Origin of the sequence: Kitasatospora sp. NPDC097605 (genome assembly GCF_040302725.1) — a bacterium.
In the GTDB taxonomy this organism is placed as follows: domain Bacteria; phylum Actinomycetota; class Actinomycetes; order Streptomycetales; family Streptomycetaceae; genus Kitasatospora.
Window position 1 is genome coordinate 1 of the sequence record NZ_JBEOSF010000039.1, and the last position, 57,671, is coordinate 57,671.

Here is a 57,671-nt window from a genome sequence, read left to right on the forward strand (position 1 = left end):
GGGCTCGCCCCCCCCCTTCCCTGCCCCCTCGCCCCCCGGGGGGTACTCGTTTCTCGGGCCGGGGGGGCGCTGCGGGTCGGGCGACAAGCGGGTCATCCGATCGGATGACCCGCTTGTCGCCCGACCTCACCAGGAGAGCGGGTAGCGCACCGGGTGTCCGCCGATCCGGCCCGGCAGCAGGCCGATCGCCACCAGCAGGACGGTGGAGAGCACCAGCAGCGGGAGGAACGGCCAGGCGCTCGGCTCCTGGAGGACCACCACCACGGCGCTGGCCACGGCGGGGGAGTGCGAGACGTGGCAGAGCATCATCGCGCCCAGTGCGAGTCCGGCGGCGATCGCCGCGCCCCAGGCGGTGCTGCCGGTGACCGCGAGCGTGGCGTAGCCGATGAGGCCGGCGAGCAGGTGACCGCCGATCAGATTGCGCGGCTGGGAGATCGGCAGCCCGGGCGCGCCGTGGACCAGGGCCGCGCTGGCGGCGACCGGCGGGATCAGCAGCGGCTGGTGGACCAGCACGCCGACGCCGGCCAGCAGGAGCAGCGCCCCGATGGCGAAGGCGGACGCCCGCAGGGCGTGCAGTGGATGGGGTCGGGGGGCCTTGGCGGTGGGCGGCGTGGGCATGCGGGAACGGCTCCGGGTGGGGAACGGGGGACCCGGGGATGATAAACAGACTGTTGCACGAAAAGGTGGGATGTTTCGCCAGTTGGACGGTCGTCGGACACTCCGTGGACGGACCGGTGTCCGCGCCGACGGTGGGACGACCCCAGCGACCATGCCCGCAGAGAGGGTTGACTCCCCATGGCCGGAACCGCCGCCACCGTCTTCCGCAACGTCCGCCCCTACGGCGCCGAGCGGCCCGTCGACCTGATCGCCGTCGACGGCGTGCTCGTCGAGCGCCTGCCGGACGGCGCGGAGCCGACCGTGGTGGAGGGCAGGGGCCGGATCGCGCTGCCCACCCTGGTGGACGCGCACATCCACCCGGACAAGACCGCCTGGGGCGAGCCCTGGTACAGCCGCCGCGCGGCCGGCTCGCTGCCCGAGTACGTCGAGGGCGACGTCGACCTCCACCGCCACCAGCGGACCCCGCTCGCCGAGCGCGCCCACCGGCTGCTGGCCCACGCCGTCGCCTCCGGCACCCGCGCCGTGCGGGCGCACGTCGACGTCGCCCCCGCCTATGGACTGGCCGGGGTGACCGGACTGGCCGAGGCGCGCGAGCGGCTGGCCGGGTCGCTGGACGTCCAGCTGGTCGCCTTCCCCCAGCACGGCGTCCGCCGCACCCCCGGCGCGGGCGAGTTGCTGGCCGAGGCGGCGGCGAGCGGGCTGATCGACGCGGTCGGCGGCATCGACCCGGCCGGCTTCGACGGCGGCCCCGGCGGCGAGGGCCCCGCCCAGCTGGACCTGGTCTTCGACCTGGCCGGACGTCACGGCCTGCGGCTGGACATCCACCTGCACGACCAGGGCGGGCGCGGGCTCGACCCGCTGCGCGACATCGTCGCCCGGACCAGGGCCGCGGGCCTGGCCGGCCGGGTCGTGGTCAGCCACGCCTTCTGCGTCCCGGAGCTGTCCGGCGACCGGCTCGCCGAACTCGCCGACCGGCTCGCCGAACTCGCCGACCGGCTGGCCGAGGCCGGCGTCGGCCTCACCACCGTCGCCCCCTCGGCGCACCAGGTGCTGCCGTTCCGGGAGCTGCAGGCGCGCGGCGTGCGGGTCGGCCTCGGCTCGGACGGCGTGCGCGACTCCTGGAGCCCCTACGGCAACGCCGACATGCTGCACCGCGCCCATCTGCTCGGCTGGACCACCGACGCCCGCACCGACCGGGAGCTGGCCGACTGCTTCGCGCTCGCCGCCGACGGGGGCGCCGACCTGCTCGACCTGCCGCGGGTCACCCTGCGGCCCGGATCCCCCGCCGACTTCATGCTGGTGGCGGGCGAGTGCCTGCCGCAGGTCGTCGTCGACCTCCCGGCACGCGAGCTCGTCGTCCGGGCCGGACGCGTCGTCGCGAAGGACGGCCGCCACCTCGGCTGACGGCCCGCCACCGCACGGTGGTGGCGGAGGTGGCGAGGGCGGCGCTTGTGGCGCGTCCGGACGCGACCGGCGCGAGCGGCCCGCCTTCACTCCACCAGGGCGCGCCTGCGTGCGCGCGGCGCGTTCACCCGACATCGCAGTGGGTAGCCGTTCGCATACACTGGGCGACCCGAAAGGGGGGTTCTGGCGAGGGAGCGGAGATGCCGGAACACGAACAGCTCGGCCCGCGCGCCGAGCCCGGCGGCCCCGCCGGACCGTCCCGACCCGCCGCGCCGTCCGGCCCCGTCGGGCGCACCGAGCCGCCGGCGCGTCCGGACAAGGTGCCGCTCCAGGCCCGCCCGCCGCTGGCCGGCCCGGTCGACCCCGGGCCGGGCGCGACCGCCTGGCCCGACCGGATGCTGCCGCTGCTGCGCACGCCGACCGCCGCCCGCGCGCTGCTCCCCGAGCCGCTAGGCACCCACCGGCCGGGACCGGCCGAGGTGGCGGCGGTGCTGGACCTCGCCCTGCTGGTGGGGGAGCTGCTGCTGGCCAGCGGCGAGGCGGCGGAGGACGTCGAGGCGGCGATGCTCGCCGTGGCGCGCGCCTACGGCGTCCACCCCTGCGACCCGCAGGTCACCTTCACCCGGGTCGCCGTCTCCTACCGGCCGCGCCCGGCCGAGCCGCCGCTGACGGCGGAGCGGTCCGTGCGCCGCCCGTCCGGCGACTACGCCCGGCTGGCGCTGCTCTTCCGGCTGGTCACGATGATCTCGGCGGGCGGGATCGACGTCGAGGAGGCCCACCGCCGGCTGGCGGCCGGGCTCCGCGGCGGCCACCGCTACCCGGGCTGGCTGGTCGCGCTGTCCTGCGGGCTGCTCGCCGGGGCGGCGACGGTGCTGGTCGGCGGCCGCACCGACGCCCGGGCCGCCCTGGTGTTCACCAGCGCCTTCGTCGCGGCCACGGTGGGCGACCGGCTCGCCGCGCTGGTGGCGCGCCACGACCTGCCGGAGTTCTACCAGTTCGTGCTGGCCGCGACGCCGGCGGCGCTGATCGGCATCCTGCTGTCCTTCAACGGCCTTCATCTGCGCGGCTCGGCGGTGATCACCGGCGGGCTGTACGCGCTCCTGCCGGGGTGGCGCCTGGTCGCCGCGGCGCAGGAGGGGCTGGCGGGCTGCTATCTCACCGCCGCCGCTCGCATGGTCGAAGCGTTATATCTGATGACCGGTGTGGTGATCGGGGTGACGGCCGTGCTCTACGTCGGCATCAACCACGGCGCGGACCTCGCGGCCCGGGACCTCCCGGTCGGGGCGTCGAACCCACCGATCCAGCTGATCGCGGCGGTCCTGGTCACCCTGGCCTTCGCGGTGATGCTGAACACCGAGCCGGGCGCGCTGCCCGCGGTCATGCTGAACAGCACGGCCGGCTGGACGACGTACGGCGTGCTGGTCGGCGCGGGCCAGCAGCCGGTCGCGGCCGCCGCGCTGGCCGCCGGCCTGGTCGGCCTCTCCGGCCAGGTGATGGCCCGCCACCGCGGCAGCTCCGCGCTCCCGCACGTGTCGGCGGCGCTCGGGCCCCTGCTGCCCGGCTCGGTGCTCTACTTCGCACTGCTCGCCTTCGTCCGCGGCGACGCCGAGGCCGGCCTGCGGGGCGTGGCCCAGGCGAGCGCCATGGCCATGGCGCTCGCCATCGGCGTCAACCTCGGCCGCGAGGCCGCCCGCCTCTTCCTCCCCGCGCCGGAGCCCACCGCCACCCCGGCCGCGGGCCGGCGCGCCCAGCGCGGCCGCCACCGCCGCTGAGCGAACGGGCGGAGAGGGGCGGGAAGGGGCGGGAAGCGGAGGCCCGGCCGCTACTGTCCGGATCCGGCGCCTGCCGAATCAGCGACTTGAAAAATTCTTCATGTTCATACATGCTGGCGTGCCGTTGGATCGGTACCGCTTCCCCGCGGGCCGGCGAGGAGGAACGACGTGGAGGAGGCAGCGTGACCGTCGCCGATTCCGCCCTCGGCCGGCTGCGCCGCCGCGGCACGCTCGTCCTGGTCTCCGGCGTCTTCGCGACCACGCCCGAGGCGATCGCCCACGCCCGCGCCCGTCCGGGAGCGCGGGGCGCGGCCCCCGGACCGTCGGCCGCCGCCGTCCCCGCCTGCTTGCTCCGGTAAGCACCACTCGAACGACTGGATAGTCTGAACACATGAGCGACAACCTCCCCGCCTGCCCCAAGTGCTCCGGCGAGTACACCTACGAGATGGACGCCCTCATGGTCTGCCCGGAGTGCGGCCACGAGTGGGACCCCGCCGCCGGCGCCGGTGAGGCCGCTTCCGGCGAGCGGGTGATCAAGGACTCGGTCGGCAATGTGCTGAACGACGGCGACACCGTGACCGTCGTCAAGGCGCTCAAGGTCAAGGGCAGCGTCTCCGGGATCAAGGCCGGCACCAAGGTGCGCAACATCCGCCTGGTCGACGGCGTCGACGGCCACGACATCGACTGCCGGATCGAGGGCTTCGGCGCCATGCAGCTCAAGTCCAGCGTGGTCAAGAAGGCCTGAGTCCTCGGGACGCGGTCGGGGGCGGCAGCGGGCGGGCGGCAGCGGCCGGCCGGTCAGCAGCGGTCGGCGGGGAACCTGGCGGTGATCGGCCCGCCCGGCCGCGTCCGCTCCAGCCACACCGGCCGGCTGCCCAGCTCGGCGACCGGCGGGGTGACGTACAGCAGCCCCGGTTCCTCGCCGGGTTCGGCGGTGTCGTAGGCCCCGGCCACCACCAGCCGCAGCGCGGTGCAGACCGCCCAGTCGGGCTCGGCCGCCGTGCCCGCCGGGTCGAGGCGGGCGGCCAGCCCGAGCAGCGCCTCGCGCAGGGTGTCGGTGAGGTGGGCGACGGGCGCGCCGTCCAGGGCGGGGTGCCCGCTGCCGTCCCGATGGGCGGGCGCGGTGGTGGTGTTCGGCGCGGTGCTCGGCGCGGTGCTCGGTGTGGTGCGCGATGCGGTGCTCGGTGTGGTTGCGGTCACAGGAGTCATGCCGAGGACGCTAGGGCAGGCGTACGACAATGCCCGCTCCCGCCGGTGCCGGATCACCCGGTCGAGTCCGTCGGCCGACCGGCCGTCGCGGTCCCGCGGGCCAGCGGTCGCAGCCGCAGCCGTTGCGGCCGCAGGACGGTGGTCAGCCGCACCGGGCGGTCGTCCGACCGCCGGCCCGGCAGCGGGACCGGGTGCCAGCGGGCGAGGAGGGTGGCCAGCGCGATCGCGGCCTCGGCCCGGGCATAGTCGGCGCCGAGGCACTGCCGGGGGCCGTTGGCGAACCCGGCGAACCCCCAGCGCGGCAGGGCGGCGGCCCGTTCGGGCAGCCACCGGTCGGGGTCGAAGCGGGCCGGGTCGGCGAAGATCCGCGGATTGTGGTGGGCGACGTACGGGCTGACCAGCACCTGGCCGCCGGTCGGCAGGACGCGCCCGCCGAGCTCGGTCTCCCGGGCGCAGGTGCGCAGCAGCACCCAGCCGGGCGGATGGAGCCGCAGCGCCTCGGTCAGCACCCGGGTGGTGAGGGAGAGCCGCGGCAGGTCGGCCCAAACGGCGGGCCCGCCGTCCGGCAGCACCGCGTCGACCTCCTCCTGCACGGTGGCCAGGACCTCGGGGTGGGCCATCAACAGGCGCAGCGTCCAGGAGAGTTGGGAGGCGGTGGTCTCGGTGCCGGCCAGCAGCACGGCGACGACCTGGTCGTGCAGCTCGGAGTCGGAGAGCGTCGAGCCGTCCTCGTCGCGGGCGGCGACCAGCCCGGCCAGCAGGTCGGTGCGGCCCGGTCCGTGGGCCCGGTGCTCGCGCACCAGGTCGGCGACGGTCCGCCGCAGGGTGCGGACGGCCGTCCGGTAGCCGGGGCCGGCCGGCAGCATCCAGAGCTTGCGCAGCGCGCCGGCGAACGCGGTCTCGAAGGCGGACTGCAGCCGCTCGGCCAGCGCGTCCGGCACTTCGGTGCCGAGCAGGGTGCGCGTCACCACCCGCAGCGTGAAGCGGTAGCAGGCGGGGAAGACGTCCACCACCTCGCCGTGCCGCCAGGAGCCGGCCAGCAGCGCCGCCTCCCGGCTCATCACGGTGGCGTGGGCGGCCAGCCGTTCGGGCCGGAACTCCGGTTGCAGCATGCGGCGTTGGCGCCGGTGGTCGGCGTGGGGGCAGGTCGCCAGACCGTTGCCGAGGACCTCCCGGAACCGCCCGTAGATCGGCCCGCCCTTGTCGAAGGCGCGGTCGTCGGCGTACACCTGCCGCAGCAGCTCGGGGTGGGTGGGGACGACCAGCCGGTAGGGCCCGAGCCGGATCTCCACCAGGTCGCCGTACCGGTGCAGCCGCCCCAGGAAGCGCGCCGGATCGCGGGCCAGCGCGGGCAGGTGCCCGAGCAGCGGCACCGCCCCGGGCGGCTTCCCGTGCCGGTAGGTCGTGGTCGCGGCACCCCGCGCTGACGAGGACACAGCAGCAGGGTAGGCGCCCCGGCGAGCGGTGGACAACCGGCGCGCATTCCCTGGCGCGTGCGCTCGGCCGGACGGGGGATCAGGAGTGCCCGGTCGTGAATTCTCGTTCCGTGTACGGATCAGTCAGCGGTGGCCCAATTGAGGCGGTGTCACCGCTCCTGAACTGCCGGAATCCAGGATTCCCCGATTCCGGCCCGGCTCTTCACGATCTTGTTCGGGGCTCGTCGGGGACTCGAAGTCGGCATGGTCATTCGCATGCGATCGGTGCTAGCTTCCTTCTCGCCCCGATTCCCGTACGAGGGAGTAAAGCCCATGGCATCGAACAGGCTCACGAAGGCGCTGGTGGGAATTCTCACGGCGGCCACCCTCGGCATCGGCACCCTCGCCGGCGCCACCGCGGCCTCCGCCGCGCCCGCCCCGCAGGCCCCCACCCGCACCGTCGGCGTCCGGGCCGTCAACAACCTCGGCCTCACCACCGCCGAGGCCCAGAGCGTCCAGTGCTACGTCCGCGACGCCGGCTACGACCCGGGCGCGATCGACGGCCAGCTCGGCACCAACAGCTGGAAGGCCTGGCAGAGCTTCCTCAACGACCTGGGCTACAACGCCGGAGCCGTGGACGGCGCGGTCGGCCCCAACACCATCCGCGCCCTCCAGCGCTTCCTCGTCGACATCGGTTACGACACCGGCGGCATCGACGGCGTCGCCGGACCGAAGACCAGGGCCGCCTGGAAGGCGTTCGCCGACCTCGGCTGGTGCTGACCGCCGCCTCCCGACGCCGTAGGACAGAGCGGCCCGGGCTCGCCCCAGGAACCCCCTGGGGCGAGCCCGGGCCGTTGCCGCGGGCGGCCACGACGAGGCCCCCGGGGCGGAGTTGAGTACCGGTACTCAGGCGGACGGGGGCACGGGTCCGGCAGGATCGGTGCCATGACGATCGATCAGCAGGGTGGGCCCGGCCGGAGGCGGACGCCGGTCGGCCGGGTGGCCGTCGGAGTGGGGACGGCGGGGGCGCTGTTCCCCGGCGGGGTGAAGGCCACCGGACGCCGCCCGGGCCTGCCCGGCCCGTCGGCCCCGGCCCGGCCGCGCGACCGGCGCCGGGCCGGGGCGGTGACCGCCCGGTGATCTGGGGACGCGGCGGCCCCGCGCGGGTCCCGGTGACGGGGGCCGGGGCCCGGTGCCCGGCCCTCTCCCACGTGACGATCGGCGCCGGGGACCCGGGCGGGGGCGGCGGTGATCACCCGGGCCACGGGAGTGACGCCCTCCGGGCCGACCGCGGCCCGGAGGAGGGCTGCGGCGACGGTTCCGCCGGTGGTTACAGCCCGGGCGTGTAGGGGGCGATGCCGATGATGAGGATGTCGCGCCGGCCGCCGGCCGCCGGAGCCCCGGCGGCGGTCTCCGGACCGTCCGCACCGCCGGCGCCGTCGCCTCCGAGCCGGACCGGGCCGACGTAGTGGCTGACGCGGTGGTCGTGCACCCCGTAGCCGTCCAGCGGCTCGCTCAGCACGAAGCGGGCGAGGACCGCGTCACGGGGCAGGTCGTCGGGCTGCCGGCCGGCGCTCTCCGCCGTGGCGATGACGTTCTCGCCGCCCTCGACGTTCCGCCGCCCGACGAGGTGAGCGAAGGTGAAGGTGGCCGGTGAACCACCGTCCTGGTGCAGGCAGTTCGGCGAGGACACCGCCTCCTGGCCCCGCTCCCGGACCCCGAGCGCGATCAGGTGGACGCCGACGTAGACCGGCACACGGTGCAGCTCCTCCAGCCACAGGGCCTGGCCGAGGTCGGCCCGGATCAGGGCGTCGAGCAGCCGGTTGTCGCGCAGGGCGGCAGGGAGGTCGGGCAGCCGGCGGCGCATCCGCGGGTAGTCGGGGTTGTGCTCGTCCTGCCAGTACTCCGTGACGGTGCCGAACTCCGCGTCCGGGGCTCCGGGGCTGTAGGACAGCAGTCCGGTCCACGGCAGGTGGACGGCGTGCGAGTAGCGGCGGAACCGGTTGGTCGCCAGGGCGTAGGGGTCCGGTGGAAGGTCCCGGTAGGCGTCGGCGAGCCGGGCGAAGTCCTCCGCCATCGCCTCGGTGTCGATGCCGAGGCCGGCGGCGCTCAGGCGGGCGTAGCCGTGGCGCCGGACGGTCGCGACGGCGCCGTCCGGCGCGGAGCCCGAGGGCGGCGGGATCGGGCCGGGAACGGTGGCGGCCGTCCGGGCGGTCAGGGAGTGCGGTGCCTTGTCCATCGGTTCTCTCCAGATCGGGGATGCCACATCAGCCCCTGCCCAGAACTCCCCGCACCAAAAGGGCCCGGCCCGGACATCTCGCCGGACCGGGCGTGGCCGACCGCCTCCGGACGCCCGGTGGACGGCGGGACGATGACAACCGTGTCCATGTCCGCGCGCGAACGACGATCACGCGCCCGGGGCCCGCATCACTCCACCGGAGGGGTCTGCGGCACCGTGAAGCACCGCGCACCCGCCCACCGCGCGGCCGCCGCCCACGCCGCCTCCTACGGCCGCGCCTGCCGCAGCCTCGCGCGGTGGCGGGGCCGGCTCGTCCCGTCGGTTACCGGGCCTCGGCGTCGGCGACCCAGGCGGGGAGCGGCTCGCGGTGGGCCAGCCACGGCTCGGGCACCGCGGCCAGGCCGGTGCGGGCGGCGACCACGCCGGCGGTGATGGCACAGGTGGTGTCGACGTCGCCGAGACCCTCGGCGGTGGTCCACAGGGCGTCGGTGAGGCTGTCCAGGTGGTGGGCGGCGGACCACAGGGCGAACGGGACGGTGTCGCCCGCCTGGACGCGCTGCCCGCTGCCCAGCAGGTCGGCGGCCCGCCACGGCTCCGTCCCGGCGTCCAGGCCGGCCGCGCGGCGAAGGCCCTCGCGCACGGCCCCCGGCGGTGTGCGGTCGGCGACCTCGGCCAGCAGCCCGGAGCCCGCCGGGACGTCCCGGTCGCGGCCGCGCGCGGCGAGCGCGGCCGCCACGGCGACCGCCACCGCGCCGGCGACGCCCTCCGGGTGCGCGTGGGTGACCTCGGCGGACAGCACCGCCTGCTCGGCCGCCTCCTCCAGGTCCGCGCAGAACCACGCCCCCAGCGGCGCCACCCGCATCGCCGCGCCGTTGCCGAAGCTGCCCTCGCCGCCGAACAGGTCCCGCGCGGCGGCCCGCCAGCTCCCCGGCGCATCCGCGAGCCCGGGCAGCAGCCCGTGCATGCCGCGCCCGTAGCCGCGGCCCGGGTCCGCCAGGTAGGTCGCTCCGAAGGCGAGCGCCAGCTTCTCCTGGTGCACCGCGTCGAACGCGGTCAGCACCCCGTACACCGACAGCGCCATCGCCGTGTCGTCGGTCCAGTGCCAGGGGGCCTCCTCCGGGATCCGGCGGGCCCGGATCTGGTCGAACGCCTCCCGGGGCGTCCGGAACGGCGGGAACCAGCGCTCCCCGAATCCGTCCCCGAGGGCCAGGCCCTCCAACGAGTCACGAGCGGCGGAAGACGATGTCATGGTCCTATCGTCCCAGAGGTTCACGGCACCGGACGGGCCGTCAGACCGGTGAGCAGGGCCCGAGCGCGGCGGCGGAAGTTCTCGTCCTGGTCGATCACACGGTCCTCGACGCCGGAGCGATCGCCGGTCAGCGCACCGGCGCCGAGGGCCTGCAGGGGTCGCAGGCACCCCGCGGATCGTCGTCGCGTTCGGCGGACCGCAGGCCAGGAAACGGCACCGCGAGCGCGCCTGTGGCGTAGACCGTGCCCTGGTGCAGCAGGCTCCCGTACAGCTCGGACAGCGCCTCGCCCGCCGCGTCCGCGTCCTCGCCGGTGAGCGCGTGCAGCAGCGCGGGCACGTCCTCGGCGCTGCCGTGGGTGTGCGAGCAGGAGGACCGGGGCTGGGTGTCCAGGCCGGTGAGGGCGGGTGCGGGTGCCACGCGGGGCATCACGGCAGGCCGGTCCGGCAGACCGTTCGCGTTCGCCGGCTCGTTCGACCGTGGTGCAGGTGTCGGCGTCCGGCGGGCGGTCGACCGGGGTGCCGGGCCCCGCCCGGACGGTTTCGCCGCCGAGCCCCGGACGCCCGTGCCTCCCGGCTGTACCCTGGCAGCCGCCGTCCAGTAGGGAGCGTCCGGGAACGTGTTCGTGAAGATCTGTGGTCTCAGTACCGCCGCGGACGTCGCCGCCGCCGTGGCAGCCGGTGCCGACGCGATCGGGTTCGTGCTCACCGAGAGCCCGCGCCGGGTCCCGGTGGAGCTGGCGAGGGAGCTGGCGGACACGGTGCCCGAGGGCGTGTGGACGGTGGCCGTGTTCCGGGAGGAGCCGGCCGAGTACGTCCGGGAGGCCGTGCGCGCCACCGGGGTGCGAGCGGTGCAGCTGCACGGCAACCACCCGGCGGCGGCCTTCGCCGAGCTGGCCGACCTGGGCGTGCCGCTGATCCGGGCCACCTCGGCCGCGGCGGCGGCCGGCGCGGACTGCGGAGACTTCGGCGAGGACCTGCTGCTGCTCGACGCGCCGGTGGCGGGCGCCGGGGAGCCGTGGGACTGGTCCGAGCTGGGCGCGAAGCCGCCGGCCGGGAAGTGGATGCTGGCGGGCGGCCTGAGCCCGGCGAACGTCGGCGCGGCGATCGCGGCCGCGCGGCCCTGGGGCGTGGACGTCTCCAGCGGTGTCGAGGTCCGGCGCGGGGTCAAGGACCCGGCGCTGATCGCGGACTTCCTCCGGGCCGCCAAGTCCGGCTGACGGCGGGGCGGCGGTGGGGCGCCGCCTGCTCCCCGGGCGCTCCCCGAGGTTCCGCGCGCCCGGTCGGGCTCCCCGGCCTACGGTGGAAGGAATCGGCCCGGAGACCGCGGGCCGCACCGCGATGCCGTGAGGAAGGTGAGCCGCATGTGCCGTTGGCTGGCCTATTCCGGTTCCCCGATCATGCTGGAGGTCCTGCTCTACAAGCCCGCCCACTCGCTGATCGACCAGAGCCTGCACGCCCGGATGGGAGTGGAGACCACCAACGGCGACGGCTTCGGCATCGGCTGGTACCCCGACCATCACGGTGAGCCCGACCACGCCGTGGAGCCGGCGGTCTTCCGGGGCGTCGGGCCCGCCTGGAGCGACCAGAACCTGCGCGAGCTGGCCCGCTGCGTGCGCTCCCCGCTGTTCTTCGCCCACATCCGCGCCTCCACCGGCACCGCGGTCCAGCAGACCAACTGCCACCCCTTCCGGTTCGGACGGTGGCTGTGGATGCACAACGGGTCGATCCGCGACTTCGCGGCCTACAAGCGCGACCTGGCGCTCGCCGTGGACGGCTCCCTCTACCCGCACATCGAGGGTTCCACCGATTCGGAGCTGATGTTCTACCTGGCGCTCACCTTCGGGCTGGAGGACGACGTCCCGGGCGCCGTCGAGCGCATGGCCGGCGTGGTCGAGGCGACCGCGGCCCGCCACGGCGTCGCCGACCCGCTGCAGATGACGGTCGCCGTCTCCGAGGGCGAGCGGCTCTGGGCGTTCCGCTACTCGAGCGGTCGCGCCTCGCGCTCGCTGTTCTTCAGCACCAGCGTCCAGGCGCTGCGCGCCCTGCACCCGGACAACCCCGTCCTGCAGCTGGCGTCCGAGGACGCCCGCATCATCGTCTCCGAGCCGCTGGGCGACCTGCCGGGAGCCTGGAACCCCGTCCCCGAGTCGTGCTACGCGGTCGTCCAGGAAGGACACGACGCGATCCGCACCTTCCGGCCGAAGGTCGGTTAGGCGTCAACGCGCCGCACACCGACCGCTGCTGGAAAATCCCGCGCGGCGCCGGCGGCCGGTCCGCGATACTGGCCGGCATGGAGGAGCTCGAGGTCGTCGTCGCGCACAACGAGCGCGCGACGCTGCGCGTCGGCGAGGCGTTCCTGAAGGTCGACGCCGATCAGCGCCGCACCGACGTCGAGGTCGAGGCGATGGCCCTGGCGCCGCTCCCGACCCCGGAGATCCTCTGGCGGAAACCGCCCGTGCTCGCGCTCGCCGCCGTCCCGGGCACGGCGCTCGGCCGCCTCGGCGAGCCGTCGGGCGCGTCGTCGGAGGCCTGGGCCGCGGCGGGCGCCGCCGTGCGGACGCTGCACGACGCGCCGCTACCGCCCTGGACCGGCCCGCGCCCCGACGAGCTGGCCGCGCGCCTCGACGGCGAATGCGGGTGGCTGATCGCGAACGACGTCCTCCCGGCCGACCTGGTCACGCGCAACCGCCGGCTCGCCGAGACGGCGCTGCGGCCCTGGACGCCGGTGTTCACCCACGGCGACCTGCAGGCCTCCCACGTCTTCGTCGACGGCGACCGGATCACCGGCGTGATCGACTGGTCCGAGGCGGCCCGGGGCGACGCCCTGTACGACCTCGCCACCCTGACCCTCGGACACCGGGAACACCTCGGCGACGTCCTCGCCGGCTACGGCACCGACGTCGAGCTCGACGTCGACGTGATCCGCGCCTGGTGGTCGCTGCGCAGCCTGCTGGTGGTCCGCTGGCTGGCCGAGCACGGCTTCGACCCGTCCGCGCCGGGCTGCGAGGTCGACGTGTTGCGGTCCGCGCTGTGACGGCAGCGGTGTGAGATCCCCGGTGTGAGACCGCTCGCGATGGGCCAGAATGTGTGCCGCCGGCCCAGGCCGGCGATCCACGAGCGGGGCGGGGCGGGCGGGGCACATGGACACGGAAGCGGGCGCACAGCGCTGGGCGGGCGTCGAGGCGGAGGCGCTGGCCCTGCCGCGCGCACGGCGCGGCGGGCGGGGGCCGAGCGCGCTGCAGATCCTGGGGCAGCGGCGCCGCGAAGGCAGTCACGAGAACTACCTGAAGTTCCTGCTCGATCCGCGCGAGGTCCACGGCCTGGACGCGGAGCTGCTCGGGGCGCTGCTGCGCCTGGCGGGCCGGCCGGAGCTCGCCGGTGATCCACGCCTCGCCCGGGCACGGGTGCACCAGCAGGTGCGGGGCGACAGCAGCCGGCCGGACCTGGTCGTCATCACCCCCGTCGCCTCGGTGGTGATCGAGCTGAAGGTCGACGCCCGTGAGGGCGAGGGGCAGACGGTCCGTCAGGGCGACGACTTCGCGGACCTGGCGAACCTGGTGCTGGTCTACCTCACCCCCGCCGGCCGGCCACCGGCCGACCCGCGCTTCCGGCCGGTCGCCCTGCGCGACCTCGCGGGTGCACTCGCGCGTCTGCTCGCGGAGCGGGCCCCCGGACCGGCGGCGCCCGGCCGCCGCCACGCCGACGACTACCTGAGCGACCTGGAGAGCACCGTGGGCATCAGCACGGACGACGACGCGGCCGGCTTCTGGATCAGGCACGGTGCCACCGTCCTCGCCGCCCAGCAGGCGGCCCGGCGGCTGCTGAACCACCTGCCGGCCCACAGCCACGCCGCGCTCGGCACGCTGGCCGCGGAACTCGGCCGGGACCTCCTCGTGACGTCCACCGAGTACACCGCCCTCGGCGGCAGCGGCAGTTACCCGGAGACGGCCGTTGTCCTCAGCCGCCCCGGATGGATGGCCGGCGGAGCGCCGCTGCTCGGATTCGGCCTCGGCGTCCGCCGCGACACCGACGGCCACCCCGGCCCCGACCCGGACGACCCGCACCTCCGCCCGTTCTACGGCATCTACTGCACCGACGACGTCGTACGGGAGGCCATCGGCGGCCGGTTCCTCTCCAAGGGCTCTGGCGGCCACTGGGGCTGGTGGCAGAACCTGCCCCTCACCGCCCAACCGAGCGGCACCGGCTTCCTCGCCCACAACGCCGCCACCGTCGCCACCCTGGTCCGGGACACCTGGCACGAGCGGGTCGCCACCGTCGACACCCTGTGGGCCGCCCGCGGGTGAGGGTCCGTCGTCACCGTCCCGAGCGGCCTGCCGCCGCCGAGCGGCCGTTCCGGCGGTGCCGCGCGAGCGGCGCGGGAGTGCACCCGGTCAGGTGAACTTCGGCGGGAGGGGGCGATGCCCGGGCGGCCGGTGCGGGCCGGACTGCTGCTCGAAAACGGCGCGTTCGCCACAGGCTCGCCGAGAACCGCCCGTGTTGAACGAGCGGTTCGAACAGCGGCAGGATCCGGCGCCATGGACGACACCTGGAAGACGCTCAACTCCCTTGCTCAAAGCCTGGATTCACAGTCGGCGATGGTCGGTGAGCAGCGCTGGCTGGTACAGATCGTGAAGCTTCAGGAGGAGGTGGGCGAGGTCGCCGAGGCGGCGATCGGAGCGCTGGGGGAGAACCCGCGCAAGGGGCGTTCCCATGACTGGGACGACGTTCGGAAGGAGGCGTGCGACGTGGCGGTGACCGCGCTGGTGCTGCTGGTCCGGATGGGCGGGGACCCCCGCTGGTTCTTCGAGGAGCACGTGCGGATGCTCGCCGCCCGTACGCACGCGCGACCGGTCGCGCCGTAGGACGGGGACCGGATCGAGCCGTTGACACCGGCCGATCCGGTCCCTCCGGACCGCCCCCCCGCTGCGTCCTAGTGCTCCGGTTCCCAGGCGCGGAGCAGGTCGAGCAGGCCCGCGTCCCCGTCGAGGTGCAGGGACTCGGCCGGGATGCGGTCGTACAGGTAGACGACCAACTCACTGGCCGTGCCCTGGACCGAGACACCGGCCGCGTCCGGGTCCTCGCCGGTCGCGGCGGTGGGCGCGGGGAGGCGGGCGGAGCGTGCGCCGTCGCCGTCGACCGTGAGGCGCCAGGAGCGGCCCTCGGTGGCGTGGAAGTCGAAGGTCGTGGGCTTGTGCGGCCAGGCGCTCGGCGATGCGACGCAGGTGAACAGGAACTCCTCGACACCGTCGAGGGCGACGTCGGCCGGCAGCGGCCGCGGGGTGCCCGCGGCGAGCTGGGCGTCGTACGTGTGCACCGCGCTCTCCTGGACCCGGTGCCGGGCGACTCCGCCGGCGGTCCGCGGCGTCTGCAGGCCACTCCACCACGCCCAGCAGCCGGCGTCCGGGCCCGCCTCCCGCAGCACGTCCAGCAGCAGGCGCGTCGACTCCTCCAGCCAGGCCACCAGGGCCTCGCGCTCCCGCGGCACTTCCAGAGCGGCGCGCGCGGCGACGGCCTCGGCCGGGGGAGCGCCGGCCGGCCCCGCTCCGACGATGGCGGCCCAGAAACGGTCTCCCCCGCCCAGGTGCCTCACCAGATCGAACAGCGTCCACTCGGGGCAGGTCGGCACCTGCGCGTCGAGACTGGGCGCGGCGGCGACCGTGGCGCGGAAGGCGGTCGACCGTTCGTCGATCAGTCGCAGCAGGTCGGGGAACTCAGGAGTCTTGTGCACGCCGGATGTCTATCACCGTGCTCCGGTGATCGGACAGTGGTTTTCACGGTCGCGGGCTCACCGGAGCCGCGGGGGCGCGCGCCTGTGCGGCGAGGGGAGGTCCGAGTCCGGCGGCCGTCTCGCCGATCGTCCGCCCTGCGGTATCGGAATCGGGCGACCCCGGGTGCGTCAGGGCGGCATCATGGACCGGGCGGCGGGGGACGGCCATGAGCCGGGATGCCTCGGCCGATACCCGGGGGGCCTCGGCCCCGGGGGGTCGGTGTCGGGTAGATTCTGCGGACTGTTGATCGGCACACGAAGCGGCTCCGAGCTGCGGGTTCGATACGGGGGCGTGGCATGCGGGCGGGGCGGGAGCGGGAGCAGGGGCGGGTGGCCGACCTGCTGGAGTGCTGGCGGGCGATCGAGCTGTTCAGCCCGCCCGGGATTCCTGAGCTGCCGCGCAAGCGGCGTGCGGGACGACCCCGCGCCTCCGACACGTTCGTCGTGGACCTCACGCCGGCGGCGGGGCAGGAGGCGCCGGTGCTGCCGTGGTCGGCGGAGCATCCGGACACGGCGCCCTGGCGGGCCCCGAGCGGGATGGTGTGGCGCCACGAGGTGTACGGCGGGCTGTTCGACCTGGAGCTGCTGCGTCAGGCGATGATCGCGGTGCTTCCGGCGGGAACCGAGCCGGATCCGGGGGTGCCGCAGGAGGAACTGGTGCTGTCGGGGCGCAGCGCGATGTTCGCGCTGGTCCTGGACGAGTACGGGCGGCCGATCGACGGGACGTCGGTGGTCTCGGCGTGCGCCTGGGCGACGGGCCGGCTGTTCGACCCGGGGCCGTCGGCACCGGGGTGGCTGGACGGCTTCGAGGAACTGGGCGAGGCGTTCGGGGTGGCGGTGGGTCAGCTGGCCGCCGCGCCGGTCGCGTACGCCGCCGGCGGGAGCCGGACGGTGCGGGACGGTTCGTCCGGCCTCCGCCCGGTACCGGTCGCGGAGGGGGTCACCGCCCGGGGCTGGCGGCAGGTGCTCGCCGAGGTGCTGGGCGGTGCCGCGGTGGCGGCGGTCGCGGTGCTGCTCGGCGACGTGGCCGGTGTCGCGATCCAGGGGGCCACGGACCCCTTGGTGCGCAGGGTGTCCGAGTGGGTGGCGGCGCGTCGGCCGGCCCAGGACGGTGCCACCGGGGCTGCTCCCACCGGGGCGGCTCCCACCGGGCCGGCCCCCGCAGGGCAGGTCCCCGCCGAGACGGCGGAACCGGCGGAGGCGGTCGCACCGGTGGAAGCGGACGGGACCGCGCCCGCCGACGCGGCCCGGGCTGTCGCGTTCGCCGACCTGGTCGCCCTGACCGCCCAGATCGCCCACCTCTGCGGCGTCCAGGACCGCCTCGACCCGCGCGCGATCCGCGTCTGCAGCCGGCTCGTCCGCCTCCCGCGCGACCCGGAGGCCAGGCCCACCGCCGCGCAGCCGTTCCTCAACAGCCTCCTGCCGCCCGACCTCGCCCGGGTGCGCGCCGCGCTCAAGGAGGGCGGGGGCGGTCTCGGCCCCGCCCTGGACGCGTACCTGACCTCCCGTGCCGACATCGCCGTCCACGCCCGCACCGACCTGCGGGAGGACCGCCGGGCCGTCCTGGACGGCGTCGCCCCGGCCCTGGTGCCCGCCGGACGCTGGCCGGCGAAGGCCGCGTACCCGCTCGCGCTCAGCCAGCAGTTCGCCGTCGACCGGATGCTGGCCGACCGCGAGGGCACCGACGGCGGCCTGTTCTCCGTCAACGGCCCGCCCGGTACGGGCAAGACCACCATGCTGCGCGACCTGGTCGCCGCCCTCGTCGTCGAACGGGCCACCGTGATGTCCTCCTTCGAGCGGCCCGAGGCCGCGTTCGTCGGCCGGGCCTGGCGCGGCAAGGACCGGCAGGGGCGGCACCCGCGCTTCGTCGCGGCGCTCGACCCCAGGCTCACCGGCCACGAGATCGTGGTCACCTCCTCCAACAACGGCGCCGTGGAGAACGTGACGGCCGAGCTGCCCGGCGCCGCCGCCCTCGACGAGCACTGGCACGGCGGCCCCGACCACTTCTCCGACCTGGCCTCCGCCCTGCTCGACGGCGCGCCCGCCTGGGGCCTGGTGGCCGCGGTGCTCGGCAACAAGTCGAACCGGACGAGGTTCGCCCAGCGCTTCTGGTGGGGCCGCCTGTCCGAGGAGGAGGCCGACGCGCGCACCGCCCGGGGGCTGCCGCCACTGCGCGGCATGAACGCCGTCCTGGGGGACTGGGTGACGCCGAGCGTCCCCAGGTCCCGCACCGCGCGCCCCGCGGACGCGACCCCCGGCAGCGGCCCCGGCAGCGGCCCAGGCCCCGGCCCCGGCCCCGTCCAGCCGGTGCCCTCCTGGCCGCAGGCCGTCGCCGCCTTCGAGGCCGCCCGGGCCGAGGTCGAACGCCTGCGCGCCGAACGGGCCCGCCTCGCCGCCACCCTGGCGGACACCGCGCAGACCCGGGGCCCGCAGCGCGTCGACGCGGCGCGCGCCGCCCTCGCCCGCGCCGAGCGGCACACGGCGGAGGCCGAGGCCCGGCACGCCGACGCCGCCACGGCCGCCGCCACCGGGCGGACCGCCGCCCTCGGCGCCGAAGCCGCGTACGAGGCCGCGGCCGGCGGCGTCCCCCGGGCCCGGGAGGCCCTCGCCGAGGCCCGCGCCGACCTGGCCGCCGCCCGGGAGGTGGCCTCCCACCACCGCCAGTACGTCGAGGCCCTGACCGCCCGGCACGACGCGCCGTCCGCCGCCGAACCGGGCCTGCGCTCCGGCCTGCGCCGCCTGCTGCGGACCGCCGCCGAACGCCAGGCCGCCGAGGCCCAGCGCGAACGCACCCAGAGCGAGATCCTCGAACTGCTGGTGCGACAGCGCTCCGCCCTGGACGACGCCCAGGCCCACCTCGCCCGCTGCGTCCGCGCCGAGGAACTGGCCGCCGGCGACCTGCACACCCGTGCCACCGTCGCCCTCGACGAAGCCGGCGCGGCCGCTGACCGGGCCCGGGCCCGCGAGGCCGCCGCCGCCACGGCGGAGGCCGCCGCGCTGGAGGCCGTCCGGCGGGCCCGGCAGGACGCGGCGGCCGCCCGGAGCGAACTGGACGCCGCGACCGCCGAGCTGGACGCCGCCCACCGCGCGCTGCGCCGGGCCGCCACCGACCTGCCGTCCCTGCCGCTGGACTGGGTCCACCTCGACGACCGGGAACAGGAACTCGGCTCGCCCTGGTCCGACGAGGCCTGGTGCACCGCCCGCAGCGACCTGTTCATGCGCGCCCTGGACCTGCACCGCGCCTTCGTCGCCGCCAACGCCAAGCGGGTCCGCGGCAACCTCCTGGTCCTGACGGAGCTCATGGCGGGCACCAACGGTCCCGTCCCCGACGAGGAGGTCCTGCGCGCCTGGCAGACCCTCTTCCTCCTGGTGCCCGTCGTCTCCACCACCTTCTCCTCCATCGGCAGCATGTTCGCCCGCCTCGGACAGGGCGCCATCGGCTGGCTCCTCGTCGACGAGGCCGGGCAGGCCACCCCGCAGGCCGCCGTCGGCGCCCTGTGGCGGGCCCGCCGGGCCGTCCTGGTCGGCGACCCCCTGCAGCTCGAACCCGTCGTCACCATGCCCGCCGCCCTCCAGCGCCGCCTGCTCCTCGCCCACGGCGTGGACGAGGAGTGGCTGCCCTCCGCCACCTCCGCCCAGGCCGTCGCCGACCGCGTCAACCGCTACGGCACCTACCTGCCCGACCCCACCGGCGCCGACGGGGCGACGGTCTGGGTCGGCTCGCCCCTGCGCGTCCACCGCCGGTGCGAGGAGCCCATGTTCACCGTCAGCAACGACGTCGCCTACGGCGGCCTGATGGTGTACGGCACCCACCCCCGGCCGTTCCCCGACGAGGAGCGCGACGGCCTCCTCCCCAGCCGCTGGCTCGACACCCCCGACCCGGCCCGCGACGGCGACGCCCCGTGGGGCGAACGCGACCGCCGTGCCCTGGAGTTCGTCCTCGGCCGGCTCGTCCGCCACGGCGTCACCCCCGACCGGGTGCGCATCATCGCCCCGTTCCGCGCCCTCGTCCGCGAGGCCCGTGAGACCTGCGCCGCGGCCGGCTGGACCGCCGAACAGCTGGACGAACGCTGCGCCACCGTCCACCGGGCCCAGGGCAAGGAGGCCGACGTCGTCATCCTCCTCCTCGGCAGCAACCGCGCGGGCGCCCGCGCCTGGGCGGCCGGCAGCCCGCACCTGCTCAATGTGGCCGCCAGCCGGGCGAAACGGCGCCTGTACGTCGTCGGCGACCGCGCACTGTGGGCACCGCTGTCCCACTTCGACGTCCTGGCGCGGGAGTTGCCGACCTACGACCACCTCGGGGACCGGGACACCTGGCCCCTGGACGGACCCGACCCGGGGCGGACCTCCGGGTAGCGCCCTCCCCGGCGGGACGGTCAAGGAGGGATGCCGTGCGGATCCTCGTCTCCGGTGCCGGCGTCGCCGGGCCCGTGCCGGCGTACTGGCTCACCCGGCACGGCTTCCGGGTGACCGTGGTCGAGCGCGCGCAGGACCGGCGGGCACGCGGTCGACCCGTTCCGCCCCTCCGTGGACACCCGGCTGATCTCCGCCCTGCCCGCCGGCCCCGGCCGAGCCCTCCTCCGCCTCACCACCGGGACCGCCCGCCTCACGACGCCATGACCGTCGACGGCCACTCCCGGGATGACATGACCTGACGGGGCGGTCGTGGCGGTCGGGCGCCGGGCGGCGTCACAGGCTCAGCAGCAGGTCGCGGACCGCCGCGGGACGGGACAGGAAGGGGTGGTGTCCGGTGTCGAGTTCGACGACGCGGTCCGCGCGGCGGGCGAACTCGCGCTGGGACCGCGCCGGGGTGCCCCGGTCCCGGGCGCAGACGACGTAGGTCGAGGGCACCCGCTGCCAGGCGGCCGCGGCGACCGGCTGCCCGGTCACCCGCAGGCTCTGCCGGGCCAGGTGCTCCGGTGCCTGGGACCGGACCCGGGGGTCGCAGTCGTGGAGGAAGGTGTCGACGAGCAGTTCGGGGCGGACCCCGAAGGTGCCGGCGCCGGGGTCGACGTCGAGGAACGGCGCGGGGCCGTCGCCGGCGCCGAAGTCCGACAGGCTCTGCCCGACGTCGGGCAGGTAGCCGGCGACCAGCACCAGATGGCGCACCGACCCGAGGCCCGCGGCGGCCTCCGCCGTGACGATGCCGCCGTAGCTGTGGGCGACCACGACGGTCGGCTCGTCGCCGGCCCGCAGCACCGCCCGCACCGCGGCGACGTCATCGGGCAGCCCCGGACCGTCGACGCCGCCGGGCACGCCCGCCTCGCCGCAGCTCGGCAGGGCGGGGGCCGTGCTCGCCACGCCCCGCTCCCGCAGCAGCTCGGCGGTGCGGTGCCACCACCAGGCCCCGTCCCGGACACACGCCCCGTGCACGAACACCACTCTCATCGGCACCTCCGTGTCGTCGACCGCTCCCGGGAGGAGCGGGCCCGCGGTGCCAGGGTCCCACCGGCCCGGCCGCCGATGTCACAATCACCGCCGCCGCGCAGTCATAGAGAGCGGAGACCGAGAGAACAGCGGACCGTGTGGCACGGAGGGATCCTCATGAACTGGCGTGAGTCGGCCCGGTGCCGGGACACCGACCCCGAGCTCTTCTTCCCCATCGGGAGCGGCAGCAGCTTCCCGGCCCTCGCGCAGGCCGACGAGGCGCGGGCCGTGTGCGGGCGGTGCCCGGTGGCGCGGCAGTGCCTGGAGTGGGCGCTGGACGCGCCGGTGGAGGGGATCTGGGGCGGTACGACGGAGGCGGAGCGCCGCACGCTGCGGCGGCGCCGGGCCTGAGGGCGGCGCGGTGGCGTTTGCGCTGTCCGGCCGGCCCGCGCGTGCTGATGCATCATGGGGCGGCCCCGCCCCGGGCCCCGCCTGACGCGGCCGGTGGGTCCCCGGGGGCTCAGGACCCGAGGAGCTGGTCGAACTCCGTGACCCGCGTGCCGTGGCGCGTTCGCGTGTGCTCCAGGACGGCCGCCTTCAGGACGTCGGTGCGCACATCGGCGACGGCGCGGGGGGAGGGGACCTCGGGCGTGTGCTCGTAGTTCCAGACCACGGCGTCGAGGAAGACCGGTGCCGTGAACCGCCAGCCCCGCAGCAGGATCGTCAAGGAGATCGCCGGATAGGGCGTGTGGAGCGGACTGCCGAGCCAGCCGAGGAGTGCGGACCGGGGGACGCTGAAGTCCACACCGGCCCGGCCCAGCGCCGGGAGGACGGCGGGGGCGAGCGGCGGCGCGTTGCGGTCCGGGTCCAGCCCGAGGAGCCGCTCCCACAGCCGCGCCGCCTCCGCGACGGCCGCCCGCGCGTCCTGGGCCCGCCCGTCCCGGTCGAGTTCCTCGGCGGCGGCGAAGAGTTCCCGCGCGCGTTCGACCGACGCCGCCGGCGGGACGGCCGTCCGCTCCCGGTCGCAGTCGTCCCGCCGCAGGAGGAGCGCCGACCCCGTCGCCGTGGGCAGCACCACGGCGGCCAGGACGGCCAGCAGGGCGCGCCGGTGGGGCCTGCGCCCGCGCCGCCGGCCCGACGGCGCGGTGGTCGCGGCGGCGCCGACGTGCCCGAGGCACCCGGGCGGCGGCGGTGTTTCCGTGGCATCGGCCGGCACGCCGAGGGGCGAACCGCCGCCCACGGCGGGAGGCGTCGTCGCGGCCCGCGACCGGGGCGGGCCCGGTGGCGGCGGATCCCCGATCAGGACGGTCCGGTAGAGCGTCCGGAGCTCCCTGCCGGGGGCGGCGCCCAGCTCCTCGGCCAGCCGTCGCCGGACGAGGCCGTAGCGCTCCAGGGCCTCCGCGCCCCGCCCGGTCGCCTGCAGGGCCTGGATCAGCACGCACTCCAGGGGCTCGGACAGCGGGTACTCGGCGGTGAGATCGGGCACCGCGGAGATGACCGCGGTGGGCCGGCCGAGTCGGAACTCCGCCTGCGCCCACCGCACCACCGCGTCCAGCCGCCGCTGATGCCAGCTCGCCCGGATCCGCGCGGCCCATTCGCCCGGGAGACCGGCCAGCGGCTCCCCCCGCCACAGGCCCAGGGCCTCGGTGAGCGTCGCGGCCCGTGCCTCGTCGTCACGCTGCCGGTCGTCGCCCTGCTCGACCAGCCGGCGGAACCGGTGAAGGTCCACCGACTCGGGGTCGAGCTCCAGCACATAGCCGGCGTGCCGACGCTCGATCCGCGCCGCCGTCCCGCCCCCGGGGGCGACCGTCTGTCTCAGCAGGCCGCGGATCCTGCTCAGGTGCGCGTACAGCACGGGCCGGGGGTTGGCGGGCGGGTCATGGCCCCAGACCCGGTCGATGAGGGCCTCGATGGCGATCGGTCTTCGGGCGTCGACGACCAGGGCGGCCAGGACCACCTGCTGCCGCGGCGTCCCCACGTCGAGCGGCCGGCCGGCCGACCGCACCTCGACCTCGCCCAACAGCCGGAAGTCCACACCCACCCCCAGGTGATCGACAGCGCCCGCGCATCGTCCCTGCCGCCCATGCTGGCTGGCCCGCAAGGTGACCGCAAGGCCGGCGCACAGGCCGCGACGCCAGGGTGGGAAAGGTCCCCTGCGCCACCACCCGAGACCCACGGAGGAAAGCACCATGCGGCTCCCCCTTCCCCGACGGTCCGACCGTCCCCGGCTCACACCGGCGGCCCTGGTCGCGGCCGTGGCGTTCGCCGTCCTCGCGGCCCTCGCCTCCACACCCGCGCACGCGGCGGACCCCGCCCGCTACGAACTCGTGAACGTCAGGACCGGGCTGCGCGCCGACGTCATGTGGGCGTCGACCGATGCGTACACCGGCGTCTTCCTGTGGCCCAACAACGCCAGCGCCTCCCAGGAGTTCGAGCTGCTCGACAGCGGCAACGGCTACTTCCGGATCAAGGCCCGGCACTCCGGCCAGTGCCTGATGCTCGACTGGCGCGCGGGCACCTACTCGAACGGCACCGGCGTCCTCCAGTACCCGGCCTGCGGGGCCGGCTACGCCCCGGCCGAATGGACCACCGCCTGGGTGGGCCACACCTGTATGTGCTTCCCCACGACCATGATCCTGAAGAACCGGGCCACCGGCCGCTGCCTGGACGCCGAGGGCCCGTCCGGCACCCCCGGCCAGCAGGCCCGCCTGCAGCAGTGGGACTGCATCACCACCGACGAGGCGTGGAACACCGCGAACCAGAGCTGGAACCTCCCGCAACTCTGACCGGCGAAAGGGCCCTCCACGCCCCGCCGTGACGGGCCGTGGAGGGCCGACGGAACGTTCCGCCCGGTTCGGACGCCGCTGCCGTCCGGGCCGGCCGGATCGGCGACCGGGGATCGTTTTTGGATAGGCGGACGACATGCCCCGGTGCGTAGCATTGGTTCATGCGTGTCTTGATCGTCGAGGACGAGCTGTACATGGCGGAGGCCATCCGTGACGGGCTGCGGCTGGAGGCGATCGCCGCGGACATCGCCGGGGACGGCGACACCGCTTTGGAGTTACTGAGCGTCAACGCCTACGACATCGCCGTCCTCGACCGTGACATCCCCGGTCCCTCCGGTGACGAGATCGCCGAACGGATCGTCGCGGCGGGATCGGGGATGCCGATCCTCATGCTCACCGCCGCCGACCGGATCGACGACAAGGTCTCCGGGTTCGGGCTCGGAGCCGACGACTACCTCACCAAGCCGTTCAAGATGCGTGAACTCGTCCTCAGGCTCAGGGCGCTGGACCGCAGGCGCGCGTACATCAGACCGCCGGTGCGGGAGATCGCGGGCCTGCGGCTGGACCCCTTCCGCCGCGAGGTCTACCGCGACGACCGCTACATCGCGCTCACCCGCAAACAGTTCGCCGTGCTCGACGTGCTGGTCGCCGCCGAGGGTGGCGTCGTCAGCGCCGAGGAACTCCTGGAGCGGGCCTGGGACGAGAACGCCGACTCGTTCACCAACGCCGTGCGCATCACGGTCTCGACGCTGCGCAAACGCCTCGGTGAACCTCAGATCATCGCCACCGTGCCGGGCGTCGGCTACCGGATCGCCACCCCGGCGGACACCGGGCGTGAGGGCGATGCGGGCGCCTAGAACTCCGGGCTTGAGCGTCCGCCTCAAATTCGCCCTCAGCTACGCGGGCTTCGTCATGCTCGCGGGCGGGCTGATGCTGGTCACCGTGTGGGTGTACCTGCTGCGCGGCCTGCCCGGTACGGCGAGCAGCCCCGACGGGCTCGTGCCCATCCGCACCATCGTGCTGCACGCCTACGCTCCGGCGTCGGCCGTGGTGATGGCGCTCCTCCTGGTGTTCGGCCTGCTGGGAGGATGGCTGCTCGCCGGCCGGATGCTCGCCCCGCTGACCCGCATCACCCACGCCACCTCCCTGGCCGCGAACGGGTCACTCTCCCACCGGATCGAACTGGAGGGCCGCAAGGACGAGTTCCGGGAGCTCGCCGACGCCTTCGACACCATGCTCGCGCGCCTCGAAGCGCACGTCACCGAGCAGCGGAGGTTCGCGGCCAACGCCTCCCACGAACTGCGCACCCCGCTGGCGATCACGAAGGCCCTGCTCGACGTGGCTCTCACCGACCCGGCGCGCGACTCGGGCGAGCTGTTCCGGCGCCTCACCGACGTCAACGCCAGGGCGATCGACCTCACCGAGGCGTTGCTCCTGCTCAGCCGGGCCGAGCGGCGGACCTTCACCCGGGAGCCCGTCGACCTGTCCCTGAACGTCGAGGAGGCCGTCGAGACGCTGCTTCCCATGGCGGAGAAGAACGGCGTCACCCTGGAGGCCTCGGGCGACATCACCCCGACCATCGGCTCCCGCGCGCTCCTGCTGCAGATGACAGTCAATCTCCTCCACAACGCGATCGTCCACAACCTGCCCGACCGGGGCATCGTGCGGGCGACGACCCGCGTCCAGCCCGGAAGCGTGTCGCTCACCGTCGAGAACACCGGCGAGATCCTCCCGGCGGAGCTGGTCTCGACCCTCACCGAGCCCTTCCAGCGCGGCACCGAACGCGTCCGTCACGACCACGCGGGCGTCGGCCTGGGCCTGGCCATCGTGAAGAGCATCGTCGAAGCGCATGACGGGACCCTCGCCATCGCCCCGCGCCCCGGCGGCGGCCTCCACATCACCGTGCGGCTGCCGGCCGCGCCTCCGCCGACGGGGTAGCCGCCCGCCCGCGCTCCGCCCCTGCCCCGCCCGCTGACGCACCCCGCACTCAAGGACTCACCGGCATTCCGCCGGTGAGTCCTTCGCTTTCCCTCCCTCAATTCCCCGGTCGGTTCATTTCACGACCATCGGGGAATTCCCGGCACCGGAATCAGGGGGGCGGTGTCCAAGTGCCGGAAACGCTCGCTTGGACACCGCCCCGTGGACACCCACTCGTGGACAGCGAGTCCGATCAGCACGATGGACCCGCGGACTTCGGTGACGGGGAGAGGGGATGTCCGGGTGGTCATGATGCCGTCCAGCAGGGGGGTGCAAAGGACCGGTGGGGGCGGCGACGATCCCCGGCCGGCCAAGCTGCGCCCCGATACGCCGCGCAGGGTGCTCGCCTACCTTCGCCCGCACACCGGCAAAATCGCCCTTTTCGCAATTGTCGCCGTACTGGAGTCGCTCATCGTGGTGGCGACTCCGCTGCTGCTCAAACAGATCGTCGACGATGGGATCCTCAAGGACGACTCCGGAGCCGTCACCCGGCTGGCCTGCCTCACCGCGGGGCTCGCCGTCCTCGACGCGTTGCTGCAACTGGCGCTCGCCTATCTCGCCGGGTGGATCGGGCAGGGGGTCAGCTACGACGTCCGGGTCCAGTCGATCGAGCACGTCCAGCGGCTGCCGGTCGCGTTCTTCACCCGCACCCAGACCGGGGTGCTGGTCGGACGGCTGCACACGGACCTGATCATGACGCAGCAGGCGTTCAGCCAGCTGCTGATGGCGCTCCCCAGCGTGATCGGGGTCGTCCTGGTGCTGGCCGAGCTGTTCTACCTGTCGTGGATCGTCGCCGTCATCACGCTGGTGATGATCCCGCTGTTCGTCGTTCCCTGGGTGTACGTGGGGCGGGTGACGCAGCGTTACACCCGGCAGTCGATGGAGCTGAACGCCGGCCTGGCCGGCCTCCTCCAGGAGCGGTTCAACGCCCAGGGCGCGGTGCTCTCCAAGCTCTTCGGCCGCCCGGACGAGGAGACGGCCGAGTACCGGGCCCGCTCGGAGCGGCTGCGCGGGATCGGCGTGAGCGTCATCGTCTACGGCCGGATGGCCTTCGTCATCATGATGCTGATCGCCGCGCTCGCCACGGCGCTCACCTACGGGGTCGGCGGCGGCCTGGTGCTCTCCGGGGCGTTCCAGCTCGGCACGCTGATCGCGCTCGCCGCCCTGCTCGGGCGGCTGTTCGGGCCGATCACCCAGCTGTCCGGGATGCAGGCGAACGCGCTGGTCGTCCTGGTGAGCTTCGACCGGATCTTCGAGCTGCTCGACCTGAAGCCGCTGATCGAGGAGCGCCCCGACGCCGTCACGCTCACCTGGAAGACCGCCCCGGAGATCGAGTTCGAGGACGTGTCGTTCCGCTACCCGGGCGCGGACGAGGTCTCGCTGCCGTCGCTGGAGCAGAACGTGCGGGGCGGAGGGGACCGCGGGGAGGCGTCGCCGGAGGTCCTGCGCCGGGTGAGCCTGCGCGCTCCGGCCGGAACCGTCACCGCGCTCGTCGGCCCGTCCGGCGCCGGGAAGAGCACGCTCACCCACCTGGTGTCCCGGCTGTACGACCCGACCTCCGGCACCGTGCGGGTCGGCGGACACGACCTCCGGGACCTCTCCTTCGGCTCGCTGCGCGAGACGGTGGGCGTGGTCAGCCAGGACACCTACCTCTTCCACGACACGATCCGGGAGAACCTCCGCTACGTCCGTCCGGACGCCACCGAGGACGAGTTGATCGAGGCGTGCAAGGGCGCCCAGATCTGGGACCTGGTCGCCTCCCTCCCGCAGGGGCTCGACACCGTCGCGGGAGACCGCGGTTTCCGGCTGTCGGGCGGGGAGAAGCAGCGACTGGCCATCGCGAGGCTGCTCCTGAAGGCACCCTCGGTCGTCGTGCTCGACGAGGCCACCGCGCACCTGGACCCCGAGTCGGAGGCCGCCGTGCAGCGGGCGCTCAGGACCGCGCTGCGCGACCGCACCTCCCTGGTGATCGCCCACCGGTTGTCCACGATCCGTGAGGCCGACCAGATCGTCGTGATCGACGACGGAGGCGTCCGGGAGCGCGGGACGCACGAGGAGCTGCTGGCCGGGGGCGGCCTCTACGCGGAGCTCTACCGCACGCAGTTCGCCGGGTCGGGCGGCGTCCGGGCCGGGTCCGGGGGCGACGGGCCCGAGGGCCGGCTGCCCGGCGGCCGCGTGTTCGACGGCAACGGGACCGGACCGGTCCCCCGGACGGCTCCAGAAGGGCGACGATGAATTCCGCAGCGCTGGCCGCGCCGACGGTACCGGAGCTGTTCGCCTGCCAGGCGGAGCGGACGCCCGACGCCGTGGCCGTGGTCGATGGGGACCGGACGCTGACCTACCGGCGGCTGGACGAGCTCGCGGGCCGGCTGGCCGGACGGCTGATCGGCCGGGGCGTGCGCCGTGGCGACCGGGTGGCGGTCCTGATGGAACGATCCGCGGACCTGGTGGTGACGCTGCTCGCCGTCTGGAAGGCGGGAGCGGCCTACGTACCGGTGGACGCTACCCATCCCGCGCGGCGGGTGGCGTTCGTGGTCGCGGACTCGGGCGCGTCCCTGGTGGCGTGTTCGGCCGCGGCGGCGGGCGGGGTTCCCGAGGGGGCCGAGTCGATCGTCGTCACGGACGAGGAGGCCCCGGGTGAGGCGTCGGCGGTCCCCGTGCGGCCGGGGGACCTGGCGTACGTGATGTACACCTCCGGGTCGACGGGGGTCCCCAAGGGCGTGGCCGTCCCGCACCGGAGCGTCGCCGAGCTGGTGGGGGACCCCGGCTGGGCGGTGGGCCCCGGTGACGCCGTCCTCGTGCACGCGCCGCACGCCTTCGACGCCTCCCTCTTCGAGATCTGGGTGCCGCTCGCCTCGGGCGCCCGCGTGGTGATCGCCGAGCCGGGCGCGGTGGACGCCCGGCGCCTGCGGGAGGCGGTCGCCGCCGGCGTGACGAAGGTGCACCTGACCGCGGGGAGCTTCCGTGCGCTGGCGGAGGAGTCCCCGGAGTCCTTCACCGGCCTCCACGAGGTGCTGACGGGCGGGGACGTGGTGCCCGCGGCCGCGGTGGAGAAGGTGCGCGGGGCGATCCCCCGGGCGCGGATCCGGCACCTGTACGGTCCGACGGAGACGACGCTGTGCGCGACGTGGCACCTGCTCCGGCCGGGCGACGCGCTGGGGCCCGCGCTGCCGATCGGCCGCCCGCTCGCGGGCCGCCGGGCCCAGGTGCTCGACGCGTCGCTGCTGCCCGTGCCGCCGGGCACGGTCGGCGACCTCTACCTCTCCGGCGCCGGCCTCGCGGACGGCTACCTGGACCGGGCGGCGCTGACGGCGGAGCGGTTCGTGGCGGATCCGTCCGTGCCCGGCGGCCGGATGTACCGCACGGGGGACCTCGCCCGGTGGACCGCCGAGGGCGAGCTGCTGTTCGCGGGCCGGGCCGACGACCAGGTGAAGATCCGCGGGTTCCGGATCGAGCCGGGTGAGATCGAGGCCGCGCTGACCGCCCGGCCGGAGGTCCACGAGGCCGTCGTGGTGGCGGTCGACGGCCGCCTGATCGGCTACGCGGTGACGGACGCGGATCCCGTCGTCCTGCGCGAGCGTCTCGGGGCGGTGCTGCCGGAGTACATGGTCCCGGCCGTCGTGATCCCGCTGGACCGGCTTCCGCTCACCGGCAACGGCAAGGTGGACCGGGCGGCGCTGCCCGCGCCGGTCTTCGGCGGGACGGCCGGGGGCCGCGAACCCGCCACCGAGGCGGAGCGCGTCCTGGGCGGACTGTTCGCCGAGTTGTTCGGCCTGGACCGGGTCGGTGTCGACGACAGCTTCTTCGCCCTGGGCGGCGACTCGATCTCCGCGATGCGGCTGGCGGCCCGCGCGGCCGGGGCCGGTCTGCTGGTGACGCCCTCCCAGATCTTCGCCGAGCGGACCCCCGCACGGCTGGCGGCCGCCGCGCTCGCCGTCCCCGCCGATGACCCCGCCGGCCCCGGCGCCGGTCCGCTGATCGCGCTCAGCGCGGAGGAGGAGGCCGAGCTGGCGGCCGCCGTGCCGGGCGCCGAGGAGGCCTGGCCGCTCGCGCCGCTCCAGGAGGGCCTGCTCTTCCAGTCGACCCTCGAAGAAGAGGGCCTCGACATCTACCAGGCGCAGTGGATCCTGGAGCTGGACGGGCCGCTGGACGCGGCCCGGCTCCGGGCCGCGTGGGAGGCGGTCTTCGCACGGCACGCCGAGCTCCGGGTGAGCTTCGTGCGGCTCGCCTCGGGCCGGACGCTCCAGGCCGTCGCCGGACACGTGGTCCTGCCCTGGCGGGAGGTCGACCTCACCGGCGAGGGCGACGCCGGGGCGGCCGTCGAGGCCCTCGCCCGGCGGGAGCAGGAACAGCGGTTCGACCTGGCCGCGGGCCCGCTGTTCCGGCTGCTGTTGGCGCGGATCGGCGAGCACCGGCACCGCCTGCTGGTCGTCCACCACCACATCCTGACCGACGGCTGGTCGGTGGCGGTCATCCTCAACGAGGTGGCCGAGGCGTACGCGGCCGGCGGCCGGCTCCCGGAGCGGATCGGCGCGGCGTCGTACCGGGACTACCTGGCCTGGCTGGACCGGCAGGACAAGGACGCGGCCGGCGCGGCCTGGCGGGCGGAGCTGTCCGGCCTCGACGGGGACGCGTCGATCGCGAGGTCGGCCGCCGGGACGGGGTACGAGTACCGCGTCACCCACGTCACGCCGGAGCTCCACGCCGGGCTGACCCGGGTGGCCCGCGACCTCGGGCTGACGCTGAACACGATGGTGCAGGGCGCCTGGGCGACGGTGCTGGCCCGGCTCGCGCGGCGCACCGAGGTGGTGTTCGGCACCACGGTCGCCTGCCGTCCCGCGGAGCTCCCGGGCGTGGAGTCGATGCCCGGACTGATGATGAACACCGTGCCGGTCCGGGTGTCGCTGGACGGCGGGCGGACGGTCGCCGACCTGCTCACCGGTCTGCAGCGGCGGCAGGCGGCCCTGATCCCGCACCAGCACCTGGGACTGCCCGAGATCCAGCGGGCGGGCGGGCCGGGCGCGAGGTTCGACACGCTGCTGGTGTTCGAGAACTATCCGCGGGACTTCACCGACCGGTTCACCTATCTGGGCACGGTCGAGGGCACCCATTACCCGCTGACCCTCGGCATCATCCCGGGGGACGGTCTCAGGATCCAACTCGCCTACCGGCACGGGCAGATCGAGGAGACCGTCGCCGAGTCCGTGCTCGGCTGGTTCGTCGGCGCCCTCGCCGCGATGGCCGCCGACCCGTCCGCCCTGGTGGGGCGGCTCGGCGCGGCCGGGGACCGGGTGGAGGACTCGCAAGCGGCTCTGGCGGCGGGGGAGTCCCTGCCGGTGCTGGTGGCGCGGGTGGTGGCGGAGCGGCCGCACGCGGTGGCGGTGGTGGACGGCGACGGCGAGCTGACCTACGAGCGGCTCTGGCAGCGGGCATCGGCGCTCGCCGCCGTGCTGAGGGCCCGCGGGACCGGCCCGGAGTCCCGGGTGGGCCTCGTCGTGGGGCGGTCGGCGCGGTGGCTGGTCGGAATGCTGGGGGTGTCGCTGGCCGGCGGCGCCTTCGTCCCGGTGGATCCCGGGTATCCGGCCGAGCGCGTGCGCCTGCTGCTGGGAGACACGGATCCCGTGCTGGTGGTGTGCGAACGGGGGACGCGGGACGCCGTGCCCGGGGAGTTCGCCGACCGTTCGGTGGTGCTCGACGACCTGGACCTCGCGGCGGGCCCGGACGCGGTGGCGCCGGGCGCGCGGCCGCGGGACGCGGCGTACGTCATCTACACCTCGGGGTCGACCGGCACGCCGAAGGGGGTCGTCGTCACCCACGCGGGCCTGGGGAACCTGGCGGCGGCGCAGATCGACCGCTTCGCCGTGTCGCCGTCGTCACGGGTCCTGCAGTTCGCGGCGCTGGGCTTCGACGCCACGGTCTCGGAGGCGCTGATGGCGCTGCTCTCAGGGGCGACGCTGGTGATGGCGCCGCAGCGCGACCTGCCGCCGCGGGTGTCGCTGGCCGAGGCACTGCAGCGCTGGGACGCCACGCACGTGACGGTCCCGCCGTCGGTGCTCGCCACGGCCGAGCTGCTGCCGGCGGGGCTGGAGACGGTGGTGGTGGCGGGGGAGGCCTGTGCGCCGGGGCTCGCGGACCGCTGGTCGCAGGGACGCCGGCTGATCAACGCCTACGGGCCGACCGAGACCACGGTGTGCGCCGCGATGAGCATGCCGCTGGCGCCGGGCCGGGACGTCGTCCCGATCGGGACACCGATCGCGGGAAGCCGCTGCCATGTGCTGGACGTCTTCCTCCGGCCGCTGCCGCCGGGGATCGTCGGCGAGCTGTACGTGGCGGGGATCGGGGTGGCCCGCGGCTACCTGGGCCGTACGGCGCTGACGGCGGAGCGGTTCGTCGCCGATCCCTTCGCCGCCGGTGAGCGGATGTACCGGACGGGGGACCTGGTCTACCGGACGGGCCGCGGCGAGCTGGTGTTCGCCGGGAGGGCCGACGAGCAGGTGAAGCTCCGCGGGTTCCGGATCGAGCTCGGCGAGATCGAGTCCGTCCTGTCCGGCCACCCGGGGGTCGCCCAGGCGGTGGCGGTCGTCCGGGACGACCGCCTCCTGGCCTACGTGTCGCCGGCCGAGGCCGATCCGCAGGCGGTGCGGGAGTACCTCGCCGCCCGGCTGCCCCAGCACATGGTGCCCGCCGTGGTGGCGCTGGCGGCGCTGCCCACCACCCCGAACGGGAAGATCGACCGCGGCGCGCTGCCCGACCCCGGCCGCACCGCCGGGACCGTCGGCCGGGAGCCGGCCACGGAGCACGAACGGGTGCTGTGCCGGCTCTTCGCGGAGGTGCTCGGCCTGGAGCGGGTCGGCGCGGACGACGGCTTCTTCACCCTGGGCGGGGACTCGATCACCGCCATGCAGCTGGTGGCGCGGGCCCGGCGGGAGGGACTGGCCCTCGCCTCGCAGGACGTCTTCGCGCAGAAGACGCCGGAGGGGCTCGCGCGGCTGGTGCCGCAGGCGCCGCTGCCGGAACGCCCCCGGCCCGCGACGGCCGACGGCACCGGCGAGGTGCCGTGGACGCCGGTGATGAGGATGCTGGGCGACGGGATCACCGGTGCGGGCTTCGCGCAGTGGGTGGTCGTCGGCGCGCCCGCGGACCTGGGCGAAGCGGTCCTGGCCGCCGGGCTGGCCGCCGTGGTGGACACGCACGACATGCTGCGCGCCCGCGTCGAGCGGGGACGGCTGGTCGTCGGTGGCCGAGGCTCGGTGGACGCGGCCGGTCTGGTCCGGCGGGTGCGCCTCGACGGCGGCGCGCCGGACGAGGCCGTGGCGGGCGCGGTGCGGGACGCCGTGGGACGGCTGGACCCGGCGGCGGGCGTGATGGCGCAGGCGGTGTGGGTGGACGCCGGGCCGGGCCGGGTGGGCCGGCTGGTGCTGGCGGTGCACCACCTGGCCGTCGACGGGATGTCATGGCGGGTCCTGGTCCCGGATCTGCGGGAGGCCTGCGAGGCGGTCGCGGCGGGACGGACCCCCGCGCCGGAGCCGGTGGCGGTGCCGTTCCGGCAGTGGGCGGGTCTGCTGGAGGAATGGTCGGTCTCGGCCGAACGGGTCGGCGAACTGCCCGCGTGGCAGGCCCTCCTGGGCCGCGGGGACGGTCCGGCCGGCCGGCCGGAAGCGGGCACGGAACCGGGCACGGCGGCGGGCACCGGGAGCGTGCGCTCGCGGTCGTGGACGAGGTCGGGAGCCGAGGTGTCGGCGCTGCTGGGACGGCTTCCGGCGCTGTTCTTCTGCGGGGTCCACGAGGTGCTGCTGGCGGGTCTGGCGGGGGCGGTGGCGCGCTGGTCGGGCGGACGGGTGGTGCTGGTGGACGTGGAGGGCCACGGCCGCCACCCGGTCGGCGGGCTGGACCTGTCCCGGACGGTCGGCTGGTTCACGAGCGCGCATCCGGTGCGCCTGGACACCTCGGGGATCGACCTGTCGTCCGGGGAGCTGCTGAAGACGGTGAAGGAGCAGTCGCGGGCGGTGCCCGGCGACGGGCTCGGCTACGGGCTGCTGCGCCATCTGAACGCCGAGACCGGACCGGTCCTGGAGGCCCTGCCCGCGCCCCGGATCGGATTCAACTACCTGGGCCGCTTCCCCGCGGGGCGGCGGGACGACGTGGCGCCGTGGCAGCAGGCCGGGGACATCGGCGGTTCGCTGGATCCGGCCATGGCACTGCCGCACGCGCTGCAGGCCGACGCGGTCGTCCGGGAGACACCGGAGGGCCCGGAACTGACGCTCATGGTGAGCGGGCCGGCCGGCGCCCTGGACGAGGCCGGGATCGACCGGTTCGGCCGGACGTGGTGGGAGGTGCTGTCCGGCCTGGCGCGCCTGGCGGACGATTCCGCCGCCGGCGGACACACCTCGTCCGATTTCGACCTCCTCGACCTCGACCAGGACGAGATCGAGGGCTTCGAGGAAATAGCGGCACACTTCGGCGGAGGCCAGACATCGTGACCAGGTCGACCACGTCCCACGGATCGGCGCTCGCGGAGCTCTGGCCGCTGTCACCGATGCAGGAGGGGATGCTCTACCACTCCTCGCTCGACGACGGGGCGCCGGACATCTACGTCATCCAGCAGTCCCAGCTCATCGACGGGCCGCTGGACCCGGAGCGGCTCCGGAGGTCCTGGCAGGCCCTCCTCGACCGGCACGCGACGCTCCGGGCGTCCTTCCACCGGCGGAAGTCCGGCGAGACGGTCCAGCTCATTCCCCGGGAGGCGGAACTCCCCTGGACCGAGTGCGACCTGTCCGGCCTGGCCGAGGAGGACGCGCTCGCCGAGGCGACCGCGATCGCGGCGAAGGAGCGCGCCCGGGGCTTCGACCTGACGCGCCCTCCACTGCTGCGGCTGACGCTGATCCGGCTCGGTCCGCGGCGGCACTGTCTCGTGACGACGAGCCACCACCTGCTCATGGACGGGTGGTCGCGGGCGGTCCTCGAAGCGGAGCTCGTCGAGGTCTACGCGGCCGGCGGCTCCGCGTCGGGCCTGCGGTCGGCGGCCTCCTACCGGGACCACCTGGTCTGGCTGGGGCTGCAGGACAAGGACGCCGCCCGGGCGGCGTGGCGCGCCGAGCTGTCCGGCGCCGACGGATCGGCGCTCGGCGTCCCCGAGCGGCCCGGCCGGGCCCCGGACCTGCCGGTCCGGACGGCGATCCGCCACTCACCGGCCTTCACCGCCGCCCTGGTGGAGTTCGCCCGTGCCCACGGGCTGACGCTGAACACCCTGGTGCAGGGCGCGTGGGCGCTGGTGCTGGCCCGGCTGGCGCACCGCCGGGACGTGCTCTTCGGCGCGACGGTCTCCGGGCGTCCGGCGGACCTTCCGGGCGCGGAGGGCATGGTGGGGCTCTTCATCAACACCGTGCCGGTGCGGGTGCGGCTGGACGGGGCGAAGACGGTCCTGGAGACGCTGACGGAGCTCCAGGAGCGGCAGTCCGCGCTGATCGCGCACCAGCACCTCGGGCTCCCGGAGATCCAGAAGCTCGGAGGGGCGGGCCTGGACACGATCGTGGTGTTCGAGAACTACGTCGATCCCGCCGCGGGCCCGGCGTCCCCGGGTGAACTGGCTCTGACCCTGCGGGAGTTCCACCAGGCGTCCCCCTATGCGATCACCCTGGGCGTGATGCCGGGCGAGAGCCTGGAGACCGAGCTGCAGTACCAGCCGGGGATGGTCGACGCCGCGGTCGCCGAGGCCGCCCACCACCGGCTGGTGCGGGCCCTGGAGCGGATGATCGCGGAGCCGGGCACGCCGATGGGCCGCCTGGACCTGGTGAGCGACGCCGAACGTGAGCTGGTCGTCGACCGGTGGAACGGGACGGGCGACGCGATCGCCGCGCCGACGGCGGTGGGCCTCTTCCTCCGGCAGGTGGAGCGGGCCCCGGACGCGACGGCGCTGACGGCCGGGGACCGGCACTGGTCGTACGCGGAACTCGACGCGTGGTCGGGCCGGGTGGCGCGGCTGCTGAAGGACCGGGGCGTGCGGCGCGGCGACCGGGTCGGTGTCCTGCTGGAGCGTTCGCCGGAGGTGCCGGCGGTCTGGCTCGGGGTGTGGAAGGCGGGAGCGGCGTTCGTGCCCGTCGATCCGGCCTACCCGGCGGAGCGGATCGCGTTCATGCTGTCCGATGCCGCGGTCGCCGCGGTGGTGTGCTCCGAGGGGACCGCCGCCGCCGTGCCCCCGGGCCATGCGCCGATCAGGACGGACGCCGCCGCCGACGGCGGGACCGCACTGGTCCCGGTCGGGGCGGACGACCTGGCGTACGTGATGTACACCTCGGGATCGACCGGGGCGCCGAAGGGCGTCGCCGTCCCGCACGGCGGCGTCGCGGCCCTGGCGGGGGACCCGGTGTGGGGCGTCGGAGCGGGCGACACCGTGCTGATGCACGCGCCGCACACCTTCGACGCGTCCCTGTACGACCTGTGGGTGCCGCTCGTCTCCGGCGCGCGGGTGCTGATCGCCGAGCCGGGCGTGGTCGACGCGGGGCGCCTCGCCGCCCAGGTCGCCCGGGGCCTCGTCTCGGTGAACATCACGGCGGGTCAGTTCCGGGCGCTGGCGCAGGAGTCGCCGGAGTCCTTCGCGGGGCTGCGCGACGTGCTGGCGGGCGGCGACGTGGTGCCGCTCGGCGAGGTGGAGCGGGTCCGGCGGGCCTGCCCCGACCTGGTCGTCTGGCACACCTACGGCCCGACCGAGACCACCCTGTGCGCGACCTGGAAGGCGATCGCGCCCGGCGACCGGCTGGGGCCGCTCCTGCCGATCGGCCGTCCGCTGCCGGGCCGGCGGCTGTACGTGCTGGACGTCTTCCTGCGGCCGCTGCCTCCGGGCGTTCCGGGCGATCTCCACATCGCGGGCGCGGGGGTGGCGCGGGGCTATCTGGACCGTCCGGGGCTCACGGCGGAGCGGTTCGTCGCGGACCCGTTCGCCCCCGGCGAGCGCATGTACCGGACGGGCGACATCGCGTACTGGACGGACGAGGGCGAACTGGTGTACGTCGGGCGGTCCGACGACCAGGTGAAGATCCGCGGCCACCGGGTCGAGCCGGGCGAGGTCGAGGCGGTGCTGGCCGGGCGGCCGGGCATCGACCAGGCCGTGGTGGTGGCCCGGGACGGGCGCCTGATCGGCTATGTCGTGTCCGGCGGCCCCGTCGATCCGGAGCGGCTGCGCGAGGACGTCGCCAGGGCGCTGCCGGGCTACATGGTGCCGGCGGCGGTGATCGTGCTGGACGCGCTGCCGGTGACGGCCAACGGCAAGGTGGACCGGGCGGCGCTGCCGGAGCCCGACTTCGGCGGACGCGTCACCGGCCGGGAACCGGCCACCGAGGCCGAGCGGGTGCTGTGCGCGCTGTTCGCCGAGGTGCTCGGCCTGGACCGGGTCGGTGCGGACGACGGCTTCTTCGAGCTGGGCGGGGACTCCATCACCTCGATGCAGTTGGCGGCGCGGGCCCGCCGGTCCGGCCTGGTGTTCGGCGCGCGCGAGGTGTTCGAGCACCGGACCCCGGCGGGAATCGCCGGGATCCCCGGCCTGGCCGGTGGTCCGGCCGGGGGCGCCGGGGAGGTCGCCCGGACGCCGATGACGGACCTCTGGGGGACGGCGCCCGCGCAGTGGGTGAGCGTCGGCGCGCCCGGCGGTCTGTCGCAGGCCGCGCTGGCCGCCGCGCTGGGCCTGCTGACCGACACCCACGACATGCTGCGGAGCCGGATCGTCGAGGAGGCCGGCAAGCCCCGGGTGGTCGTCTCCGGCAGGGGCGCGGTGGACGCCGCGCGGCTGGTCACGCGGGTGGCGGCGGACCCCGGGGAGCTCGACGAGGTCGCGCGGCGGTGCGCGCGGGAGGCGGCCGCGCGGCTGGACCCCGCCGCCGGCGCGGTGGTCCGCGCGGTGTGGGTGGACGCGGGGCCCGGCCGGATCGGCCGGCTCGTGCTGGTGGCGCATCCGCTGGTGGTCGACGCCCGGTCGTGGGAGATCCTGCTGACGGACCTGCGGGCCGCCTACGAGGCCGTCGCCGCGGGCGGGGTGCCGGCCCTCGACCCCGTGGACGTCCCCTACCGGCGGTGGGCGGCCGCCCTGGCGGAGCAGGCGACCGCCCCGGGGCGGGTCGCGGAGCTGACCGCGTGGACGGCGCTGCTCGACGGCGCGGAGCCGCTGCCGGGCGGGCCCGGCGCCGGCCACGCCGCGGGACGCCGGACCTGGACCCTGCCGAAGGAGCACGCGGGCGCGCTCGTGGAGCGGGTCGCCCCGGCCTTCCACTGCGGGGTCCACGAGGTGCTGCTGGCGGGTCTGGCGGGGGCGGTGGCGCGCTGGTCGGGCGGACGGGTGGTGCTGGTGGACGTCGAGGGCCACGGCCGCCACCCGGTCGGCGGGCTGGACCCGTCCCGGACGGTGGGCCGGTTCACCAGCGCGCATCCGGTGCGCCTGGACACCTCGGGGACCGACCTGTCGTCCGGGGAACTGCTGAAGGCGGTGAAGGAGCAGTCGCGGGCGGTGCCCGGCGACGGGCTCGGCTACGGGCTGCTGCGCCATCTGAACGCCGAGACCGGACCGGTCCTGGAGGCCGCGCCGTCGCCGCGCATCGGGTTCGCCTATCTGGGCCGGTCCGCCGCGGGCGACGTGCGGGAGTGGCAGCGGTCCGGAGGGACCGGCTGGTCACCGGAGCCCGGTACGACGCCGCCGCACGCGCTGGAGGCCGTAGCGGCCGTCCGGGACCTGCCGGACGGCCCGGAACTGGCGCTGGCGGTGAGCTGGCAGGCCGGCCTCTTCGACGAGGCCGGGATCGAACGGTTCGGCCGGCTGTGGCTGGACGCGCTGTCCGCCCTGGCCCGCCTGGCGGGTGACCCTTCCGCCGGGGGGCACACCGCGTCGGACTTCGACCTCCTCGACCTGGACCAGGACGAGATCGAGGAACTCGAAGCCGAGTTTGACGACGACCTTTAAGCCGTTTGCTGGATCGAGGGAGATACCGATGGCTCAGTCGCGGATCGAGGACATCTGGCCGCTGTCGCCGCTGCAGGAAGGGTTGCTGTTCCACACGGTCTACGACGACGAAGGGCCCCACGTCTACCTGGGCCACTGGATCCTGGAGCTGCGCGGCCCGGTCGACCCGGTCCGGCTGCGCGCGGCCTGGGAGGAGCTGCTCACCCGGCACGCCGCGCTCCGGGCCTGCTTCCGGCAGCGTGCGTCCGGCGAGACGGTGCAGGTCATCGCGCGCCGGGCGGAGTTGCCGTGGCGCACCGTCGACCTCTCCCACCTCGACGATCCCGAGGAGGCGGTGCGGGAGCTGGCCGAGGAGGACCGGCTCCGGCGCTTCGACGTGGCGCAGGCCCCCCTGCTGCGCCTCACCCTGATCCGTCTCGACGACGCCACGCACCGCCTGGTGGTGACCTGCCACCACGCGGTGATGGACGGCTGGTCGCTGCCCATCGTGTTCACCGAGCTGCTGGAGCTGTACGCGGCCGACGGCCGGCCCGGCCTGCCGGAGGTGGCGTCCTACCGGGACTACCTCGCCTGGCTGAACCGGCAGGACGAGGACCGGGCGCTGGCGGCCTGGGCGGCGGAGCTGGACGGCGTCCAGGAGCCGACCCTGGTGGCGCCCGCGGACCCGGGCCGGGCGCCCGCCATGCCGGAGAGCATCACGGTCGAGCTGCCCGAGCGGCTCACCCGGTCGCTGGAGGACCTCGCCCGGCGCCACGGGCTGACGCTGAACACGGTCGTGCAGGGCGCGTGGGCGCTGGTGCTGGCGCAGCTGTCGGGCCGGACGGACGTGGTGTTCGGGGCCACCGTGTCGGCACGCCCCGCGGACCTGCCCGGCGTGGAGGGCATGGTGGGGCTGTTCCTCAACACCGTGCCCGTGCGCGTGCGGCTGGACGGCGCCTCGCCGGTCGTCGACGTGCTGGCCGAGGTCCAGCGGCGGCAGTCGGCGCTCATCCCGGAGCAGTACGTGGGATTGACGGACATCCAGAAGGCGGCCGGCCCCGGCGCGGTCTTCGACACCCTGCTCGTCTTCGAGAACTTCCCCCGCGACCTCGGTGAACCGGACTCCGCCGGGACCTTCACCGTCCGGGTGAACCAGGGCCGGGAGGCGGCCCACTATCCGCTGACGCTGGTCGCCGTCCCCGGCGACACGATGCTCCTCAAGCTCGACCACCTGACCGAGCTCTTCGACACGGGCGCGGCGCACGCCGTCCTGGAGCGGTTCCAGGGGGTGCTGCGCGGGCTGACGGCCGACAGCGGGATCACCGTGGCCGATGCCGTCGTGACGACCGCCGCCGAGCGCGACCTGGTGCGGGCCTGGGGCACGGCGCCCGAGGCCGCGCCGGCCGACCTTCCGTTGGCCCTGTTCGACCGCCAGGCGGAGCGCCGCGGGGAGGCGACGGCGATCACCGACGGGGACCGGTCGACGTCCTTCCGGGACCTCGCCGCGCGGACCGACGGGCTCGCGGGCCACTTGGCCGCGCTCGGTGTCCGGCGCGGGGACCGGGTCGCCGTGGTGATGGAGCGCTCCGACGACCTGGTCGCGACGCTGCTCGCGGTGTGGAAGGCGGGGGCGGCGTTCGTGCCGGTGGACCCCGCCTACCCGGCGGAGCGCGTGAAGTTCATGCTGGCCGACGCGGATCCGGCCGCGGTGGTCTGCCGCGCCGCGAGCCGGGCGGCGGTGCTGGACAGCGGGCTCGATCCGGTCGTCCTGGACGATCCGGGGACGCGGCGGGCCGTGGCGCAGTGCGCCCGCCCCGCGGTGGAGGCCGGGGCCGACGACCTCGCCTATGTGATGTACACCTCGGGGTCGACGGGCACGCCCAAGGGCGTCGCGGTGTCGCACGGCGACGTGGCGGCGCTGGTCGGGGAGCCGCGGTGGGGGATCGGGGCCGGCGACGCCGTGCTGACGCATGCCTCGCACGCCTTCGACATCTCCCTGTTCGAGATCTGGGTGCCGCTCCTGTCGGGCGCCCGGCTGGTGATCGCCGAACCGGGCGCGGTGGACGGGGAGGCCCTGGCCCGCCACGTGGCGGGCGGCGTCACGGCCGCCCACCTGTCCGCGGGAGCCTTCCGGGTGCTGGCCGAGGAGTCACCGGAGTCGGTCGCCGGGCTCCGGGAGGTGCTGACCGGCGGGGACGCGGTACCGCCGACGGCGGTGGAGCGCGTCCGGCGGGCGTGCCCGGACGTCCGGGTGCGGCATCTCTACGGCCCGACGGAGACGACGCTGTGCGCGACCTGGTGGCTGGTCGAACCCGGCGACGAGACCGGTCCGGTGCTGCCGATCGGACGTCCCCTCGCGGGCCGGCGCGGCTACGTCCTCGACGCGTTCCTGCGCCCCGTCCCCCCGGGCGTGAAGGGCGAACTGTACGTCGCCGGGGCCGGTGTCGCCCGCGGCTACCTGGGACGTCCGGCCCTGACGGCCGAGCGGTTCCTCGCCGACCCGTTCGTCCCCGGCGAGCGGATGTACCGGACCGGTGACCTCGCCCACTGGACGGACCGGGGCGCGCTCGTGTTCGGCGGACGGGCCGACGACCAGGTGAAGATCCGCGGCTATCGGGTGGAGCCGGGAGAGGTCGAGGCGGTCCTCGCCGGGCTCCCGGGCGTCGCCCAGGCCGTGGTCGCCGCCCGGGGCGAGCGGCTGACCGGCTATCTGGTCGCCGAGGCGGGACACGCCCTCGACCCGGTGCGGCTGCGGGAGCGGCTCGCCGAGACGCTGCCCGACTTCATGGTGCCGGCGGCGGTGATCGTGCTGGACGCGCTGCCGCTGACGGTCCACGGGAAGGTCGACCGGCAGGCCCTGCCCGCACCGGACTTCGCGGCGAAGCCGGCGGACCGGGACCCGGCCACCGAGGCCGAGCGGATCCTGTGCCGGGTGTTCGCCGAGGTCCTCGGCCTGGACCGGGTCGGGGTCGAGGACGGCTTCTTCGAGCTCGGCGGGGACTCGATCTCCTCGATGCAGGTGGCCGCCCGCGCCCGGCGCGAGGGGATCGCCCTGACCCCCCGGCAGGTGTTCGAGCAGCGGACTCCCGGACGGCTCGCCGCGCTGGCAGGGCCCGTCCGAGCGACCGGCCGGACTCGCGCCGAGAAGGACGCGGGCACCGGGGAGGTTCCCCGGACGCCGGTGATGCACGCCCTCGGAGCCGACGCGCTGCGCCCCGGCTTCGCGCAGGCGCGGGTCGTCGTCGCCCCGCCCGGCCTCGACCGGGAGGCCCTGGTGGCCGCCCTGGGAGCGGTGCTGGACGCCCACGACCAGCTGCGCGGCCGGGTGGAGCCCGACGGACGGCTGATCGTCCCCGAGCGCGGCACGGTGGACGCGGCCGCCCTGGTGACCCGGATGGAGGCCGGGAGCGGCGACCTCGACGAGATCGCCGAACGCGAGGCCGCGGCGGCCGCGGGCGGCCTGGACCCGTCGACGGGGACCGTGCTGCGGGCGGTGTGGATCGACGCCGGCGGCGCCGCGCCGGGCCGGCTGGCGCTGGTGGCGCACCACCTGGTGGTCGACGCGGTCTCGTGGGGCATCCTGCTGCCGGACCTGCGCGCGGCCTACGAGGAGGCCGCCTCCGGAGCGACCCCGTCCCTGGAACCCGCGACGACGTCGTACCGGCAGTGGTCGCTGCGGCTGGCCGAGGAGGCGCTCAGCGAGCGCACCGTCGCCGAGATCGATCACTGGGCCGGCGTCCTGGAGGGCGCGGACCCGTTCCCCGGGCCGCACGGGGGAGGGCCGCACACATGGTCCCGGACCCTGTCCGGGCCCACGGCGCAGGGCCTGGTGGACCACGCCCCGGGAGCCTTCCACTGCGGGATCAGGGAGGTCCTGCTCGCGGGCCTGGCGGGCGCGGTGGCGCGCCACCAGGGCGGTGACGCCGGGGTGCTGCTGGACGTGGAGGGCCACGGCCGCCACCCGGCCGACGGCGAGGACCTGCTGCGCACCGTGGGCTGGTTCACCAGCGTCCACCCGGTCCGCCTCGACGTCTCCGGCGTCGACCTGGCATCAGCCGCGGCCGGGAGCGCGGCGGCCGGGGAGCTGCTGAAGGCCGTGAAGGAGCAGGTCCGCGCGGTGCCGGGCGACGGGCTCGGCTACGGGCTGCTGCGCCACCTCAACCCCGACACCGGGGCCAGGCTGGCCGGACTGCCCTCCCCGAGGATCGGGTTCAACTACCTCGGCCGGTCGGCCGCCGCTTCCGCGGACACCCCGTGGCAGGTCGCCGAAGGGCCGCTCGGCGCGGGGGCCGCCGGCCCCGAGCCGGTGCTCGCCCACGCCCTGGAGGTCGGCGCGGACGTCCAGGACACGCCGGCCGGCCCCGTGCTGCGGCTCACCATGGACGGCCGGGACCTCGACCCCGCCGTGGTGGACCGGCTGGGGGAGGCGTGGGTGCAGCTGCTCACCGGCCTCGCCGCCCACACGGCCGCCCCCGGCGCCGGCGGCCGCACGCCGTCCGACTTCGGCCTCGTCGAGGTGTCGCGGCGGGACGTGGCGGAGCTGGAGGCCGCCGCACCCGGGCTGACCGACATCTGGCCCCTGTCGCCGCTGCAGGAGGGCATGCTCTTCGAACGCGCCCTCGACGACGGGGGAGTGGACGTCTACCAGAGCCAGCGGATCCTGGACCTCGACGGGCCGCTCGACCCGGAACGGCTGCGCGCGGCGTGGCAGCCGCTGGTCGCCCGGCACGAGTCGCTCCGGACCGGCTTCCACCAGCTCGGCTCGGGCGAGACGGTGCAGGTCGTCGTGGGCGGGGCCGGGATCCCCTGGCGCACCGCGGACGTGTCGCACCTCGGCGAGGCCGAGGCGGCCGCCGAGGTCGAACGCCTGCTCGCACAGGACCAGGCGGAGCGGTTCGACGTGTCCCGCCCGCCGCTGCTGCGGCTGCTGCTGATCCGCCTCGGCGAGAACCGGCACCGGCTCGTCCTGACGTCGCACCACGTCCTGCTGGACGGCTGGTCGACGCCGATCATCCTGGGCGAGATGTCGTCCGGCTACGCGGGCGCGGCCGGCTCCTCGGCCTCGCCCTCCTACCGCGACTACCTGGAGTGGCTGAGCCGCCAGGACCAGGAGGCGACGCGGTCGGCGTGGCGCGCGGAGTTCGCCGGGTCGGACGAGCCGACCGTGGTGGACGCCGAGGCGGGCAAGGCGATGGTGATGCCGGACGAGCACTGCGCGTGGCTGTCCGCCGGGACGACCCGGGCGCTCACCGACTTCGCCCGCGGCCACGGGCTGACCCTGAGCACGATCGTGCAGGGCGCGTGGGCGCTGGTGCTGGCCCGGCTGGCGGGCCGGACGGACGTGGTGTTCGGGTCGGTGGTGTCGGGCCGCCCGGCGGACGTGCCGGACGTGGAGCGGATGGTGGGGATGTTCATCAACACCGTTCCGGTCCGGGTGCGGCTCGACGGCGGCCTGCCGGTGCTGGAGCTGCTCCAGGACCTGCAGCGACGTCAGTCGGCGCTGTCGGAGCACCAGTACATGGGCCTGTCGGAGATCCAGAAGGCGGTGGGGCCGGGCGCGGCCTTCGACACCATCATGATGGTCGAGAACTACCCGCGGGACGCGGCCGGCCTCGGCGACGACGGCGGTGTGACGATCAGCTCGGCCCTCACCCGGACCGGTACCGGCTACCCGCTGACCATGAGCGCCAGCCCCGGCGAGCGCCTGCAGATCCGGGTGTCCTACCGGCCCGACCGGATCGAGCGGAGGACCGCCGTCGAGGTCGCCGGGCAGGTCGTGCGGGTCGTCGAACGGCTGCTGGCCGAGCCCTCGCTCCCGGTGGGCCGCCTGGGCACGACGAGCGAGCTGACCCGGGCGTCGGTGCTGGAGCGCTGGAACGCCACCGGCGAGGCCGCCGGCGGAGCGTCGGTGCTGGAGCTGTTCCGGCGGCGCTCGGCGAGCGCCCCGGACGCGGTGGCCGTCGTCGACGGGGAGCGCGTCCTGTCCTACGGCGACCTCGACCGGGAGTCGGACCGGCTGGCGGCGCGGCTGACCGCGACGGGGGTGCGGCGCGGCGACCGCGTCGGCGTGGTGATGGAGCGCGGCGCGGACCTGTTCGTCGCGTTCCTCGGAGTCTGGAAGGCCGGGGCCGCGTACGTCCCGGTGAACGTGGACCACCCGGCGGCGCGGATCGAGCGGATGCTCGCCGACGCCGGCGTGGCGGTGGCGCTCTGCGCCGGGGCGACCCGCGGCGCGGTGCCGGCCGGCGTCGAGCCGGTGCCCGTGGACGCGCCGTGGACCGGGGGACCGGGGCAGGGGGCACCGACGCCGGCGGCGTACGACACCGCCTACGTGATGTACACCTCGGGATCGACCGGGGCGGCCAAGGGCGTCGCGGTGCCGCACGGGAGCGTCGCGGCCCTGGCCGGCGACCCCGGCTGGGCGCTCGACGCCGGCGACTGCGTCCTGATGCACGCCTCGCACGCGTTCGACGCGTCGTTGCTGGAGATCTGGGCGCCGCTGGTCGCCGGGGCCCGCGTCCTGGTCGCCGAGCCGGGCACGGTCGACACCCAGCGCCTGCGGGAGGCGGTCGCCCGCGGTGTGACGACCGTCCACCTGACGGCCGGCAGCTTCCGGGTGCTGGCCGAGGAGTCGCCGGAGTCCTTCGGCGGCCTGCGCGAGGTCCTCACCGGCGGGGACGTGGTGCCCCTCGCCTCCGTCGCCCGGCTGCGCCGGGCCTGCCCGGACCTCCGGGTCCGGCACCTCTACGGTCCGACCGAGACCACCCTGTGCGCCACCTGGCAGCTGATCGGGCCGGGCGACGAGCCGGGCGACGTCCTGCCGATCGGCCGCCCGCTGGCCGGGCGGCGGGCGTACGTGCTCGACGCCTTCCTCCAGCCGGTCGCTCCGGAGGTGACCGGCGAGCTCTACCTCGCGGGCGCCGGACTGGCGCTCGGCTATCCCGGGGACCGCGGCGCGACCTCGGAGCGGTTCGTCGCCGACCCGTTCGCCCCCGGCGAGCGGATGTACCGCACCGGTGACCTGGCGCGCTGGAGCGAGCAGGGCGAGCTGCTGTTCGCCGGACGGGCCGACTTCCAGGTGAAGATCCGGGGCTACCGGGTCGAGCCGGCGGAGATCGAGACGGCGCTCACCGAGGCCCCCCGGGTCGCGCAGGCGGTCGTCGTCGCGCGGGAGGACCGGCCGGGCGAGAAGCGGCTGGTCGCCTACGTGATCGCGGAACCGGAGCAGGCCCCGGAGCCCGAAGCGCTCCGCGGCCACCTCGCGGCCCGGCTGCCGGAGTTCATGGTCCCGGCCGCGGTGGTGGTCCTGGACGCCCTCCCGCTGACGATCAACGGGAAGCTCGACCGCGAGGCGCTGCCCGCTCCCGAGTTCTCCGGGAAGCCCGCCGGCCGCGAGCCGCGCACCGAGGCGGAGCGGGTGCTGTGCGACCTGTTCGCCGAGATCCTCGGGCTGGACCGGGTCGGCGCCGAGGACAGCTTCTTCGAGCTGGGCGGCGACTCGATCCTCTCCATGCAGCTGGCCGCCCGGGCCCGCCGCGCCGACATCGTCTTCGGCGCGAAGGACGTCTTCGCGCAGGAGACACCGGCCGGGATCGCGGCGGTCGCCGAGCACGGCGGCGCGCCCCGGGCCGACCGCGCCGAGCCCGCCGACGGTGCCGGCGAGGTCGTCTGGACGCCGGTGATGCGGGCGCTCGTCGAACGCGACCCCGGCGCGCTGACCGGCGGGGCCGTGACCCAGTGGGTGACCGCGGGCGCCCCCGGCGACCTGTCGGCGGACGCGCTGGCGGCCGGGCTGGGCGCGGTGATCGACACCCACGATCTGCTGCGGAGCCGGATCGTCACGGACGGCGGCGGCGAGCCGCGGCTGGTCGTGTCCGGCCGGGGGTCGGTGGACGCGGCGGGTCTGGTCGAGCGGGTCGAGGCGGCCACCGCCGACCTCGACGAGGCCGCGGAGCGCTGGGCCGGCGAGACGGCGGCGCGGCTGGATCCCGCCGCCGGTGTGATGATCCGGGCGGTGTGGGTGGACGCCGGCCCCGGCCGGGTGGGACGGCTCGTACTGGTGGCCCACCACCTGGTGGTCGACGCGGTGTCATGGCGGATCCTGCTGCTGGACCTGCGCGCCGCCTGCGAGGCCGCGGTCGCGGGCGAGGAGCCCGCGCTCGACCCGGTGGAGGTCCCGTTCCGGCGATGGGCGCGGGCCCTGGCCGACCACGCCGCGACCAGGGCCGGGGAACTCGGGACCTGGACGGGGATCCTCGACCGGGCGCGACCGAGGACGGCCCCGCTCGACCCCGCCCGCGACACCGTCGCGACGGCGGGACGCCGGACGTGGACCCTGCCGCCCGAGCGCGCGGGCGTGCTCCTGGAGAAGGCCGCCCCGGCCTTCCACTGCGGTGTCCACGAACTGCTCCTGGCCGCCCTGGCGGGCGCGGTCGCCCACTGGCGCGGCGGCGACTCCGTCGTGGTGGACGTCGAGGGCCACGGCCGCCGTCCCCTCGGGGGGCTGGACCTCACCCGGACGGTCGGCTGGTTCACCGACATCCACCCGCTCCGGCTGGACGTGGCCGGGATCGACACCGACGAGGCGATCGCCGGCGGTGAATCGGCGGGCCGTCTGCTGAAGCAGGTCAAGGAGAACGTGCGGGCCGTGCCCGACGGCGGCCTCGGCTACGGGATGCTGCGCCACCTGAATCCCGCGACGGCACCGGTCCTGGCGGCGCTGCCGACGGCGGAGGTCGGGTTCAACTACCTGGGCCGGTTCTCCTCCCGCCCCGACGGCGATCCGGAGCCCTGGCAGCTGACGGGGACCGTCGGGGGCTCGGCGGAGCGGGACACGCCGCTGCGCCACGCCGTGGAGGTCGACGCCGTCCTCCTCGACTCCCCGGACGGACCCGAGCTCCGGCTGACCGTGACCTGGGCCGGACGGATCCTCGGCGACGCCGAGGCGGAGTCGCTCGGCCGGGCCTGGCTGGACCTGCTGTCCGGCCTCGCCGCGCACGCCGCCGTGCCCGGCGCCGGCGGGCACACCCCCGGCGACTTCTCCCTGGTCGAGCTGACGCAGCCGGACGTGGAGGAGATCGAGGCCGCCGTTCCGGGCCTCGCCGACATCTGGCCGCTCTCCCCGCTCCAGGAGGGCCTGCTGTTCCACGCCATGGACCAGCGGGGGCCGGACGTCTACGCGGGCATCCGCACCCTGGCCCTCGACGGCCCGCTGGACGTCGCCCGCTTCCGCGCCTCCTGGCAGACCCTCCTCGACCGGCACGCCGCCCTGCGGGCGAGCTTCCACCAGCTCGCGTCCGGCCGGGCCGTCCAGGCGATCGCCCAGGACGTGGCGCTGCCGTGGACCGAGACCGACCTGTCCCACCTGCCCGAGGACGAGGCGCTGGCGGAGTTCGAGCGGCTCGCGGAGGAACTGCACGCCGACCGGTTCGACCTGAGCCGGGCCCCGCTGCTGCGCCTGCACCTGGTGCGCATCGGTGAGCGCAGCCACCGGCTGGCCCTCGCCTCCCACCACATCTCCTGCGACGGGTGGTCGCTGCCGATCCTCTCCAGCGACGTGCTGGCGGCCTACCAATCGGGCGGCGACGGCTCGTCCCTGGCCGCCGCGACCTCGTACCGCGACTACCTCGCCTGGCTCTCCCGCCAGGACAAGGAGGCCGCCTGGCAGGCGTGGCGGACCGAGCTCGCCGGACTCGACGAGGCGACCCACGTCGTGCCGCCGGACACCCACGGCGCGCCGGTCGAGCCGGAACGCGTGCGCTTCGAACTCGACGACGACCTGAGCCGTCGGCTGGTGGACTTCACGCGCCGGCACGGCGTCACGATGAACACCCTCTTCCAGGGGGTCTGGGCGCTGCTCCTGGCCCGGCTGACGGGCCGGGACGACGTGGTGTTCGGCTCCGCGGTGGCCGGGCGTCCGCCCGAGATCCCCGGGGTCGAGTCGGTGGTCGGCCTGTTCATGAACACGCTGCCGGTCCGGGCCCGCCTCAAGGGCGGTGAGCCGTTCCTCGACCTGCTGACGGACCTCCAGGAGCGCCAGGTCGGGATGATGGCGCATCATCACGTCGGGCTGTCGGAGATCATCCAGTTCGCCGGGCAGGGCGCCGCGTTCGACACGATCGTGGTGTTCGAGAACTACCCCCGCCCGCCGCTCCCGTCCGAGGACCCCGACGCGCTCGTCATGCGCCCCGCGGGGATCCCGAACGACAACGGGCACTATCCGATATCCATGCGCGCCTCCCACGACGGCGGTGTCCACGGCGAGTTCATCTTCCGCCCGGACGTCTTCGACCGGACCCGGGCCGAGGAGACGCTGGCGGCGGTCGTCCGGGCGCTGGAGCAGGTGACGGCCGATCCGCGGACTCCGGTGGGCCGGGTCGGCCTGACCGGCGCGGCCGAACGCGGCCTGGTGGTCGAGCGGTGGAACGCCACCGACGCGCCGTTCGTGCCGGAGCCGCTGCCGGTGCTGTTCCGCCGCCGGGCGGAACTCTCGCGGGACGCGGTTGCGGTGGAGGACGCGGAGCGGACCCTGTCGTACGAAGGGCTGCTGGGCGAGGCGCAGGACCTGGCGCGGCTGCTGGTGGGTCTGGGCGTCCGGCGCGAGACGCGTGTGGGCGTCCTGGTCGGACGGTCGGCGGAGCTGGTGGTGGCCCTGCTCGGAGTGTCGCTGGCGGGCGGGGTGTTCGTCCCGGTCGACCCGGACTATCCGGCCGGCCGGATCGGGCTGATGCTGGCGGACTCCGCGCCCGGGGTGCTGCTGTGCACGAGGGCGACCCGCACGGCCGTGCCGGACGGGTTCGCGGGCGCGGTGGTCGCCCTGGACGAGCGGCCCGCCGCCGACCCGGCGGTGGCGCTGCCGGTCGTGGCGGCCGGCGACGGGGCGTACGTGATCTACACCTCCGGGTCGGCGGGGACGCCCAAGGGCGTCCAGGTCACCCACGCCGGGCTCGGCAACCTGGCCGGCGCGCAGATCGAGCGCTTCGGCGTGACCTCCTCCGCACGGATCCTGCAGTTCGCCGCCCTCGGGTTCGACGCCGCGGTGTCCGAGCTGTGCACGGCTCTGCTGTCGGGCGCGACCGTGGTGCTGGCCGACCCCGCCAGCATGCCGCCGCGGGTGTCGCTGGGCGAGGCGGTGCGCCGGTGGCGGATCACCCACGTCACCGTGCCGCCGAGCGTGCTGGCCGTCGAGGACGACCTGCCGGACTGCCTGGAGACACTGGTCGTCGCCGGTGAGGCGTGCCCGCTGCCGCTGGTCGACCGCTGGTCGCGGGACCGCCGGATGGTCAACGCCTTCGGGCCGACCGAGACGACCGTGTGCGCGACGATGAGCGCGCCGCTGTCCCCGGGCGCCGCCGCCGTCCCCATCGGCCGCCCGATCGCCAACACCCGGGCCTACGTGCTCGATGGCTTCCTGCAGCCGGTGCCGCCCGGCACGGCCGGTGAGCTCTACGTCACCGGGGCGGGGCTCGCGCGCGGCTACCTCGGACGTCCCGGCCTGACCGCCGAGCGGTTCGTCGCCGACCCGTACTCCTCCGGGGGCCGCATGTACCGCACCGGCGACCGGGTCCGCTGGACCCGTGACGGGGAGCTGGTCTTCGTCGGCCGGGCCGACGCGCAGGTCAAGGTGCGCGGCTACCGGATCGAGCCGGGTGAGATCGAGGCCGTGCTCGCGGACCACCCGGGCGCCGTCCAGGTGGTGGTGGCGGCCCGTGAGGACGGGCCCGGCGAGAAGCGGCTGGTGGCGTACGTCGTCCCGGCGGCCGGACAGCCGGCCGACGAGCTGATCGCCGCCCTCCGCGCGACGGCGGCCGAGCGCCTGCCCGAGCACATGAGGCCGGTGGCGTTCGTCCCGCTGGACGCGATGCCGCTGAGCCCGAACGGCAAGGTCGACCACCGGGCGCTCCAGGCCCCCGACTTCGCCGGGAACTCCTCCGGGCGCGATCCGCGCACGGCCGTCGAGGAACTGCTGTGCCGGCTGTTCGCCGAGGTCCTCGGGGTGGAGCGGGCCGGGGTCGACGACAGCTTCTTCGAGCTCGGCGGCGACTCGATCAGCTCGATGCAGCTGTCGGCCCGGCTCCGTGGCGAGGGGTTCGAACTGTCGCCGTGGCAGGTGTTCGACGAGAAGACGCCCGAACGGCTGGCGGTGCTCGCCAAGGAGCTTCCGGCCGAGGGCGGGGAGAGCGGGAAGCCGGAGCCCCGGAACGGGATGCTCCTGGCCCTCTCACCCGACGAGATGGACCGACTCCAGACCGGGCCGGCCGATGAATGACGTCCACAAGGAGCAGATCATGACCGATGACCACACCCGTGCCGAACCACGCCCCGCCGTGGAGGACGTCTGGCCCCTGTCGCCGTTGCAGGAGGGCATGCTCTACCACACCGCGCTCGACCAGGACGGTCCGGACACCTACACCGTGCAGTCCGTCTACGGCATCGAGGGTCCGCTGGACGCCGCGCGCCTGAAGGCGTCCTGGCAGGCGCTCCTGGACCGGCACGCCGCGCTGCGGGTCTGCTTCCGGTACGTCAGCGGCGCGCGGATGGTGCAGGTGGTGCTGCGGGACGTCACGATCCCGTGGCGCGAGACGGACCTCTCCGCCCTCCCGGACGACCTCGCCGACGACGAGGTGGGGCGGCTGGCGGAGGCGGAGCTGGCCGAGCGCTTCCGGCTGGACACGGCCCCGTTGACGAAGCTGCACCTGATCCGGCTCGGCCCGGAGAGCCACCGCTTGGTGCACACCCTCCACCACGTCCTGGCCGACGGCTGGTCGATGCCGATCATCCACCGCGAGCTCTCCGCGATCTACGCGGCGGGCGGGGACCCGTCCGGGCTGCCGGCCACGACCTCCTACCGCGACTACCTCGCCTGGCTGGGCCGCCAGGACAAGGAGGCGGCCCGGGCCGCCTGGCGCGGGGAGCTCGCCGGCCTGGACACCCCCACCACGGTCGTCCCGGCCGATCCGGGCCGGGTGCCGGACATCGACACGGTGATGGCCGAGCTGTCCCCGGAGCTGACGGACGGGCTGGCGCGGCTGGCCCGCGGCCACGGCCTCACGCTGAACACCGTGGTCCAGGGCGTGTGGGCGGTCGTAATGTCGCAGCTGGCGGGCCGCACCGACGTGGTGTTCGGCGCGACCGTCTCGGGACGGCCCGCCGAGCTGGCCGGCGTGGAGACGATGGTCGGCATGCTGCTCGGCACCCTGCCGGTGCGCGTCCGCCTCGACGGCGGGCGGCGGTTCGTCGACTCGCTCGCCGAACTGCAGCGCACCCAGTCGGCGCTGATGCCCCACCAGCACCTCGGCCTCCAGGAGGCGCAGGCCGCCGTCGGCCCCGGCGCGGTCTTCGACACGCTGGTCATCTACGAGAACTTCCCCCGCACCGGCCTCGACCGGCCGCGGGGCGACGGCCTGCACCTGCGCCCCGTGCGCAAGGGCCGCGACTCCTCGCACTACCCGTTCACCCTGGTCACCGGGCCGGGCGAGCGGATGCCGGTCATCCTCAACTACGACCGGGGCCTGTTCGACCGCGCGGTCGCCGACGCCGTCCTGGGCGGGTTCGTCCGGGTGGTGGACCAGCTGGTCGCCGATCCCGGCGTCCTGGTCGGCCGGCTGACCCTGCTGAGCGGCGCCGACCGCGCCCTGGTGGTGGACGACTGGAACGCGACCGACGCCCTGGTGCCCGGGGAGTCCGTGGTCGAGCTGTTCGGGCGGCGGGTCGCCGCCGCACCCCACGCGGTGGCGGTCACCGACGCGAGCGGGGCGGACCTGACCTACGCCGAACTCGACCTGGCCTCGAACCGGCTGGCCGGGTACCTCGCCGGCCGCGGCGTGCGGCGCGGCGCCCTGGTCGGGGTGGCGATGGAGAGGTCCGCCGACCTGCTGGTCGCGTTCCTGGCGATCTGGAAGGCGGGCGCCGCGTTCGTCCCGGTCGACGCCGGGAACCCCGCCGAGCGGATCGCGCTCGCCCTGGCCGACCCCCTGGTCTCGGCCGTCGTGTGCACGGCCGCCACCAGCGCGGTCGCCCCGGAGAACGCCATCGTGCTCGACGCTCCGCAGACCCGCGCGGCCGTCGCCGGACAGGCCGCCACCGCCCCGCGGGTCCGGGTCGGCGCCGACGACCTGGCGTACGTGATGTACACCTCCGGGTCCACCGGCGTCCCCAAGGGCGTGGCCGTCACCCACGGGGGAGTGGCCGGTCTGGCGGGCGACGCGGGCTGGCGGATCGGTCCCGAGGACGGCGTGCTGATGCACGCGACGCACGTCTTCGACGCCTCGGTCTACGAGATGTGGGTGCCGCTCGCCACGGGTGGCCGGGTCCTGCTCGCCGAGCCGGGCGTGGTGGACGCCGGCGGTGTGCGCCGGGCCGTCGAACGGGGCGCGACCGCCGTCCACCTCACCGCCGGAACCTTCCGCGCCCTGGCGGAGGCGTCGCCGGAGTGCTTCACGGGCCTGGCCGAGGTCGGCACCGGCGGGGACGTCGTCCCCGCCTACGCGGTGGAGAACCTGCGGCGGGCCCAGCCCGGACTGCGGGTGCGGAACACCTACGGGCCGACCGAGACCACCCTGTGCGCGACCTGGAAGCCGATCGAGCCCGGTGAGGAGCTCGGGGGCGAACTGCCGGTCGGCCGCCCGATGGCGAACCGCCGGATCCACATCCTCGACGCCTTCCTGCGGCCGGTCGCGCCGGGCATCACCGGCGAGCTGTACATCGCCGGCACCGGTCTGGCCCGCGGGTACCTCGGCCGGCCGGACCTGACGGCCGAGCGGTTCGTCGCCTGCCCGTTCCGCGCCGGCGAGCGCATGTACCGCACCGGCGACCTGGCGCGCTGGAACCGCGACGGCGAGGTGGTGTTCGTCGGGCGGGCCGACGACCAGGTGAAGATCCGGGGCTTCCGGGTCGAGCCGGCCGAGGTGGAGGCCGCGCTGGCGGCCCAGCCGGGCGTGACCGAGGCGGTCGCCGTGGCGCGCGAGGACGTGCCCGGCGAGCGGCGGCTGGTGGGCTACGTCGTCACCGACGGGAGCGAGGCCGACGCGGAGGAGATGCGCCGGCGGATGGGCCTCGTCCTGCCCTCCTACATGGTCCCCGTGGCGATCGTGGTCCGCCCGGGCCTGCCCGTCACCCCGAACGGCAAGGTCGACCGCCAGGCCCTGCCCGCACCGGACTTCGCCGAACGCGCTTCGCAGAAGGCGCCCGAGAGCGAGACCGAGAAGGTGCTGTGCGCGCTCTTCGCCGAGATCCTCGGCGTCGAGCGGGTGGGCGTCGACGACGCCTTCCACGACCTGGGCGGCAGCTCGGCGCTGGCCATGCGGCTCATCGCGCGGATCCGCGAGGAGATCGGCGCCGACCTGCCCATCCGGCAGCTGTTCTCCTCACCCACGCCCGCGGGCATCGCCAGGGCGCTGGCGGCGAAGTCCCGCCCCGCGCTGGAGGCCGCCGCCCGGCCGGAGCGGGTGCCCCTCACCGCCCGGCAGCTCCGCGCCTGGCTGCTGGCCCGGCCCGGCGAGACGACCGCGGGCCTGCACACCTCGGTCGCGCTGCGCGTGCGCGGCCGTCTGGACGTGCCCGCGCTGGAGGCGGCGCTCGGTGACGTCGCCTCCCGGCACGAGATCCTCCGGACGACCTTCCCCGGCGAGGCCACGACCGTCCACCAGCACGTCCAGGACTCCGGGGCGGTCCGGCTGACGGCGGTCCCGGCCACCGAGGAGGACCTTCCCGGGCTGCTCGCCGAACGGGCCGGGCAGGCCTTCGACCTCACCCGCGACCTGCCCTGGCGCTGCGACCTCTTCGCCGTCGCGGAGCGCGAGCACGTGCTGGCGCTGACGGTCCACCGGATCGCCGCCGACGACGACTCGCTGGACGTGTACTTCCGCGACCTGGCGGCCGCGTACGGCGCGCGCCGCGCGGGCCGGGTCCCCCAGCGCGCGCCACTGACCCTGCAGTTCGCCGACTACGCCATCTGGGAGCAGCGGCTGCTGGAGGGCGAGCGCGAGCAGGACAGCCTGATCGGCGAGCAGATGTCCTTCTGGCGGGACCACCTCGCCGGCATCGACGGGGACACCGTCCTGCCCTTCGACCGCCCGCGCCCGGCCGTCCCGTCGCGGCGGGCCGGTTCGGTCGCGCTGCGGCTCGACGGCGCCGCGCACGCCCGGCTGCTGACGGCCGTGGAGTCCTCCGGCGCGGACGCCCAGCAGCTGGTGCACGCCGCGCTCGCGATGCTGCTGGCCCGGTTCGGCGCGGGCGAGGAGCTCGTGATCGGCACGACGCTGCCGCGCGACGAGGACCTCATCGACCTCGAACCGATGGTCGGCCCGTTCGCCCGGCCGTTCCCCCTGCGCACCGACGTCACGGGCGACCCGACCTTCCTGGAGCTCCTCACCCGGGTGCAGGAGACCGTCCGGGACGCCCGCCAGCACCTGGACGTCCCCTTCGAGCGGATCGTCGACCTGCTGGACCTGCCCGCCTCGCTCTCCCGCCACCCGGTCTTCCAGGTCGGCCTGGAGGTGGCCGAGGAGGACGCCGGCGCGTGGGCCGCGACGGAACTGCCGGCCCTGCGTACCGGCGTCGAACCCGGCCGGCCCGGGGCGATCGAACTGGACCTCGCGTTCAGGCTCACCGAGCACCGCGACGAGGACGACGAGGGCGCCGGCATCGACGGCGACCTCCGCTACGCCACCGACCTGTTCGACGGAGCCACGGCCGACGCGCTGGCACGGCGGCTGGTCCGCGTCCTGGAACAGGTGGCGGAGGACCCCCGACGGCGGGTCAGCGAGCTGGACGTGCTGCTGGACGACGCCGAGCGCGAGCGTCCGGCCGAGGCCCCGGCCGTGTGGGCCGGACCCGTTCCCCCGGCGGTCGCCGCCCTGGCCCTGGGCGGCCCGCTCGGCGCGCTGCTGCTCGACGACCGCCTGCTCCCCGTCGCGCCCGGAGCCGTCGGCGAGCTCTACGTCACCGGCCCCGCGGTCGACGCGGGCCCGGACGACCGGAGCCGGGCCTGCCCGTTCGGGACCGGGGGACGGCGCATGCTGCGCACCGGTTCGTTGGCCCGTTGGTCCGCCGAGGGTAGGCTGATCCCCCTGGGGGAGCGGCGGCGCTCCAGCGCCGCGGCGAAGGCCGCCACGGGCGACTTCGAGGTCCTGCTGCCGCTGCGCCCGGGCGGCGACCGTCCGCCGCTGTTCTGCGTCCACGCGAGCGGCGGCCTGAGCTGGAACTACGGCCCGCTGCTGCGGGAACTCCCGGAGAACCAGCCGGTCTACGGGATCCAGGCGCGCGGCCTGGCCCGCACCGAGGCCCTGCCCGCCGGGGTCGAGGAGATGGCGGCCGACTACATCGCGCAGATCCGCACCGTCCAACCGACCGGGCCGTACCACCTGCTCGGCTGGTCCCTCGGCGGGCGGATAGCGCAGACGATGGCCGCGCTGCTCGAAGCCGAGGGCGAGCAGGTCGGCCTGCTCGCGCTGCTCGACGCCTACCCCACCTACATGGGGAAGAAGGCACGCGGCGACGGGCGCGTGCAGGAGGCCGTCGACAAGCTGAAGGAACAGCAGATGGAGCTCGCCGCCGGACTGGTCAGGGGGGAGGGCGCCAGGGCACGCTTGGCCGAGGTGATGCGCAACCTCGCCGAGGTCGGGCCGAGGCACGACGCCCCGGGCTTCGCCGGCGACGTCCTGCTGTTCGTCGCCGCGCGCAACCGCCCCCCGCACATGCCCGTCGACTGGGCGATCGCCAGCTGGGAGCCCCTGACCAGCGGGACCGTGGAGCCCCACGAGATCGCCGCCGACCACAACGAGATGATGCAGCCCGCGTCGCTGGCCCGGATCGGGGCCATCGTCGCCGAGAAGCTCCGGCCGCGGCCGTAGCGGAAAAGGACACCGCCATGACGAACCCCTTCGACAACGAGGACGGCTCCTTCTTCGTGCTCGTCAACGACGAGGGCCAGCACTCCCTCTGGCCGTCCTTCGCCGAGGTGCCGGCCGGCTGGACCGCCGTCCACGGCGAGGCAGCCCGCCAGGAATGCCTCGCCTACGTCGAGGAGAACTGGACCGACCTCCGGCCGAAGAGCCTGGTGGCGCAGATCGACGGCTGAGCGCCGTCCATCCGCTCAACGTGGGCAGTTGGACGGGCGCGACGCCCGTCCGACTGCCCCGGCACCCTCCTTCCGCGCACCCGCGCGAGGGCTCCGGCCGGCCCCGCCCGGGCCGGCCGGAATCACTACCCACGAACAGGACCCGCGGCATGTTCGAGGAGATCAACGTCGTCCGGGCGTCGAAGCTGCACCGGAGGAACCGGTTCGATCCGGTGCCCGAACTCCACTCCCTGATGAGCGAGGGCGACCTGACCGTCCTGGGGACCGAGGACTCCGCCGAGGGGCGGACCGCGTGGCTCGCCACCGGGCTCAAGGAGGTCCGGCAGGTCCTCGGCTCGGACAAGTTCAGCGCGCGCCTGCTGTACGGCGGGACGGCGGCCGGCTTCACCTGGCCCGGCTTCCTGACCCAGTACGACCCGCCGGAGCACACGCGGCTGCGGCGGATGATGACCCCAGCGTTCACCGTCCGCCGGATGCAGGAGTTCCGGCCGAAGGTCGAGCAGATCGTCCGGGACAGCCTGGACTCCATCGAGGCGCTCGGCGGCCCGGTGGACTTCGTCCCGCACTTCGGATGGGCCGTGGCCACGCCGGCGACCTGCGACTTCCTCGGCATCCCCCGGGACGACCAGGCGGACCTGGCCCGGATCCTGCTCGCCAGCCGGACCGACCGGTCGGCCAAGCGGCGCACCGCGATGGGGAACAAGTTCATGACCTACATGAAGCAGCACGCCACCAAGGCGCGCCGCGAGTGCGGTGACGACATGTTCGGCGTCGTGGTGCGCGAGCACGGTGACGCCATCTCGGACGCCGAGCTGACCGGGGTGGCCGCGTTCGTCATGGGCGCGGGCGCCGACCAGGTGGCCCGGC

The 57,671-nt window shown here is 75.4% G+C and carries 32 protein-coding genes (1 of these 32 running past the window's edge); 23 read left to right on the forward strand and 9 right to left on the reverse strand.

What is annotated here, in order from left to right:
- Positions 1–126: 126 nt before the first annotated feature.
- A complete protein-coding gene (locus ABTX81_RS31690) occupies positions 127–618 on the reverse strand; it encodes an HPP family protein (protein ID WP_350552852.1) in 492 nt (163 codons plus the stop codon).
- Between the two features lie 177 nt (positions 619–795).
- Between ABTX81_RS31690 and ABTX81_RS31695 the strand changes: the two genes are divergently transcribed.
- The 4 genes from ABTX81_RS31695 (at position 796) to ABTX81_RS31710 (ending at position 4,539) form a co-directional block, all read left to right on the forward strand.
- Complete coding sequence (locus tag ABTX81_RS31695; RefSeq protein WP_350552854.1) at positions 796–2,022, forward strand: amidohydrolase; 1,227 nt, start codon at positions 796–798, stop codon at positions 2,020–2,022.
- A gap of 200 nt (positions 2,023–2,222) precedes the next feature.
- Positions 2,223–3,794: a threonine/serine exporter family protein gene (locus ABTX81_RS31700; RefSeq protein WP_350552856.1), complete on the forward strand. Its 1,572-nt coding sequence runs from the start codon at positions 2,223–2,225 to the stop codon at positions 3,792–3,794.
- 182 nt (positions 3,795–3,976) lie between these two features.
- Positions 3,977–4,153, forward strand: a complete 177-nt coding sequence (locus ABTX81_RS31705; RefSeq protein WP_350552858.1) for a hypothetical protein — start codon at positions 3,977–3,979, stop codon at positions 4,151–4,153.
- 32 nt (positions 4,154–4,185) lie between these two features.
- Positions 4,186–4,539: a zinc ribbon domain-containing protein YjdM gene (locus ABTX81_RS31710; RefSeq protein ID WP_350552860.1), complete on the forward strand. Its 354-nt coding sequence runs from the start codon at positions 4,186–4,188 to the stop codon at positions 4,537–4,539.
- Between the two features lie 53 nt (positions 4,540–4,592).
- On the opposite strand, the gene ABTX81_RS31715 is transcribed toward ABTX81_RS31710, so the two are convergent.
- Entirely contained in the window at positions 4,593–5,003 is a 411-nt protein-coding gene (locus ABTX81_RS31715; protein WP_350552862.1) for a hypothetical protein, read from the reverse strand.
- 53 nt (positions 5,004–5,056) lie between these two features.
- Positions 5,057–6,439 (reverse strand): cytochrome P450, encoded by a 1,383-nt coding sequence (locus ABTX81_RS31720; RefSeq protein ID WP_350552864.1) that lies wholly within the window; start codon positions 6,437–6,439, stop codon positions 5,057–5,059.
- A 312-nt stretch (positions 6,440–6,751) separates the two neighbouring features.
- Here ABTX81_RS31720 and ABTX81_RS31725 point away from each other — a divergent pair, with 312 nt between their 5' ends.
- Together ABTX81_RS31725 and ABTX81_RS31730 are read left to right on the forward strand one after the other, a co-directional pair.
- On the forward strand, positions 6,752–7,198 hold the full coding sequence (locus ABTX81_RS31725) for a peptidoglycan-binding domain-containing protein (protein WP_350552866.1): 447 nt from the start codon (positions 6,752–6,754) through the stop codon (positions 7,196–7,198).
- A 165-nt stretch (positions 7,199–7,363) separates the two neighbouring features.
- Positions 7,364–7,558, forward strand: coding sequence for a hypothetical protein (locus tag ABTX81_RS31730; protein WP_350552868.1), 195 nt, complete (start codon positions 7,364–7,366; stop codon positions 7,556–7,558).
- Positions 7,559–7,748: 190 nt separating this feature from the next.
- On the opposite strand, the gene ABTX81_RS31735 is transcribed toward ABTX81_RS31730, so the two are convergent.
- From ABTX81_RS31735 to ABTX81_RS31745, 3 genes are all read right to left on the reverse strand, one after another.
- Positions 7,749–8,657, reverse strand: coding sequence for a 2OG-Fe dioxygenase family protein (locus ABTX81_RS31735; protein WP_350552870.1), 909 nt, complete (start codon positions 8,655–8,657; stop codon positions 7,749–7,751).
- A gap of 322 nt (positions 8,658–8,979) precedes the next feature.
- Positions 8,980–9,906, reverse strand: a complete 927-nt coding sequence (locus tag ABTX81_RS31740; protein WP_350552872.1) for an ADP-ribosylglycohydrolase family protein — start codon at positions 9,904–9,906, stop codon at positions 8,980–8,982.
- A gap of 127 nt (positions 9,907–10,033) precedes the next feature.
- Positions 10,034–10,324: a hypothetical protein gene (locus ABTX81_RS31745; RefSeq protein ID WP_350552874.1), complete on the reverse strand. Its 291-nt coding sequence runs from the start codon at positions 10,322–10,324 to the stop codon at positions 10,034–10,036.
- A gap of 205 nt (positions 10,325–10,529) precedes the next feature.
- Between ABTX81_RS31745 and ABTX81_RS31750 the strand changes: the two genes are divergently transcribed.
- The 5 genes from ABTX81_RS31750 to ABTX81_RS31770 all read left to right on the forward strand — a co-directional run bounded on the left by ABTX81_RS31750 (position 10,530) and on the right by ABTX81_RS31770 (position 14,768).
- The gene (locus tag ABTX81_RS31750) at positions 10,530–11,123 is read left to right on the forward strand and encodes a phosphoribosylanthranilate isomerase (RefSeq protein WP_350552876.1); all 594 of its coding nucleotides are present in this window, start codon (positions 10,530–10,532) and stop codon (positions 11,121–11,123) included.
- Positions 11,124–11,267: 144 nt separating this feature from the next.
- Positions 11,268–12,119 carry a class II glutamine amidotransferase gene (locus ABTX81_RS31755; protein WP_350552878.1) on the forward strand — a complete coding sequence of 284 codons (852 nt, stop codon included), beginning with the start codon at positions 11,268–11,270 and terminating at the stop codon, positions 12,117–12,119.
- 77 nt (positions 12,120–12,196) lie between these two features.
- Entirely contained in the window at positions 12,197–12,940 is a 744-nt protein-coding gene (locus ABTX81_RS31760; RefSeq protein WP_350552880.1) for a phosphotransferase family protein, read from the forward strand.
- A 106-nt stretch (positions 12,941–13,046) separates the two neighbouring features.
- On the forward strand, positions 13,047–14,210 hold the full coding sequence (locus tag ABTX81_RS31765; RefSeq protein ID WP_350552882.1) for a PDDEXK-like family protein: 1,164 nt from the start codon (positions 13,047–13,049) through the stop codon (positions 14,208–14,210).
- A gap of 231 nt (positions 14,211–14,441) precedes the next feature.
- Positions 14,442–14,768: a MazG-like family protein gene (locus ABTX81_RS31770; RefSeq protein WP_350552884.1), complete on the forward strand. Its 327-nt coding sequence runs from the start codon at positions 14,442–14,444 to the stop codon at positions 14,766–14,768.
- Between the two features lie 68 nt (positions 14,769–14,836).
- Here ABTX81_RS31770 and ABTX81_RS31775 read toward each other — a convergent pair whose 3' ends face one another.
- Positions 14,837–15,634: a maleylpyruvate isomerase family mycothiol-dependent enzyme gene (locus tag ABTX81_RS31775; protein ID WP_350552886.1), complete on the reverse strand. Its 798-nt coding sequence runs from the start codon at positions 15,632–15,634 to the stop codon at positions 14,837–14,839.
- Between the two features lie 336 nt (positions 15,635–15,970).
- Between ABTX81_RS31775 and ABTX81_RS31780 the strand changes: the two genes are divergently transcribed.
- On the forward strand, positions 15,971–20,029 hold the full coding sequence (locus ABTX81_RS31780; RefSeq protein ID WP_350552888.1) for a DEAD/DEAH box helicase: 4,059 nt from the start codon (positions 15,971–15,973) through the stop codon (positions 20,027–20,029).
- A 333-nt stretch (positions 20,030–20,362) separates the two neighbouring features.
- Here the strand turns inward: ABTX81_RS31780 and ABTX81_RS31790 are convergent, their stop codons facing one another.
- Positions 20,363–21,061 (reverse strand): alpha/beta fold hydrolase, encoded by a 699-nt coding sequence (locus ABTX81_RS31790; protein ID WP_350552890.1) that lies wholly within the window; start codon positions 21,059–21,061, stop codon positions 20,363–20,365.
- 156 nt (positions 21,062–21,217) lie between these two features.
- Here ABTX81_RS31790 and ABTX81_RS31795 point away from each other — a divergent pair, with 156 nt between their 5' ends.
- Positions 21,218–21,451 (forward strand): WhiB family transcriptional regulator, encoded by a 234-nt coding sequence (locus tag ABTX81_RS31795; protein WP_350552892.1) that lies wholly within the window; start codon positions 21,218–21,220, stop codon positions 21,449–21,451.
- A 109-nt stretch (positions 21,452–21,560) separates the two neighbouring features.
- On the opposite strand, the gene ABTX81_RS31800 is transcribed toward ABTX81_RS31795, so the two are convergent.
- The gene (locus tag ABTX81_RS31800) at positions 21,561–23,081 is read right to left on the reverse strand and encodes an AfsR/SARP family transcriptional regulator (protein WP_350552894.1); all 1,521 of its coding nucleotides are present in this window, start codon (positions 23,079–23,081) and stop codon (positions 21,561–21,563) included.
- Positions 23,082–23,229: 148 nt separating this feature from the next.
- Here ABTX81_RS31800 and ABTX81_RS31805 point away from each other — a divergent pair, with 148 nt between their 5' ends.
- The 10 genes from ABTX81_RS31805 to ABTX81_RS31850 all read left to right on the forward strand — a co-directional run.
- The gene (locus ABTX81_RS31805; protein WP_350552896.1) at positions 23,230–23,826 is read left to right on the forward strand and encodes an RICIN domain-containing protein; all 597 of its coding nucleotides are present in this window, start codon (positions 23,230–23,232) and stop codon (positions 23,824–23,826) included.
- A 161-nt stretch (positions 23,827–23,987) separates the two neighbouring features.
- Positions 23,988–24,683, forward strand: coding sequence for a response regulator transcription factor (locus ABTX81_RS31810; protein ID WP_350552898.1), 696 nt, complete (start codon positions 23,988–23,990; stop codon positions 24,681–24,683).
- Positions 24,670–25,764 (forward strand): sensor histidine kinase, encoded by a 1,095-nt coding sequence (locus tag ABTX81_RS31815; protein WP_350552900.1) that lies wholly within the window; start codon positions 24,670–24,672, stop codon positions 25,762–25,764. The genes ABTX81_RS31810 and ABTX81_RS31815 overlap by 14 nt, the downstream gene beginning before the upstream one ends.
- Positions 25,765–26,142: 378 nt before the next feature.
- Positions 26,143–28,038, forward strand: coding sequence for an ABC transporter ATP-binding protein (locus ABTX81_RS31820; RefSeq protein WP_350552902.1), 1,896 nt, complete (start codon positions 26,143–26,145; stop codon positions 28,036–28,038).
- Positions 28,035–34,283 (forward strand): non-ribosomal peptide synthetase, encoded by a 6,249-nt coding sequence (locus ABTX81_RS31825; RefSeq protein WP_350552904.1) that lies wholly within the window; start codon positions 28,035–28,037, stop codon positions 34,281–34,283. Before ABTX81_RS31820 ends, ABTX81_RS31825 begins: the two co-directional genes overlap by 4 nt.
- On the forward strand, positions 34,280–38,746 hold the full coding sequence (locus ABTX81_RS31830; protein ID WP_350552906.1) for a non-ribosomal peptide synthetase: 4,467 nt from the start codon (positions 34,280–34,282) through the stop codon (positions 38,744–38,746). Before ABTX81_RS31825 ends, ABTX81_RS31830 begins: the two co-directional genes overlap by 4 nt.
- Before the next feature lie 28 nt (positions 38,747–38,774).
- The gene (locus ABTX81_RS31835) at positions 38,775–50,993 is read left to right on the forward strand and encodes a non-ribosomal peptide synthetase (RefSeq protein WP_350552908.1); all 12,219 of its coding nucleotides are present in this window, start codon (positions 38,775–38,777) and stop codon (positions 50,991–50,993) included.
- A 19-nt stretch (positions 50,994–51,012) separates the two neighbouring features.
- Positions 51,013–56,577: a non-ribosomal peptide synthetase gene (locus ABTX81_RS31840; protein WP_350552910.1), complete on the forward strand. Its 5,565-nt coding sequence runs from the start codon at positions 51,013–51,015 to the stop codon at positions 56,575–56,577.
- Between the two features lie 17 nt (positions 56,578–56,594).
- Complete coding sequence (locus tag ABTX81_RS31845; RefSeq protein ID WP_350552912.1) at positions 56,595–56,804, forward strand: MbtH family protein; 210 nt, start codon at positions 56,595–56,597, stop codon at positions 56,802–56,804.
- A 149-nt stretch (positions 56,805–56,953) separates the two neighbouring features.
- Positions 56,954–57,671, forward strand: partial view of a cytochrome P450 gene (locus tag ABTX81_RS31850; protein WP_350552914.1) — the 5' portion only. Its footprint extends 458 nt past the window's final position; the window shows 718 of its 1,176 coding nt (coding positions 1–718); the start codon lies at positions 56,954–56,956; the stop codon falls past the right edge of the window.

What these genes read in the sequence shown, in the direction of transcription:
- ABTX81_RS31795 (WP_350552892.1), top strand. Translation starts at nt 21,218, where the DNA reads ATGAACTGGCGTGAGTCGGCCCGGTGCCGGGACACCGACCCCGAGCTC.
- ABTX81_RS31760 (WP_350552880.1), top strand. Translation starts at nt 12,197, where the DNA reads ATGGAGGAGCTCGAGGTCGTCGTCGCGCACAACGAGCGCGCGACGCTG.
- ABTX81_RS31695 (WP_350552854.1), top strand. Translation starts at nt 796, where the DNA reads ATGGCCGGAACCGCCGCCACCGTCTTCCGCAACGTCCGCCCCTACGGC.
- ABTX81_RS31740 (WP_350552872.1), bottom strand. Translation starts at nt 9,906, where the DNA reads ATGACATCGTCTTCCGCCGCTCGTGACTCGTTGGAGGGCCTGGCCCTC.
- ABTX81_RS31730 (WP_350552868.1), top strand. Translation starts at nt 7,364, where the DNA reads ATGACGATCGATCAGCAGGGTGGGCCCGGCCGGAGGCGGACGCCGGTC.
- ABTX81_RS31790 (WP_350552890.1), bottom strand. Translation starts at nt 21,061, where the DNA reads ATGAGAGTGGTGTTCGTGCACGGGGCGTGTGTCCGGGACGGGGCCTGG.
- ABTX81_RS31755 (WP_350552878.1), top strand. Translation starts at nt 11,268, where the DNA reads ATGTGCCGTTGGCTGGCCTATTCCGGTTCCCCGATCATGCTGGAGGTC.
- ABTX81_RS31770 (WP_350552884.1), top strand. Translation starts at nt 14,442, where the DNA reads ATGGACGACACCTGGAAGACGCTCAACTCCCTTGCTCAAAGCCTGGAT.
- ABTX81_RS31840 (WP_350552910.1), top strand. Translation starts at nt 51,013, where the DNA reads ATGACCGATGACCACACCCGTGCCGAACCACGCCCCGCCGTGGAGGAC.
- ABTX81_RS31815 (WP_350552900.1), top strand. Translation starts at nt 24,670, where the DNA reads ATGCGGGCGCCTAGAACTCCGGGCTTGAGCGTCCGCCTCAAATTCGCC.
- ABTX81_RS31710 (WP_350552860.1), top strand. Translation starts at nt 4,186, where the DNA reads ATGAGCGACAACCTCCCCGCCTGCCCCAAGTGCTCCGGCGAGTACACC.
- ABTX81_RS31735 (WP_350552870.1), bottom strand. Translation starts at nt 8,657, where the DNA reads ATGGACAAGGCACCGCACTCCCTGACCGCCCGGACGGCCGCCACCGTT.
- ABTX81_RS31780 (WP_350552888.1), top strand. Translation starts at nt 15,971, where the DNA reads ATGCGGGCGGGGCGGGAGCGGGAGCAGGGGCGGGTGGCCGACCTGCTG.
- ABTX81_RS31835 (WP_350552908.1), top strand. Translation starts at nt 38,775, where the DNA reads ATGGCTCAGTCGCGGATCGAGGACATCTGGCCGCTGTCGCCGCTGCAG.
- ABTX81_RS31810 (WP_350552898.1), top strand. Translation starts at nt 23,988, where the DNA reads ATGCGTGTCTTGATCGTCGAGGACGAGCTGTACATGGCGGAGGCCATC.
- ABTX81_RS31715 (WP_350552862.1), bottom strand. Translation starts at nt 5,003, where the DNA reads ATGACTCCTGTGACCGCAACCACACCGAGCACCGCATCGCGCACCACA.
- ABTX81_RS31845 (WP_350552912.1), top strand. Translation starts at nt 56,595, where the DNA reads ATGACGAACCCCTTCGACAACGAGGACGGCTCCTTCTTCGTGCTCGTC.
- ABTX81_RS31690 (WP_350552852.1), bottom strand. Translation starts at nt 618, where the DNA reads ATGCCCACGCCGCCCACCGCCAAGGCCCCCCGACCCCATCCACTGCAC.
- ABTX81_RS31825 (WP_350552904.1), top strand. Translation starts at nt 28,035, where the DNA reads ATGAATTCCGCAGCGCTGGCCGCGCCGACGGTACCGGAGCTGTTCGCC.
- ABTX81_RS31725 (WP_350552866.1), top strand. Translation starts at nt 6,752, where the DNA reads ATGGCATCGAACAGGCTCACGAAGGCGCTGGTGGGAATTCTCACGGCG.
- ABTX81_RS31765 (WP_350552882.1), top strand. Translation starts at nt 13,047, where the DNA reads ATGGACACGGAAGCGGGCGCACAGCGCTGGGCGGGCGTCGAGGCGGAG.
- ABTX81_RS31700 (WP_350552856.1), top strand. Translation starts at nt 2,223, where the DNA reads ATGCCGGAACACGAACAGCTCGGCCCGCGCGCCGAGCCCGGCGGCCCC.
- ABTX81_RS31805 (WP_350552896.1), top strand. Translation starts at nt 23,230, where the DNA reads ATGCGGCTCCCCCTTCCCCGACGGTCCGACCGTCCCCGGCTCACACCG.